The sequence below is a fragment of the Streptomyces specialis genome (assembly GCF_001493375.1).
GTDB lineage: Bacteria > Actinomycetota > Actinomycetes > Streptomycetales > Streptomycetaceae > Streptomyces > Streptomyces specialis.
In genome coordinates this window covers 174,222-230,710 of the sequence record NZ_LN929838.1, presented here as the reverse complement: position 1 = coordinate 230,710, position 56,489 = coordinate 174,222, and the positions used below count along the sequence as shown (strand labels likewise).

At 71.2% G+C, this 56,489-nt stretch carries 52 protein-coding genes and 5 pseudogenes (1 of these 57 only partly in view); 27 read left to right on the top strand and 30 right to left on the bottom strand.

Annotation, left to right across the window (positions count from 1 at the left end):
• On the top strand, positions 1-19 hold the end of the coding sequence (locus BN2279_RS08915; RefSeq protein ID WP_199827677.1) for a TIGR03086 family metal-binding protein. Its footprint begins 578 nt before the window's first position; the window shows 19 of its 597 coding nt (coding positions 579-597); the start codon falls outside the window, past its left edge; the stop codon is at positions 17-19.
• A gap of 67 nt (positions 20-86) precedes the next feature.
• Here BN2279_RS08915 and BN2279_RS08910 read toward each other — a convergent pair whose 3' ends face one another.
• A complete protein-coding gene (locus tag BN2279_RS08910) occupies positions 87-1,250 on the bottom strand; it encodes a hypothetical protein (protein ID WP_059008171.1) in 1,164 nt (387 codons plus the stop codon).
• Between the two features lie 247 nt (positions 1,251-1,497).
• On the opposite strand from BN2279_RS08910, the gene BN2279_RS08905 reads away from it, so the two are divergent.
• From BN2279_RS08905 to BN2279_RS08885, 5 genes are all read left to right on the top strand, one after another.
• Entirely contained in the window at positions 1,498-2,349 is an 852-nt protein-coding gene (locus BN2279_RS08905) for an ABC transporter ATP-binding protein (RefSeq protein WP_234347638.1), read from the top strand.
• A complete protein-coding gene (locus tag BN2279_RS08900) occupies positions 2,346-3,245 on the top strand; it encodes an ABC transporter permease (protein WP_059008170.1) in 900 nt (299 codons plus the stop codon). The genes BN2279_RS08905 and BN2279_RS08900 overlap by 4 nt, the downstream gene beginning before the upstream one ends.
• Before the next feature lie 44 nt (positions 3,246-3,289).
• On the top strand, positions 3,290-4,339 hold the full coding sequence (locus BN2279_RS08895; protein WP_059008169.1) for an isopenicillin N synthase family dioxygenase: 1,050 nt from the start codon (positions 3,290-3,292) through the stop codon (positions 4,337-4,339).
• A 37-nt stretch (positions 4,340-4,376) separates the two neighbouring features.
• Entirely contained in the window at positions 4,377-5,372 is a 996-nt protein-coding gene (locus BN2279_RS08890; RefSeq protein WP_059008168.1) for an isopenicillin N synthase family dioxygenase, read from the top strand.
• Positions 5,373-5,497: 125 nt separating this feature from the next.
• A complete protein-coding gene (locus BN2279_RS08885; RefSeq protein ID WP_059008167.1) occupies positions 5,498-6,172 on the top strand; it encodes a GntR family transcriptional regulator in 675 nt (224 codons plus the stop codon).
• Between the two features lie 16 nt (positions 6,173-6,188).
• On the opposite strand, the gene BN2279_RS08880 is transcribed toward BN2279_RS08885, so the two are convergent.
• On the bottom strand, positions 6,189-7,499 hold the full coding sequence (locus BN2279_RS08880; protein WP_059008166.1) for an amidohydrolase family protein: 1,311 nt from the start codon (positions 7,497-7,499) through the stop codon (positions 6,189-6,191).
• A 254-nt stretch (positions 7,500-7,753) separates the two neighbouring features.
• On the opposite strand from BN2279_RS08880, the gene BN2279_RS08875 reads away from it, so the two are divergent.
• Positions 7,754-8,191, top strand: a complete 438-nt coding sequence (locus BN2279_RS08875) for a VOC family protein (RefSeq protein WP_059008165.1) — start codon at positions 7,754-7,756, stop codon at positions 8,189-8,191.
• 597 nt (positions 8,192-8,788) lie between these two features.
• A complete protein-coding gene (locus tag BN2279_RS08870) occupies positions 8,789-9,592 on the top strand; it encodes an FHA domain-containing protein (RefSeq protein ID WP_059008164.1) in 804 nt (267 codons plus the stop codon).
• A 10-nt stretch (positions 9,593-9,602) separates the two neighbouring features.
• Here BN2279_RS08870 and BN2279_RS29255 read toward each other — a convergent pair whose 3' ends face one another.
• The 3 genes from BN2279_RS29255 to BN2279_RS27525 form a co-directional block, all read right to left on the bottom strand.
• Entirely contained in the window at positions 9,603-10,328 is a 726-nt protein-coding gene (locus BN2279_RS29255; protein ID WP_059008162.1) for a substrate-binding periplasmic protein, read from the bottom strand.
• Positions 10,268-11,518: a serine/threonine-protein kinase gene (locus tag BN2279_RS08860; RefSeq protein WP_234347637.1), complete on the bottom strand. Its 1,251-nt coding sequence runs from the start codon at positions 11,516-11,518 to the stop codon at positions 10,268-10,270. Before BN2279_RS08860 ends, BN2279_RS29255 begins: the two co-directional genes overlap by 61 nt.
• 198 nt (positions 11,519-11,716) lie before the next feature.
• Complete coding sequence (locus BN2279_RS27525; protein WP_234347636.1) at positions 11,717-13,642, bottom strand: polysaccharide lyase family 7 protein; 1,926 nt, start codon at positions 13,640-13,642, stop codon at positions 11,717-11,719.
• Positions 13,643-14,168: 526 nt separating this feature from the next.
• Here BN2279_RS27525 and BN2279_RS08850 point away from each other — a divergent pair.
• On the top strand, positions 14,169-14,552 hold the full coding sequence (locus BN2279_RS08850; protein WP_159037160.1) for a hypothetical protein: 384 nt from the start codon (positions 14,169-14,171) through the stop codon (positions 14,550-14,552).
• A gap of 864 nt (positions 14,553-15,416) precedes the next feature.
• Here BN2279_RS08850 and BN2279_RS08845 read toward each other — a convergent pair.
• A complete protein-coding gene (locus BN2279_RS08845; RefSeq protein WP_234347635.1) occupies positions 15,417-16,157 on the bottom strand; it encodes a DJ-1/PfpI family protein in 741 nt (246 codons plus the stop codon).
• On the bottom strand, positions 16,154-17,395 hold the full coding sequence (locus BN2279_RS08840; RefSeq protein ID WP_059008156.1) for a metal-dependent hydrolase family protein: 1,242 nt from the start codon (positions 17,393-17,395) through the stop codon (positions 16,154-16,156). The genes BN2279_RS08845 and BN2279_RS08840 overlap by 4 nt, the downstream gene beginning before the upstream one ends.
• Positions 17,396-17,487: 92 nt before the next feature.
• Here BN2279_RS08840 and BN2279_RS08835 point away from each other — a divergent pair, with 92 nt between their 5' ends.
• Together BN2279_RS08835 and BN2279_RS08830 are read left to right on the top strand one after the other, a co-directional pair.
• Positions 17,488-17,940: a MarR family winged helix-turn-helix transcriptional regulator gene (locus tag BN2279_RS08835; protein WP_059008155.1), complete on the top strand. Its 453-nt coding sequence runs from the start codon at positions 17,488-17,490 to the stop codon at positions 17,938-17,940.
• Positions 17,941-18,364: 424 nt separating this feature from the next.
• Complete coding sequence (locus BN2279_RS08830) at positions 18,365-18,634, top strand: hypothetical protein (protein WP_059008153.1); 270 nt, start codon at positions 18,365-18,367, stop codon at positions 18,632-18,634.
• A 527-nt stretch (positions 18,635-19,161) separates the two neighbouring features.
• Here the strand turns inward: BN2279_RS08830 and BN2279_RS08825 are convergent.
• The 3 genes from BN2279_RS08825 to BN2279_RS08815 form a co-directional block, all read right to left on the bottom strand.
• Positions 19,162-19,395, bottom strand: a complete 234-nt coding sequence (locus BN2279_RS08825; protein WP_234347634.1) for a hypothetical protein — start codon at positions 19,393-19,395, stop codon at positions 19,162-19,164.
• 108 nt (positions 19,396-19,503) lie between these two features.
• Positions 19,504-21,879 carry an ATP-binding protein gene (locus BN2279_RS08820; protein WP_059008148.1) on the bottom strand — a complete coding sequence of 792 codons (2,376 nt, stop codon included), beginning with the start codon at positions 21,877-21,879 and terminating at the stop codon, positions 19,504-19,506.
• Positions 21,880-22,035: 156 nt separating this feature from the next.
• The gene (locus BN2279_RS08815) at positions 22,036-22,761 is read right to left on the bottom strand and encodes a Crp/Fnr family transcriptional regulator (protein ID WP_059008146.1); all 726 of its coding nucleotides are present in this window, start codon (positions 22,759-22,761) and stop codon (positions 22,036-22,038) included.
• 195 nt (positions 22,762-22,956) lie between these two features.
• Between BN2279_RS08815 and BN2279_RS08810 the strand changes: the two genes are divergently transcribed.
• Positions 22,957-23,724: a hypothetical protein gene (locus tag BN2279_RS08810; protein WP_079031996.1), complete on the top strand. Its 768-nt coding sequence runs from the start codon at positions 22,957-22,959 to the stop codon at positions 23,722-23,724.
• A 23-nt stretch (positions 23,725-23,747) separates the two neighbouring features.
• Positions 23,748-24,206 carry a hypothetical protein gene (locus tag BN2279_RS08805; RefSeq protein WP_059008144.1) on the top strand — a complete coding sequence of 153 codons (459 nt, stop codon included), beginning with the start codon at positions 23,748-23,750 and terminating at the stop codon, positions 24,204-24,206.
• A gap of 610 nt (positions 24,207-24,816) precedes the next feature.
• Here BN2279_RS08805 and BN2279_RS08800 read toward each other — a convergent pair.
• The 8 genes and pseudogenes from BN2279_RS08800 to BN2279_RS08765 form a co-directional block, all read right to left on the bottom strand.
• The gene (locus BN2279_RS08800; RefSeq protein ID WP_059008142.1) at positions 24,817-25,710 is read right to left on the bottom strand and encodes a hypothetical protein; all 894 of its coding nucleotides are present in this window, start codon (positions 25,708-25,710) and stop codon (positions 24,817-24,819) included.
• Entirely contained in the window at positions 25,707-26,225 is a 519-nt protein-coding gene (locus BN2279_RS08795) for a hypothetical protein (RefSeq protein ID WP_059008140.1), read from the bottom strand. Before BN2279_RS08795 ends, BN2279_RS08800 begins: the two co-directional genes overlap by 4 nt.
• Before the next feature lie 111 nt (positions 26,226-26,336).
• Positions 26,337-26,993 (bottom strand): hypothetical protein, encoded by a 657-nt coding sequence (locus BN2279_RS08790; protein ID WP_059008138.1) that lies wholly within the window; start codon positions 26,991-26,993, stop codon positions 26,337-26,339.
• A 339-nt stretch (positions 26,994-27,332) separates the two neighbouring features.
• Entirely contained in the window at positions 27,333-29,471 is a 2,139-nt protein-coding gene (gene fxsT, locus BN2279_RS08785) for an FxSxx-COOH system tetratricopeptide repeat protein (protein ID WP_059008136.1), read from the bottom strand.
• Between the two features lie 467 nt (positions 29,472-29,938).
• On the bottom strand, positions 29,939-30,199 hold the full coding sequence (locus BN2279_RS30480) for a hypothetical protein (RefSeq protein ID WP_234347630.1): 261 nt from the start codon (positions 30,197-30,199) through the stop codon (positions 29,939-29,941).
• Positions 30,200-30,557: 358 nt separating this feature from the next.
• A pseudogene (locus tag BN2279_RS30475) lies at positions 30,558-30,812 on the bottom strand (AMP-binding enzyme); the annotation flags it as partial.
• A gap of 82 nt (positions 30,813-30,894) precedes the next feature.
• Positions 30,895-31,212 carry a hypothetical protein gene (locus BN2279_RS27515; protein ID WP_079031995.1) on the bottom strand — a complete coding sequence of 106 codons (318 nt, stop codon included), beginning with the start codon at positions 31,210-31,212 and terminating at the stop codon, positions 30,895-30,897.
• 414 nt (positions 31,213-31,626) lie between these two features.
• Complete coding sequence (locus tag BN2279_RS08765; protein WP_059008129.1) at positions 31,627-32,496, bottom strand: haloalkane dehalogenase; 870 nt, start codon at positions 32,494-32,496, stop codon at positions 31,627-31,629.
• 123 nt (positions 32,497-32,619) lie between these two features.
• On the opposite strand from BN2279_RS08765, the gene BN2279_RS08760 reads away from it, so the two are divergent.
• The 4 genes and pseudogenes from BN2279_RS08760 to BN2279_RS30470 form a co-directional block, all read left to right on the top strand.
• Positions 32,620-33,156: a MarR family winged helix-turn-helix transcriptional regulator gene (locus BN2279_RS08760; RefSeq protein WP_059008127.1), complete on the top strand. Its 537-nt coding sequence runs from the start codon at positions 32,620-32,622 to the stop codon at positions 33,154-33,156.
• A gap of 192 nt (positions 33,157-33,348) precedes the next feature.
• Positions 33,349-33,952, top strand: a pseudogene (locus BN2279_RS08755) (telomere-associated protein Tap); the annotation flags it as partial.
• Positions 33,953-34,064: 112 nt separating this feature from the next.
• Complete coding sequence (locus BN2279_RS08750) at positions 34,065-34,934, top strand: AraC family transcriptional regulator (protein ID WP_059008121.1); 870 nt, start codon at positions 34,065-34,067, stop codon at positions 34,932-34,934.
• Between the two features lie 168 nt (positions 34,935-35,102).
• A pseudogene (locus BN2279_RS30470) lies at positions 35,103-35,309 on the top strand (hypothetical protein); the annotation flags it as partial.
• 2 nt (positions 35,310-35,311) lie between these two features.
• On the opposite strand, the gene BN2279_RS30465 reads toward BN2279_RS30470, so the two are convergent.
• From BN2279_RS30465 to BN2279_RS08735, 3 genes are read right to left on the bottom strand one after another with little or no spacing between them, the layout of a single operon-like run.
• Positions 35,312-36,541, bottom strand: coding sequence for a hypothetical protein (locus BN2279_RS30465; protein ID WP_059008119.1), 1,230 nt, complete (start codon positions 36,539-36,541; stop codon positions 35,312-35,314).
• Between the two features lie 37 nt (positions 36,542-36,578).
• Complete coding sequence (locus tag BN2279_RS08740) at positions 36,579-38,414, bottom strand: hypothetical protein (RefSeq protein WP_059008117.1); 1,836 nt, start codon at positions 38,412-38,414, stop codon at positions 36,579-36,581.
• Positions 38,411-40,396 carry a hypothetical protein gene (locus tag BN2279_RS08735; protein ID WP_159037159.1) on the bottom strand — a complete coding sequence of 662 codons (1,986 nt, stop codon included), beginning with the start codon at positions 40,394-40,396 and terminating at the stop codon, positions 38,411-38,413. The genes BN2279_RS08740 and BN2279_RS08735 overlap by 4 nt, the downstream gene beginning before the upstream one ends.
• A 570-nt stretch (positions 40,397-40,966) precedes the next feature.
• Between BN2279_RS08735 and BN2279_RS08730 the strand changes: the two genes are divergently transcribed.
• Complete coding sequence (locus tag BN2279_RS08730) at positions 40,967-41,263, top strand: hypothetical protein (RefSeq protein WP_059008114.1); 297 nt, start codon at positions 40,967-40,969, stop codon at positions 41,261-41,263.
• Positions 41,264-41,614: 351 nt separating this feature from the next.
• Here the strand turns inward: BN2279_RS08730 and aztD are convergent, their stop codons facing one another.
• The 4 genes from aztD to aztB form a co-directional block, all read right to left on the bottom strand.
• On the bottom strand, positions 41,615-42,823 hold the full coding sequence (gene aztD, locus BN2279_RS08725) for a zinc metallochaperone AztD (RefSeq protein WP_059008111.1): 1,209 nt from the start codon (positions 42,821-42,823) through the stop codon (positions 41,615-41,617).
• Positions 42,824-42,947: 124 nt separating this feature from the next.
• On the bottom strand, positions 42,948-43,898 hold the full coding sequence (aztC, locus tag BN2279_RS08720; RefSeq protein WP_059008109.1) for a zinc ABC transporter substrate-binding protein AztC: 951 nt from the start codon (positions 43,896-43,898) through the stop codon (positions 42,948-42,950).
• The gene (locus BN2279_RS08715; protein ID WP_059008108.1) at positions 43,895-45,100 is read right to left on the bottom strand and encodes a WD40 repeat domain-containing protein; all 1,206 of its coding nucleotides are present in this window, start codon (positions 45,098-45,100) and stop codon (positions 43,895-43,897) included. Before BN2279_RS08715 ends, aztC begins: the two co-directional genes overlap by 4 nt.
• The gene (gene aztB / locus BN2279_RS08710; protein WP_059008106.1) at positions 45,097-45,942 is read right to left on the bottom strand and encodes a zinc ABC transporter permease AztB; all 846 of its coding nucleotides are present in this window, start codon (positions 45,940-45,942) and stop codon (positions 45,097-45,099) included. Before aztB ends, BN2279_RS08715 begins: the two co-directional genes overlap by 4 nt.
• 51 nt (positions 45,943-45,993) lie before the next feature.
• Between aztB and aztA the strand changes: the two genes are divergently transcribed.
• The 3 genes and pseudogenes from aztA to BN2279_RS31445 all read left to right on the top strand — a co-directional run.
• The gene (gene aztA / locus BN2279_RS08705) at positions 45,994-46,779 is read left to right on the top strand and encodes a zinc ABC transporter ATP-binding protein AztA (RefSeq protein ID WP_059008105.1); all 786 of its coding nucleotides are present in this window, start codon (positions 45,994-45,996) and stop codon (positions 46,777-46,779) included.
• Between the two features lie 365 nt (positions 46,780-47,144).
• Positions 47,145-47,368, top strand: a pseudogene (locus tag BN2279_RS27510) (helix-turn-helix domain-containing protein); the annotation flags it as partial.
• Between the two features lie 9 nt (positions 47,369-47,377).
• Positions 47,378-47,602: pseudogene (locus BN2279_RS31445) on the top strand (TnsA-like heteromeric transposase endonuclease subunit); the annotation flags it as partial.
• 46 nt (positions 47,603-47,648) lie between these two features.
• Here BN2279_RS31445 and BN2279_RS30460 read toward each other — a convergent pair.
• Entirely contained in the window at positions 47,649-48,359 is a 711-nt protein-coding gene (locus tag BN2279_RS30460; protein WP_059008103.1) for a type 2 periplasmic-binding domain-containing protein, read from the bottom strand.
• Positions 48,360-48,802: 443 nt separating this feature from the next.
• Between BN2279_RS30460 and BN2279_RS08695 the strand changes: the two genes are divergently transcribed.
• The 3 genes from BN2279_RS08695 to BN2279_RS29245 are packed head-to-tail and all read left to right on the top strand — an operon-like array spanning position 48,803 to position 50,454.
• Positions 48,803-48,985: a hypothetical protein gene (locus tag BN2279_RS08695; protein ID WP_059008101.1), complete on the top strand. Its 183-nt coding sequence runs from the start codon at positions 48,803-48,805 to the stop codon at positions 48,983-48,985.
• Between the two features lie 15 nt (positions 48,986-49,000).
• On the top strand, positions 49,001-50,035 hold the full coding sequence (locus BN2279_RS08690; RefSeq protein WP_059008099.1) for a radical SAM protein: 1,035 nt from the start codon (positions 49,001-49,003) through the stop codon (positions 50,033-50,035).
• A complete protein-coding gene (locus tag BN2279_RS29245) occupies positions 50,032-50,454 on the top strand; it encodes a hypothetical protein (RefSeq protein ID WP_159037157.1) in 423 nt (140 codons plus the stop codon). The genes BN2279_RS08690 and BN2279_RS29245 overlap by 4 nt, the downstream gene beginning before the upstream one ends.
• A 9-nt stretch (positions 50,455-50,463) precedes the next feature.
• On the opposite strand, the gene BN2279_RS27500 is transcribed toward BN2279_RS29245, so the two are convergent.
• The 4 genes from BN2279_RS27500 to BN2279_RS29240 all read right to left on the bottom strand — a co-directional run bounded on the left by BN2279_RS27500 (position 50,464) and on the right by BN2279_RS29240 (position 53,164).
• A complete protein-coding gene (locus BN2279_RS27500; RefSeq protein WP_407702212.1) occupies positions 50,464-50,820 on the bottom strand; it encodes an ATP-binding protein in 357 nt (118 codons plus the stop codon).
• Positions 50,821-51,027: 207 nt separating this feature from the next.
• Entirely contained in the window at positions 51,028-51,387 is a 360-nt protein-coding gene (locus BN2279_RS27495) for a helix-turn-helix domain-containing protein (RefSeq protein ID WP_407702206.1), read from the bottom strand.
• Positions 51,384-52,562 (bottom strand): Cmx/CmrA family chloramphenicol efflux MFS transporter, encoded by a 1,179-nt coding sequence (locus BN2279_RS08670; RefSeq protein WP_059008261.1) that lies wholly within the window; start codon positions 52,560-52,562, stop codon positions 51,384-51,386. The genes BN2279_RS27495 and BN2279_RS08670 overlap by 4 nt, the downstream gene beginning before the upstream one ends.
• A gap of 188 nt (positions 52,563-52,750) precedes the next feature.
• Positions 52,751-53,164: a hypothetical protein gene (locus BN2279_RS29240; protein WP_159037156.1), complete on the bottom strand. Its 414-nt coding sequence runs from the start codon at positions 53,162-53,164 to the stop codon at positions 52,751-52,753.
• Positions 53,165-53,223: 59 nt separating this feature from the next.
• Between BN2279_RS29240 and BN2279_RS08660 the strand changes: the two genes are divergently transcribed.
• From BN2279_RS08660 to BN2279_RS08650, 3 genes are all read left to right on the top strand, one after another.
• Positions 53,224-53,784, top strand: a complete 561-nt coding sequence (locus BN2279_RS08660; RefSeq protein WP_059008088.1) for a site-specific integrase — start codon at positions 53,224-53,226, stop codon at positions 53,782-53,784.
• Between the two features lie 621 nt (positions 53,785-54,405).
• Positions 54,406-54,846: a hypothetical protein gene (locus BN2279_RS29845; protein ID WP_199827675.1), complete on the top strand. Its 441-nt coding sequence runs from the start codon at positions 54,406-54,408 to the stop codon at positions 54,844-54,846.
• Between the two features lie 457 nt (positions 54,847-55,303).
• Positions 55,304-56,489, top strand: a 1,186-nt coding sequence (locus BN2279_RS08650) for an AlbA family DNA-binding domain-containing protein (RefSeq protein WP_234347628.1), incomplete at its 3' end; no start/stop codon positions are given.

The following is a 56,489-nucleotide window of genomic DNA, read 5'->3' as shown; positions in this document are numbered from 1 at the left end:
CCGTCCAGCGGCGAGCTGAACGACGGCCCGCGAAGGAGCACGTGGTCCCGAAGCGGTGTCCGGGCGGCGCGTGCCGAACGGCACGGTCACGGCAGGCCGATGGTCCGGTCGGCGAACTGGTCGGTGAAGAGGTCGTCGGCCGTGATGTCCGCGGGCACGTCGGAGCCGCCGTCGCGGATGACGGGCGCGAGTTCGGTGACGAATTCCCGGACCCGCGCCAGGTCGTAGGTGCCGATCGACCCGTCGTCCTCGTTGGCCACCAGGCCCTCGGCCCTGAGCAGTTCGGCGCTGTAGGCGGCCTCGCCGATGCTGTAGGGCGTGTAGGAGGTGTCCCGGGACACGATGTCGACGATCCGCTCGTTGGTGGCCTCGGGCGCGGTGATGTAGTCGGCGCCGGCCTGCTGGACGACGGGCACCAGCTTGTCGAGACAGGGGGAGAGTTCGTCGAGCCGGTCCGCCCTGACGGTCAGGTTGGAGGCGTAGATGTCGTAGCCGACGTCCTTGAGGAGCTGGTACCCGACGGGCTTGCCCCAGGCCGGGGTCTCCTCCTCGTAGGTGTAGGGCTCGGAGTTGGCGAAGCCCTGCTGGACGATGCCGGAGTCACCCACGAAACGGGCGGGAGCGCCGTCGTAGCTCGGATCGAGCTGCCCCTCGGTGACATACCCCTGGGCGACCAGCCAGTCGGGGAAGAACTGGTCCTGCGAGACGACGACGGACGCGTCGGTGCCGGAGATCCGGTCGATCGACAGGCCGGGGTGGGCCTCCGGGTCCCACATCAGCATGGCGGGGCTGTGCTTGAGCAGCGGGGTCACGCCGACGACGCGCTGTTCCCCCGAGGCGGCGATGAGCTGGTCGGCGTGCACGAGCCCGAGGTGGATCGTGTCGTCGGCGTACATCTGCGAGGTCACGGACTGGAATCCGATGGCCGGACCGCCGGCCCGCAGCGTGAGCCGCACGCCGGTGTCCTTGCCGCCGGCGACGAGCGGCCCGGTCACCGCGTTGCCGTCCTGATCGACGGTGTAGCCGGGGCCGAGCATTTCGAACAGGGCGCCCATGTCGGACTGCGGCTGCCACTGGAGCTGCACGACGACCGTGGACGGGCACACCTCGTCCAGTCGCTGCGCGGCGGCGGCCGGTTCGAGAGGGGCGGCGTCGGCGCCGTCCTCCGTACCGGAGCCGCCGCACGCGGTGATGGCGAAGAGAGGCACGAGGGCGAGGGCGCCGAGCCGGCGTCCTGTTGACGATCTCATGATGCTCCTGGGGTGGGCCGGCCTGTCGGCGAGTGGGTGTGTGCAGGCCACTGTGACGTATGGCTGTTACGGCGCCATTACATGCAATCTTGAGACGGTGACGATGTCCGCCCGGCGCGCGTCGCGGCGCATCACCCCTGCGTATCGGTGGCGAAAGCGCAGGCAGGGAGGGGCGCGAAGGGGTGTCTCTAGGCGCGAGAGTTGCATGTTACAAGGAGTTAACTGGCGCGCCATTGCCTCGATCTGCATGCACGTCAACACTGGCACTCGGCTCGGTCAGTCCGATCCGCCCGCCTCGATCACCAGATCGGAGATCACCGTGCACCTCGTCGACACGATGCACGACGTTGACGCCCATCACCTGACCAAGGGCCTCCAGGCGTCGTTCGACCACATCGGCATGCGCTACCCGACCGGCACGCAGGCCCTCGACGACGTCTCGCTCACGGTGGCCGAGGGGGAATGCGTCGCCATCGTGGGCCCCTCCGGCTGCGGGAAGTCGACGCTGCTCCGCCTCGCCGCCGGCCTGGAGGCACCGTCGACCGGGTCGGTCGCCCTGGGCACCACCTCGGTCGGCTTCGTCTTCCAGGAGCCCAACCTCCTGCCCTGGTGTTCCGTACGGCGGAACGTCGGGCTCCTCGCCCACCTGGCCAAGGTGCCCAAGGCGGAACGCGAACAGCGCGTCACCGCGGCCCTCGACGCCGTCGGACTGACGGCCTTCGCCGACCAGTTGCCGCGCGCCCTCTCCGGCGGCATGCGGATGCGCGTCTCGCTGGCCCGGGCCCTCGTCCTCCGGCCGGACATGATGCTGCTGGACGAGCCGTTCGGCGCCCTCGACGAACTCACCCGCCAGGACATGCAAGGCGAACTGCTCCGGCTGTACGAGAGCCGCCGGTTCACCATGCTGTTCGTCACCCACTCCGTCGCCGAGGCGGTGCTGCTGGCGCGGCGGGTCGTCGTCATGTCCCCGCGGCCAGGCCGGATCGCCGCGACGGTCGACATCGACCTGCCGTACCCGCGCCGCCCCGAGGTGCGTTTCAGTCCCCGGTACGTCGAGCACGTGGCGGCCGTTGCCGACATCCTGCGGGGGGTCCGGTGACCAGCACGGAGACCATCACCACGGCCTCGGCCACGCGTACCGCCCCACCCACGGCCGCCCCGGCCGAGGCGCCACGGTCCGCCGCCGGCCGCCGCGCACGGCGGCTGCTGACCGGCACGGCACGCGCGACGGCCGTGCCCGCGCTGTCCTGCGCGCTCGGCATCGCCGTCTGGTACGGCGTGAGTTACGTGCTGCTGTCACCGGACCGCCGGTTCCTGCTGCCGCCGCCCCACGACGTGGTCGCGCACTCCTTCCTCGACCCGACGCGGATCGAGCCGATGCTCACCGCCCTCGGCGTCACCGCGCGCATCGCGGCCATCGGCTTCGTGTGCGCGGCGCTCATCGGGGTCGGCACCGGCGCGCTGATGAGCCAGGCCCGCTGGATCGAGCGGCTGCTGTACCCCTACGCCGTCATGCTCCAGGTCATCCCGGTGCTGGCGATCGTGCCGCTGATCGGCCTGTGGTTCGGCTACGGGAGCAGCTCCCGGGTCATCGTCTGCGTGATGATCGCGCTGTTCCCGATCATCACCAACACCCACTTCGGGCTCCGTTCGGTCGACCGGGGCATGCACGAACTGTTCACGCTGGGCCGGTCCTCGCGGGGGCGGCGGCTGGTCATGCTGGAGCTGCCGGCCGCGTTGCCGTCGATCTTCACCGGCCTGCGCATCGCGTCCGGCCAGGTCGTGATCGGAGCGATCCTCGGCGACATGTTCTTCGCCAGGGGCGAGCCGGGCATCGGCACGCTGCTCGACGGCTACCGGGCGACGCTGCGGTCCGAGGACCTGATCGCCTCCATCCTGCTGGCGTCGGCCTTCGGCATCGCCGTCTTCACCGTCTTCACCCTCGTCTCGCGGCTCGTCGTCGGCCGCTGGCACAGCTCGGGCGACCACCGCTGAGACGCCCACCGCTGAGACGACCGGACACCTCACCTAGGAGACCCATGACCGAGTTCCACGTGCCGACGATCGACATCGGCCCCTACCTCGTCTCCGGCGCCACCGCGCGGACCAGCCAGGACTGCGCCGAGGTCGCCCGAAGAATCGACCTGGCCTGCCGCGAGGTCGGCTTCATGCAGGTGACCGGGCACCAGGTGGCGGACTCCGCCATCGAAGGACTGGCCGCCGCGCTCGACGAGTTCTTCGCCCTGCCCCTGGAACGGAAGACCGCCTACCGCCGCGACGCCGGCGACAACCGGGGCTACGCGCCACCGAAGTCCGAGTCGCTGAGCATGAGCCTCGGCGTGCCGCCCGCCGGCATGATGAACGACTTCTACGAGGCGTTCACCGTGGGCGCCGAGGCCGGCTGGTACCCCGGCCGGGAACTGCCGCGCAGCAGCTACGCGCCCAACACCTGGCCGGACGCGGCGCCCGGGTTCCGGCCCGCCGTCGAGGAGTACTTCAGCGAGGTCACCTACTTCTCCCGGGTCCTGCTGACCGCCATGGCCGACGCGCTGGGGCTGGACCCCGGGTACTTCGACACGATGACGGACTACTCCATCGACGCCCTCAAGATGAACCACTACGCGCTCCCCGAGGGCGAGATCGAACTCGCCGGCGAGCTGATGGGCATGGGCGCGCACACCGACTTCGGCATCCTCACCGTGCTGTGGGCCGATCAGGTCCCCGGCCTCCAGGTCCTCGGCTCCGACCAGCGCTGGCACGACGTCCAGCCGGCCGACGGGGCCCTGCTGATCAACCTGGGCGACGCGATGGCCCGCTGGACCAACGACCGCTGGATGTCGACCCTGCACCGGGTCAACCCGCCCATCGTGAACGGCCGCGTCCTGCGCCGCCGTTCGGCCGCCTTCTTCTTCGACGGCAACCACGACGCGGTGATCGAGGCGCTGCCCGGCTGCTTCGAGCCGGGCCAGGAGCTGTACCCGCCGATCACGGTGGCCGAGAATATCTCGGCCAAGGTCGCCGGGCTGAAGACCGGCAGGGCCCCGGCCGGCGCCGCCCGCGAGGCGGCCCGCGTCCTCGCGGCCGAGTGACCCACCACCCCACGCAGGACCGACCGGGAGCAGAACCATGACCGCCGAGTACACCCTCGAAGAGCTCAACAAGGAAGCCCGGATGGGCGGCCCCGGAGTGGAGACCACCGACCGCCATGTCCCCGTGATCGACCTGTCGGACTTCGACGCGCGCAAGTCCGACATCATCGAGGAACTGTGGGCCGCCGCCACCGACATCGGCTTCTTCCAGCTCGTCAACCACGGCATCGACCGGGCCACGGTCGACCGGGCGTTCGCGATCTCCAAGGACTTCTTCGACCTGCCCACGGAGGTGAAGGAGAAGCTGCCGCTGGACAAGGCACTCAACGCGGGCTGGGAGTTCCTCACCCAGGTCCGCCCCTCGGTCGGCACCCCCGACCAGAAGGAGTCCTACCAGATCACCCGGCCGCACATGGGCGGGCGATGGCCGGCCGAGGAGGAACTGGCCGGCTTCCGGGACTTCATCCTCGACTTCGAGTCCCGGTGCTGGTCGGTGGCCATGCGCGTGCTGTCCTGCTTCGCGGACAAGCTGGGCTTCGACAGCGACTTCTTCGCCAGGGCCCACGACCCGGCCAGCGACCAGTACCAGTCCACGCTGCGGCTGATCCACTACTTCCCGCTCCCCGAGGAGCTGCGCGACCGCCCCGGCACCTGGCGGGCCGGCGCCCACACCGACTTCGACTGCCTCACGCTGCTGTTCCAGCGCGACGGGCAAGGCGGCCTCCAGGTCTGCCCGGGGCGCGACGCCGACGCCCAGGAATGGACCTCCGTGACACCGTCCTCGGACGCGATCACCTGCAACATCGGCGACATGCTGATGCGCTGGAGCGACGACCGCCTCCGGTCCAACTTCCACCGCGTGCGGGTGCCGGGCGCCGACGAGTACACCGGAGCGCGCTACAGCATCCCGTTCTTCGCGCAGGCGAACCGGGACGTCGTGATCGAGAGCCCCCTCGGCACCTACCCGCCGATCACGGCGGCGGAGTACCTGCGGGAGCGCGTCAACGCCAACTATGCTCACCGGGCGATGTGACGCCGGGTCCCTCGGGTGACACCGTCCCGGCCCGTTCACATCTCCCCGACGACAGACAGCGCGACCGTCCGCCGCCGGCCCCGGGGCCGGCGGCGGACGCCCCGTCCAGGAGCAGGAGGAGGACCATGGGCTCCGGCGACAGCGGCGCACTCCTCGCCGATGCCGTGTACACCCAGTTGCTCGACCGCATCTTCAGCGGCGCGCTGCCGCCCGGCTCACCGCTGAGCGTCCCCGCGCTGGCCGCGGAACTGGACGTCAGCCGCAGCCCGGTCCGCGAATCCGTCCAGCGGCTGATATACGACGGACTCGCCGTGCACATCCCGCACGCCGGGGCCAAGGTCGCGCAACTCGACCAGGAGTCGGTCCTCGACGTCATGCAGGTGCGCGAGGTCCTCGACGGCCTCGCCGCCCGCGAGGCGACCCTGCGCGCCGCCCCCGGGGACATCGCGCGGCTCGACGAGCTGATCTCCCGCCAGGAGGAACTGCTCGGCAGGACGCCGGAGCCGCACGTGGAGGCCGCTCTCGACCTGGAGTTCCACACCGAGGTCCGCGCGCTGACGGCCAACGCCGCGCTCATCGACGCCCTGCGGCGGCTCGACGCGCAGGCGCATCTCTACCGTTCGGCCCTGTGGTCGTCCCAGCACAACCGGGAGCTGGCGGTGCGCGAGCACCGCGCCATCCTCGCGGCGATCGACGCGGGCGACGCGCGCGCCGCGCAGGGCGCGGCGAGCGCGCACGTCGCCTCGCTCATGGTGCGCATGCGCCGCTGGCCGGCGGCGCGACGGGCCGCCGGCCGCTGACCGCGACCCGCGGCCGTCAGACCAGCGCGGCGGCGAGCGCGGTCTCGTCCAGCCGCAGGCTCCGCCCGTCGCGCAGCACCGCCTCGCCGCCGACGAGCACCGTGTCGACCGTGCGGTTCCCGGCACAGGTCAGCAGGGTGGCGCCCGGATCGCGGACCGGCAGGGTGGCGAAGTCGCGGCTGAAGCGGTGCAGCACGAGGTCCGCCCGCACGCCGGGCACCACCCCGTCAGGGCACTCGTCGAGGCCGAGCGCCGCGTTGGCGCCGTTGCTCCCGATGTCCATCATCCGGCCGAAGCCGAGCAGGTCGGCCTGGCGGTGCGCGGCCCGCTGGAGATACGCGCCGATGCGCAGGGCCTCCAGGATGTCCTGGGTGTCGTTGCTCGCGGCGCCGTCGACGCCGATACCGACCCGCACCCCGGCGGCGAGCATGGCGGGCACCGGCGCGATGCCGCTGCCCAGACGCATGTTGCTGAGCGGGTTGTACGAGACGGCCACGCGGTGCCGGGCCAGCAGCGCCTGCCCCCGCGCGTCGAGGGTGACGCAGTGCACCGCGAGCAGCCGCTCCCACAGGAAGCCGGCCGCCGCCAAGTAGTCGACGGCTCCGGTACCGGCGTTCTCGCGGCACATGGTCTCGTCGGTGTCGGTCTCCAGCAGATGGATCGACACGGGCAGCCCCCGTTCCTCCGCGTAGGCCCGCACCCGCCGCATGCCGCCCTGGGTGAGGCAGCGCGGATTGGGCACCGCCAGTCCGGGGGAGACGCGGCTGCCGCGCATCGCTCCGGCCAGCGCGTCGGTGTGTTCGAGGACCTCCTCCAGCGGCTGCATCAGCCGCGGGTCGAACCCCCACCGGCGGCTGGCGTCCGGCCGGTCCGCGACGCCCCGGCACAGCACGGCCCGTATCCCGGTGTCCCGCAGGGCGCGGAGCACCGCGTCGTGCACCTCGGTGCTGGGGTGCGGCCACATGTGCTCGACCAGGGTGGTGGTGCCGCTGCGCAGCGCCTCGGTGGCGGCGGCAGCGGCGGCGGCGTAAGCCTGCTCCGGGGTCAGGGCGACGGTCTCCTCGCCGACCAGACGCAGCCAGGAGAGCAGCGGCTGTCCCTCGCCGATGCCGCGCATCCGGGCCTGGTGCAGGTGCGTGTGGGTGTTCACCAGCCCGGGAATCAGGTGCGCGCCGGAGCCGTCCAGCACGACGGCGCCGGGCGCGTGGGCCACGGTCCCGGCGGCGACCACCCGCTCCACCCGGCCGTGTGCGAGCAGGACGTCCCGCCCGGGGAGCCACTGCCCACCGCTCCAGACGGTGGTGTCGGTGACGGCGTCGACGTGCATGAGGTGCCTCCGGTGAGCGACGGGTGCCCATGCCGGGAGGTGGGCCATCGTTTCCTCCCGGAGTGGTCACGGTGGAGCGATGGCTGGTTAGCGCCGCACAACGAGTCGACAGCCCGCCGGCCGTTGCAGCCATGACCGACGTACGGGACACGTTAGGCAGCCGATGTGTCGACGGGATCACGCCCGGATGCCGCCTGTGCGTCATGTCCGTCCGCTCGGTCCGGGGCGCCTGACCGGCTCGGTAGCATGCGACGGTGGCCATCAGACTTGAGAACGTCGCCATCGCCGTTCGCGACCTCGAAGCGGCGATCTCCTTCTTCACCGACCTCGGCCTCACGGTCGTCGGCCGTGACACGGTCAGTGGCGAGTGGACCGACACGGCCGTCGGTCTCGACGGCAACCATGCCAAGATCGCGATGCTCCAGACGCCGGACGGTCACGGCCGCCTCGAACTCTTCGAGTACATCCACCCCGAGGCGATCGAGTCGGAGCCCACCCGTCCGAACGAGATCGGCATGCATCGCGTCGCCTTCTCGGTGGACGACATCGACGAGGCCCTCGCGACAGCCGCGAAGCACGGATGCCACCCGCTGCGCGGGGTGGCGACCTACGAGGACGTCTACAAGCTGACGTACGTCCGCGGCCCCAGCGGCATCCTGGTGATGCTCGCCCAGGAGCTGAAGAAGAACTGACTCCCGCACGGTGCGGGTGAGTTCGTACTCGACTTCGCCGTGCTCGGAGCCCTCGATCGCCTCCGGCCGGTCCCCGGTGAAAGCGCGGACCAGCCCAGCAAAGTGCCGGTGATCTTCTCCCGCGCGGCCCAGTAACCGCGGCTCTCCCAGCACGGGTAGTCGTGCAGGAGGCGCGGCAGGACCCCCGTCTCGATCGCCTCGCGGCCGGTGGGACGGCCACCGTGAACACCCGTCCATCTGCCCCGCGTTCATGCACTTGTCCCCGGGGACGACGGAAGGCGGCCATCTGGGTCGCGAACGGCCCGCGCGTCATGGTCCCGGCCGTCACGGTCCAGGACGGTATCCCTGACGAGCCGGTTGTCGCGTGCCCCCGGCGTCGACGTCGCTCCTCGCCCACCGGCCCCGCCGTGGTCCGGGCCGCGTACCGGGGGTCCGCCGGAGCCGGCAAAGCCGCTACTGCTTCGGGGAGTTGGCAGGCGGGTAATCTCCGGGGGGGTCGCGTATACACATCGGGAGCGGCGGGCGGCAGGGGGAGCGGCGTGCTCCTTGGCGTTCTGAATCGAGTCGCTATCCGGCACCATCGGTGGGCAAGGTCAAATGGATATAAGAGCCACGCTTCGGGGGTCCGGTTCGCCGAGCAAAGTCGCCGTCCTGCCGAGGGACTTCGGCAGTCTGGCGCGTGGGCTTCCGCCCTCGGTCCGGCCCGGGACGCTCTTCGTCCTGGGGGCGAACGGCGGCATGAGCGTCGCGCCCGACGCCGGGTTCCGGCTGCTCTTCGGGCGCGGTGAGCCCGACGTCCACGTGTGCGTCGGCGCGGAGGACCCGCACGTCAGCCGGCGGCACGGGCACATCACGCGCGAGCACGGCCGCTGGGTCCTGCACAACGCCGGCCGGCTGCCCATCCGTCTCCCCTCCGCACGGCTGGTGCTCAGCGGCGACGGGACCGATCTCCCGGCCGGCTACACGCCGTTGTTCATCGTCGGCCCGAGGCAGGAGCATCTCCTGGAGGTGCGGATCGCCGCGCTGTCCTCGGCGGTCCCGAGGGCCGAGCACGAGGCCGACACGCGCGGCCCGACGGTGTGGCCGCTGAGCCCGATCGAGAGGCTGGTGATTGTCTGTCTCGGCCAGCGATACCTGCGCAACGAACCGTACCCGCAGCCGCTGACCTGGGCGCAGGTGGCCGCCGAGCTGAGCGAGCTGCGGCCGGGGGAGCGGTGGAGCGAACGCCGGGCCGCCCACATCGTGACGAACGTGCGCAAGCGGCTCAGCGGTTCGGTGGGCGGTCTGCTGGAGGAGGAGGTCCCGCCGCCGGTCGGCAACACCCTGAACCAGAACCTGATCATGGAGCTGCTGGTCAGCACCACGCTCCTCAAGTCGGATCTGCGCCTGCTCGGCGAATGACCGCTACGGGTCAGCTCCCCCGGTTGACGTCGGGCGCGGTGAGGGCCGCGTTCTCGATGTGCCACCGCCGCAGCAGTTCGCCGTAAGTGCCGTCGCTGATGAGCGCGCTCATCGCCTCGAAGACGGCCTCACGCAGCTCGATCTGCCCGCCCGGGACCGCGATGCCCCGCGAACCCCGTTCGTCCTCGGAGAAGCTGACGCTCAGTCCGGCCTCCGGGTTCTCCGCGACGTAGTAGGCCGCCTGGGTGTAGACGAGCACCGCCACGTCGGCCTCCCCTTCGCGGATCGCCTCCGCCATCTCGTCCTTGGTGGTGGCCGGCAGGATCTCGGCCCGCTGGGTACAGTCCTCGACGTCTTCGCGTACCGCGTCCTCCGTCGGGCTGTTCGCGTAGAGGATGACGCTCAGGCCGCACAGGTCGTCCAGGTCCCCGGAGCGCTTCGGGTCCTCGCTCACCACGGCCCAGCCGTCCACGAAGTGATTGACGAAGTCCACGCCCAGCGCGTCGCGTTGGTCCTCGTTGTCCACGAAGTTGCCCACCGCGATGTGCCAGGCGGTGTCGTCGCTCTCCAGAACGGCCGCCTCGGCGGCGGCTGTCGTGGTGGCGGCCTGGTCGAAGGTGACGGCCACGCCGAGGCGCTCCCCGATCGCCTCGACGAGGTCCACCTCGAAACCGGTCAGCTCGTCGTCCCCCTCCGGCGCGAAGATGACCGGGTCGTGCGCGGTGCCGGCGTGCACGGTGAGGCCGCCGGCGTCGCGTACCTCCTGCGGTACCAGGTCGGCCAGTGGGGCCTGTCCGGTGTCGCCGTCCGCGTGGTCGCCGGTGCTCTCGCCGGACCCGGCCGCCTGCGGGTTCTCCTCCCCGCCGCCCACCCCTGCGCGTGCTCGAACGTGTCCGGGATCTGTGTGGTCCGACTGTGCGGGACGGCCCGCACCGCCGCCCCGGAAGGAGGGGGCGGGGCGGGCCGCTGGTCCGTCGCCGACGGCAGCCGGGGCCCCCACGAGGAGGGCGGCCGGTCGGCCTCGGGACCGTCGAACGCGAGCAGGTCCGCCGCGACCTGCCCCAGCCGTGCCGTGAGCGCCGGCGGCAGCCAGTGGTCGGCACCGGCACGTTTCCCCGCGAACGGCGGGATGCCGGCGAGGACGGCCAGCCGGTCGTCCGGGTTCTTCGCCAGGCAGTGGAGCACGATGGTCCGCAGGTCCCCCTTGAGCGGTCCGTCCTCCGGGCCGAGGTGGGGCGGCTCGTACAGCACCCGGTACATCACGGTGTGAGCCTGCGCCCCGTCCCACGAGAAGGGGGACATCCCGGTGGCCGCGTACGCCAGCACCGCGCCCATGGCGAACACGTCCACCGCGCCCGTCAGTTCCTCGCCCTTGATCTGCTCGGGCGGCATGTACCCGGGGGAGCCGACCATCCCGTCCGGCCGCGTCAGCACGCTGGCGTCCACCGCTCGCGCGATGCCGAAGTCGATGACCTTCGGGCCCTCCAGCGTCACCATCACGTTCGACGGCTTCAGGTCACGGTGGATCAACCCGCGGCCGTGGATCTCCAGCAGCGCGCTCGCCAGGCCGTGCGCCAGCGCCCACACCGTGTGCTCCGGCAGCGGCCCGTGCAACGCGTCCACGACCTCGCGCAGCGGCGGTCCGGGCACGTAACCCGTGGCGATCCAGGGCACGTCGGACGTGATGTCGTGGTCCAGCACCGGTGCCGTCCACGTCCCGCCGACGCGGCGTGCCGCCTCGAACTCCGCCCGGAACCGCCGCCTGAAGTCGGGCTCCTGGGCCAGCTCACGGTGCGGGACCTTCACCGCGACCATCCGTCCGCTGTACGAGCGTCCCAGGAACACCCGCCCCATTCCGCCCTGGCCCAGCCGCCCCAGCAGCCGGTAGGGACCGATGACCGAGGGGTCGCCCGGATGTAGCGCCACCACCGCCGTTCTCCCTCCCCGTGCCGCGTGCGGCATACCGGATCGCCGTGGCCCGCACCGGAGTCGCCGGACGCGGCGGGCGTGCACCGGAACCATCATGACGCGTCGGCCCGGGAGGACGCATTGGAACAGGGAGAACCGCGGGGTGAGGAGGTTGTGTTCGTGGCGCCGACGCGCCTGCTTCCGCGTTTATGGCCCCTACTCGTAGACGCGGACCCAGTCGACCTCGAAGACGGCGGGGCGCAGGCCGCCGTCACCGGTGAAGTTGTCGAGCTGGATGTTGAGATGCCCCGAGGGCATCGCCTGGATGTCCCCGCGGTCCTCGTTGGCGCCGCCCGACAGCCGGAACCACTCGACGCCGTCGACGTAGCCGACCAGCCCGTCCGGAGTCCACTCGAACGCGTAGTTGTGCCACTGCGTCATGTCCAGGGGGCAGAGGTCACGGCGTTCCTTCTCGTCCGACGGGCTCTGCGGGTAGTGCAGGAACGCCGTGAGACACTGCGCGTCGGGGTTCGAGTACTCGACCCAGTCGTACTCCCCGTTCTCGAGCCGGTCGCCCGCGGTGGGCCATATCAGGTGCAGCGGGTGGTAAAGCCCGCCGCTCGTCCCGGTGTTGCTGGACCGGGAGCGGATCTCCCAGCGGCCGTACTGGGTGTCGTACCTCTGCCGGAGCCATCCGGTGTCGCCGTTCTCCTCACCGCGCATGGTGAGGATGCCGTCCGCGACCGTGCTGTTCTTCGCGCACCGGCGGCCGTTCCCGTCGTGCCCTTCCCAGCATCCGGCCGTGCCGCCGACGGTGCCCGACGGTACCGCCCACTTGTCGGGGTCGACGGCACCGGTGTAGTCGAACTCGTCGGACACCGGCAGCGGTTCGCCCCAGCCGTGCCGAACGGCGGCCTGCGTCTGGTCGGTTCCCGTGCTGTCACCGTCGTGGGTGACGTTCAGCGCGTGGATCTCCACCTCGCCGTAGTTGTCGTCGTCGCAGGGGGAGGAGTTGCCGCAGTTGGCCTGGGTGTAGGCGCCGGTCTTGAAGTAGTTGGTGGAGTCGGAGTGGTCGAGGGTGGTCTCCAGTGCGCCGTTGACGTACACCTCGATCTCGCCGCCGCTGACGACGTAGGTGAGTTCGAGGACCGTGCCGAGCTGGTAGTCGTCGGTGACCAGGTGGTGGTGGGCGGTGTCGCCGTCGGTGATCCAGAGGTCGGAGCCCTCCAGGCGCAGCGCGGTGACGTCGTCGTCGCCGCCGTGGATCTGGGCACCGACGACGTGCGGCTTGTCCTCGGGCAGGTGGGTGAACGCCTCGCGGACCGTCATGGTGTGCGTGCCGGAGGTCGAGGACCACTCGATCTCGTCCCCGCCGCCGCTCTCCATCTCCCGCAGCTCCGAGCGCGGATAGCTGGAGCCGCCGGTGGTGACGCCGTTGACGGGCGCGCGGAACCGCACCGCGTCGCCGGAGTCGGTGACCGTGAAGTAGGGGTCGTGGGAGTAGCTGTCGAGGTCGGGCTGGAAGATCTCGGTCGGGTCCTCCTCGTCGCCGATGGGCAGCGTCACCTTCCAGTCGCTCAGGTCCAGGACGTCGGCCGGGACCTCGGCGCCGCCTCCGCCTCCGCTGGTGCCCGACCAGATCTCGACCTCGGTCAGGCTGTTCCAGTCGCCTTCGCCCTCGCCGTCGTAGCCGTGGCCCAGGTAGCGGATCTTCGAGGTCTGCACGGGCTCGAACGCGAACGACTCCAGGCCCGTCGTCGCGCCACTGCTGGCGCCGTCGTAGACGGTGACCCAGCGCGATCCGTCCCAGTACTGGATCTCGAAGACGTTCTGGCGGGTGGTGCCCTTGTACACGGCGAGCTTGACCTCGCTGACGGTCACGGACGAGCCGAGGTCCAGTTGCAGCCAGGCGCCGTCGCCCTCGCCCGACCACCGCGTGCCGAGGTCGCCGTCCACCACGTTCGCCGGCACGTTCGCGTCGCTGGTACTGGCGGTGACCGCGGCGGCGGCAGGAGTGACCTCCACACCACCGGCCTCCGCCGACACCGGCGCCACCAGCACGGCCAGCAGCGCCGCGAGAGCGGCAACCGCCAGCGACAGCCGCCCGCGACGCCGGGACAGGGACAACAGAATGAGTTTCACAGGATCGTCCTCCTCACTCGGACCGGCCTCGGCGTCCCGGCCACAGAGCCGTTGCCGGACCCGCGAGGCACCGCGCGTCCGACCGTAGAGCGAAGCACTCGGGACGGGTCACGACCGGCCTCACCACCGCCGCGCTCCGGCCGGAGCGGCCCCTTCCCCGCACGAACCGGATGACCCGGACGACCCCGTCAGCACGACGGCGATCGCCGCCACCCCCACCACGATGACCACGACCACGCCCAGCGCGGTCCCGCGTGCCGACCATCCCGAGCCCCTCTCGCCCCTCCCCGGACCCGAGCACGCAGAGCTACCCGCCCGGCGACGGGACCGGTCCCGAGCCGGTCCGCGTGTGCGTTTCCCCGAGCGCGACCGGGCGGAACAGCGCTCCACAGCGCCCCGTCCTGCGACATCCGCACCGGGCGCACAAGGAGGTCGATCGCCTGGCGGTACGTCGTCGCCGGAGGTCGTCATCGGTGGGACGGGCGGGGGACTTCATCTGTGACGGGCCAGGCGTTAGGTTGCGGTCGTGACCAGTGACGCGGTGCCCGAGGCTGTTCGGCGTGTGGTCCTCGTCGAGGAAGTGATCAGCGTCAACGTCGACATCCACCGCTGGCAGCTCACCAGGACGATCCCGGTGGAGGGCGACCAGGCTGCCGCCGACGCCCGTGCCAGGAAGCTGGCCATGGAGTACGTTCCCCAAGTTTTCCGCCGGGGTCGTGGCGAGACGGTCGGCCGGGGCGTCTTCCGGGCCTCCGACGGATCATGGCTGGTGGAGGTGAGGGGTGCTTACGAGCACGATCGGGCGCTGGTCCGGATCACCACGGCGGAGCAGGTGCACGTTCAGGAGTACGTGCCACCGGCCAAGGACACCGCACCGCGGCCCAAGCGCCGCCTCTTCCGCCGAGGTTGACGTCCCCGCGCTGGTCCGCGGGTACGGCCGGGGCTGCCGGCCGATCATCGGTGTGTGAGGCAGTCGGCGCGCTCGACCCGCGAGCACGCCGACCGGGGAGACGCCGCGCGCCCCGCCGCCCCGCACTGCCACCCACACCGGGAGCATCCCGGCGCCGGACCGTGCCGATCATCCGGAAGACCCGCCCACGCGTCGCGAACAGGCTGGACACGGCGGACCGCGACCCGATGGCCCGGCCGATGAGCACGCCGGCGGCCTGGCCACCGGGCCCGGCGCCGCACCTCCGGAAGATGCCGACGTACGCGGACGCGCGGCCCGCGCCGGCCGCACCGGTGCCGACGCCACTGGAACGCCACCACCACGCTCACCGGCGAACAGGACGAAGCCGCCGCCGGACAGCTCGCCGCCACCGTCGGGTTCCTCGACGCGCTCTGTGCCGTCCCGCATCGGTGTGCGTTCCGGGCCGGCCGCGCGACCGCTGCTCCTAACCAAGGTCCGCAACATGGTCAGCGGCGCCTTCGAGTTCGGCGCACTGTCCCGTATCGGCAGGGTGATCCAGGGGCGCCGAGGTCCGTTCCGGTGCTACCGCCGGCGTTCCCGGCGAGACCGTGGGTAGCCGGTGCACGACTCCCGCGGGACGCGGTCGTGCCATTCCCCACCGCCAGATGGCCGCGTCCCCGGTGACCGGCCCGGCCACGGGCCCGGTCCGGGGCCACCCGCCGGCGAGCCGCTGTTCCGCCGGTCACACACACGGGCCCCTGCCGTGGCGCCGTTGACGAGGACGGCCGGTACCGCCGGGCGGGCACCCCCACCGTCCGCGCGGCCGGGGCGGTCCGGACGGCGTGGTGAAGGCTGCGGCGGGGGTCAGTCAGCGTCGACGTCGATCCCCAGCCTGGCGGCGGCCCGCTTCGCGACGTCGAGGTAGGGCCTGTTGATCGCGACCGCCATGTCCAGGGCGGCCCGGGTCAGGTCGGGCCCGGCCAGTTCGGGACGTCCCACCCCGAACAGGGGAGTGGGGTCGTACTCGCAGGCCAGTTCCGAGTGGCGCGCGACCTCGTCGCCGAAGAACGCCTGGACAAGCCGCAGCGCGATCTCGAAGCTGCCCGTGGCCGGACCGGACGTGATGCGGTTGCGGTCCTCGACGACCGCGCCCGGTGACGGGACGGCGCCGTAGTAGCGAAGCTGGTCCACGGCGTGGAAATTCGTCGTGGCGCGGTAGCCGTTCAGGAGTCCGGCCGCTCCCATGAGCAGCGATCCGGCGCAGGTGCCGGCCACCCAGCCCGCGCGGCTTCCGCGGTCGGCGAGGAACTCCAGGGTCTGCGGGTCCTCCAGTATCTCGGCCGGTACGGCACCGGCGTAGAGGACGTCCAGGTCCGCCGGCGTCTCGTCGAACGTCGCGGTGGCGCGCGTGGGGAAGGCCGGGAAGCCGATGATCTCGTCCTTGTCCTTCCAGACGAGGTGCACCTTCACGCCGGGGAGGACGCCGAGCACGGTGTGCAGGCCGACGATGTCCACGGGCATGAACCCCGGGGCCACCACGATGGCGATGTCGAGACTCCGGCCGCTGCCGCCGAGGTCGATGAACGAGGGCCGCTCTTCCGTCACGGTGCTTCCTCCCGGGCTTCCAGACGGGTGCCGCGGCGCCAGACGGCGCGCGTGTTGAGAGTGTCGGAGATGGTGGTGGTGGGGTCGCCGTCCACGAGGAGGAGGTCGGCGCGCAGGCCCTCGGCGATGCGACCGCGGTCGGTGAGGCCGAAGCGGCGGGCGGTGGTGGAGGTGGCCGCGCGCAGGGCCTGCGACGGGGTCAGGCCGGCGCGGGTGAGGTACTGGAGCTCGTGGTGGACGCTGGCGCCGTGGGCCAGGCCGCCGAGGAACGGCAGGGGAACGGAGGCGTCGGTGCCGGCGAGGATGTCGACGCCGGCGTCGTGCAGGGCACGCACGGTGTCCAGGACGTGGGAGAGCTTGCCCTGGGGGTAGTGGCCGAAGCTGGAACGCAGGGTGGTCATCCAGTCGTCGTCCAGCCGGGAGGCGACGCGGGGGTCGTCGGCGAGTTCGTCTCCGGTGAGGCCCATCATGGACGCGTTCAGGACGACGCAGGGGACGACGAACGTGTCCGAGTCCCTGAGCAGGGAGACGACTTCCTCGGTGTGGGGCTGGTCCATGAAGACGTGGGCCAGGCCGTCGACGCCCGCCTCGATGGCCATGTAGGCGGCGTCCAGGGTGAGGGCGTGGGCGATCGTGATCATGCCGTGCCGCTTGGCCTCGGCCACGCCCGCGCTCAGGGTCGCCTGGTCGAGCATGGGCAGACCGGGGTGGCCTTCCACCGTGCCGTCGTCGACCATGAACTTGATGTAGTCCGCACCGCGGGCGATCAGCCGCGGGACGAACGCCATGGCCTCCTCGGGCGTGGTGGAGAACGGCATGAGGGGCGGCTCGCCCGCGGGCCGGGCGCCGGGCGGCGGTCCGGGGCGCGAGCCCTCGGGGAACAGCTCGCTGGGGTGCCCTCCGGGCGGCGTGATGGCGAACCCGCAGGAGCGCACGTCGGCCAAGGCGTCGTCGTCGCTGATGTGCCGGCGCTCGTCGCGGGTGTGAGTGCCCTGCATTTCCAGCTCGGTCGTCACGCCGAACGCCAGGGCCAGCGCCAAGGCTCGGGGGCTGGTGTGGACGTGGGCGTCGATCAGCCCCGGCAGCAGGGTGCCGCCCGATCCGTCGACCACCTCGGCTCCCTCCGGAACCGGTCCGCCGACGGAGACGATCCGCCCCTCGTCGATGAGCACGGTGGCCGGCGCGCGGGCGCCGATGCCGTCGAACAGCCTGGCCCCCGTGATGGCAGTCGCCGTCATGACGCACCTCGTTTCCGCTGGAGTCCTCGCAAGCATATAGCACGCAGCATCTAAATGCTTAATGGTATGCAACGGTACGGTAAGCTGGTCCCATGCCCACCACGCCGTCCGTTCCGCCGGAGCGTTCCGTCCTCGACGAGGTGGGACCGGCGATCTCCCGGCTGCGGCGCCGCACCACGAGCGGACCCGGCGGTCTCACCCGGAATCTGGTGCTGAACATCGTCGGCGACCACGACGGCGAGATCACCGTGGGCGCCCTGGCCGCCGAGATGAACGTCAGTCAACCGGTCGCCAGCCGGGCCGCAGCCGCCGCGATCGACGACGGCCTGATCCGCCGGGCCGCCTCGCAACAGGACGGCCGGCGCACCGTTCTCGAACTCACCGACGCCGGAGAGGCCGAGCGCCGGCGCTTCGCCGCCGCCCAGCGGCGGGTGTTCGAGGAGATCACCGCCAGCTGGGACCCGGCCGAACGCACCCGGTTCGCCCGGCTCCTGGTCCGCTACAGCGCGGACAGCGCCGCCTGGGCCGCCCGGCAGCACTCCTGACCGCGCGCCCGTCCTCCCGGCGGGGGAAGAGCCGTCGGCCCGTTCGCCGGTTCGCCGTGGCGGACACGTGCACCAAGGCGTCGGTCAGGAGTCCTGGCGGATTCGCGAAAGGCGGGCGGTGTCCGTGGCCGGACCGGACAGCTCCCGCTGTCCGGGCTGACCGGCGTCACGGCCATCCCCTGTTTCGGAGAACTGGCCGACCGCGCGACCGAAGCGAACTGACGGGCCGCGAGCCGGTGGCGCTGGAGCGAGGACGGGCACGTCCGTGACCAACCGGCCCGCGTCCTGGTGACCGAGACCGCTCAGGCCCGGCACCGCCTGGTGCCCAGAGGCGTTCGCCGTCACCGCCCGGGCTTCCCTCCGTCGCGGGACCCCTCCCGTGGCGCGCCTCCTACGATCCAGCTCGACGCCCTCCGGCCGTCCCGTGGCCCTCCGCCGCGGTACCGCCGGAGGGCACTGGGACAAGGAGCGCGGTAACGAGTACGGCTGGACCAAGCACAAGATCGAGGAACGGGTCGGCGCCGTCCGCAGCCGGCTGCACCACAGCGGCCGGGTGCGCACCAGGCTGATGCGCGACGAGGACGACACCGCGTGCGACGCCACCCTGATGCACAACCTGCTGCGGGAACTGGTCGACAGCACCACCCTCGTCCCCCGGGACCTCACCAAACTGGACCACGACCTTGACGACTGAGCACCGCGCAAGACCGGCCCGGCGACGACCAGGGCGGGAGGGTTCGTCCTTCCCGCGCGATCATCAGGACTGCCGGAGGAGCATACCGGCGTGCCCAAGCTGAGAACACGCGGCTTCGGGTAGGTGCCCAACCGGCGACAGGGCATGCTGTGCAGGCGCCCCGCAACGCGGGCCGATCATCGCTCACCACCGCCGCGTGGGTGGCCGCGTTGGGCGAGACCGAGCGAGGAACGCGTCCACCTCGCCAAACCCGGCTTCGGTCCGGCCCCGTGGAGCCTTCGAACAGGGATCGGTCCGGTGGGGGACAGCCTTCAGCCCCAGCCTCTCACCATGACCGTTGGCTCCGCTGGAGAAGGCCGCCCCTGCTTTTCCGGAATCCGGCTCGAGCGGACCTCGAACGAGGCAAACGCCAAACATTCGAGCAGACCAGCGCAAACTCCTGCACGGTGACCTCACGCGGAGCGGCAACGGGGGCTCGGTACCGCCGGACGTCCGTCGGGTGTCGTGCCCCCGGCGATGAGCCGGCCTCAGGCCGGAGCCGAACCGTCGTGGTGGATGTGCATGTCGCCGTGGGTGACGGCGTAGACGGTGCCGTGGTCCTTCGCCGTGTTGGTCTGCGTCGACGGCACGGGCTCCGGCTGCGGTCCGGGTGCGGGGTGGTGCACCTCGACGTGGTTGTCGTGGCCGGCGACGACGGGGCCGGACGCGTTGCCGCCGATCCGGATGGTGTACTCGTCGCCTGACGCGGATGGCGGTGGCACGATGGTCCCTCCTTTGTTCTGCGGCTACCCTGCGGCCGTTCGACCCGGGGCGATGCCGACCAGCCGCAGGTGACGTACTCGTCGGCGCAGAGGCCAATCCGACGGGCATCAGCCGTAGCAAAGATCCGTAAGCGTGGTCGCGTCTTCGTACTGCTCGTCTATATACCGATCCATGGCGGTCAGGTCACCGTTGGCTATCGCCGCCGCGAGAGCGGCCGTGTCGGAAGCCTCCTCCTCGATCGCGGACCTGATCGCCGGGTCGGTCGCTGCTTGGGCCGCTGCCGCCAGGTCCTCGGCGAACTGATTCTCGGCTGCCGCCCACACCTGATCATGAGCGGGATTCGTGACCGGCGCGTTCGACATCGTCTCGCTGTAAGCCTGCTGCGCGTCGTACCGCTGATCACACCCCGGCGGATTCGAGAAGGGGTCGGTTTCGGTCGGGCCTTCCGTCAGCTCGGCCGGGAGGGAGAAGGAGAACGTCGGGGTCGGCACCGCCTCATCGACACCGCCTCCCGTCGGCGACCCCTCGTCCCGGTTGGCGGTGCTGATGGCGTATCCCAGACCGACGACGAGCGCGCAGGCGACGACCAGGGCGACGATGGACGCGACCACGGCGCTCGCACCCGCGCCGGCTGCCGCGCCGCCGGACGAGGCTGTCGCCCCGCCACCCCAGGAGCCGCCGGCAGCACCGGACGGAGGCGCGGCGAGCCCGCCCGCGTCGCCGCCCGGTGGGGGCGGTGCGCCGCCGGACGTCCCGCCGTCGCCGGGGATGGCCGATGCGCTGCCGCCGCCGTCGTGCGGGGCGCCGCCCCAGGAGCCGTCGCCGCCGGTCGTGTCCGGCGACGGGGCCGTGGAGCCGTGGTCGGCCGGAGCGCGGGGGCCTGCGGGCCCGAGGCCGTTGTCCGCCGTGTAGCCATCGATGTCGAAGTCGGGTTGCCCGCCACTCGCGTCGGCCCCCATGTCCCCGCCCGGGCTGTCCGGTGCCCCGCCTGCGTGCCCACTGCTCGGGTCGGCGGCCGTGACGCCCGCACTCCCGCCGTCTCCGGCGCCCAGTTCGTACCCGAGCCACGCCGACTGGGCCAGCAGCGCCGCGTACGCGACACGCCTGCCAAGCAGCAGGGCCCGGATGGCCTCCTCGTGGAGGAAGTACGCCTCGGCCCGCCGGTCGCCGGCGGCGCGGGACGCGGACCATCCACGGCCGAGCAACTGCCCCCACACGCCGAACCGCAGCGCACGGGCCAGTCCCGGCGACGCGGCGCGCGCGAGCCGCACCGCCAGGTCCGGGCGCTTGGCCGACTCGGCCAGTTCGGCCACCTTCTGCAGCAGTCGGCCGTGAGCCGCCAGGTCCGGCGGCGTGGTCGCCCGTAGCGACGCCCACGAGGTGAAGTAGCCACACAGCCGTTCGGCCGAGTAGGGAGCGGGGAAACGCCGGCGCAGCACCGGCACCGTGTCGGCGACGGAGCCGTAGCCGTGCTCCCCGGCCCGCGCCAGCCCCAGGCGTACCAGGCGGTCGCACACGGCCTCGGGTTCCGCCACCCCCGCCAGCACCCCGACGTGCGTGGGCGCCACCTCGGCCCCGTCGAGGGTCGCCAGCAGGTGCAGCACCCCCATCGCCGCCGCGTCGGCCGCCAGTTGGTCGAGCAACATCGGGAGCAGAGCCGCGACCTCGCCGGGACGTGGCAGCCGGTCGTCGCCCGCCGGGTCGGAACGCGCCACCGCCGCCGCCCGGAGCAGCGGCAACGGCAGTCCGGATGCGGCCCGCCACAGGGCCACGGCGACGTCGCGTTCCCCCTCCGGCAGCGGACCGCCCAACTCCCGGGCCAGCAGCTCAAGTCCAGCCGCCTGCGCCAGGCCGTCCAGCCGCAGCGCCGTGCCGTCGCCCCACAGCGATCGCTCGTCGCTGGCGAAGACGAACGTCGCGTCGGGGGCCGCGTCCATCAGCTCCGTCAACTGACCGGAGGTCAGGTTGGCGTCGTCCACGTACGCCGTCACCCGCACACCGGCCATCAGCCGCCGCAACTCGGCCCGCGTCGGAGCGTATCCAGGAGCCTCATAGCACGCCTCGAAGACCTCCTGAGCGAGGTCCACGACATCGCGATGAGCGCCGCTGACGAACACCACCCCGTCCGGGCCGGGCGGCAGCAGCCGCGCCACGTGCCGTAACAGCGTGGTCTTGCCGATCCCGGGCGGCCCCCAGAGCTGAGCCGGGCCGCCGGCGCGGACGGCCGCCGCCAGCGCCTTCGTCACGTCCTCCCGGCCCACCGGCTCCGACAGCCGTCGGGGCAGCAACTCGACCCGCGGCCTGCGCCGGGGGCGCGGCCGTTCGGGACCCCCCAGCACGGTCACCCGCGAGCCGTGCTGCGCGTCGACGACCAAGTTGTGGTTGCCCGCTATCACGGGGCCGGTGGCGCTGCCGCCGATGTCGATCCGGTGCACCGTGCGCGGATCGCCCGCTGCCGAGGTGCTGCCGTCCGCGTCTGACATGGCTCCCCCTGTCGCTCCGTCGTCTGTCCTCGGCCCGACTGCGAGACGTCAACGCCTCCCGCCCGCCCGGGAGGCCGGCCGGCCGCCACGCTAGTGACCCGCTCGCGCCGGAAAACCGTCGTTCGACGGTTTCCGCCGCTCCTCCTCGCACCGGCGCTAGTCGAAGGCGAGTGCACGCAACTCCGCGAGATTCTCGACCCGGAAGGTGCGATAGCCGGTGGACACCACACCTTCGTCACGAAGCCTGCGCAGCGCCTTGTGCACGGTGGGCTCCGCCGTGCCGGCGAGCGTGGCGAGCTCCGGCTGGGTGATCGGCCAGCGGATGACCGCCCCCGCGCCGACGCGCTCCCCGTAGGTCATGGTGATCTGGTAGAGCACTCGCGCCAGCCGGGTCGGGGCGTCGCAGCCGGTGAAGTCGATGCGGTGGGTGGTCGCGACCCGCAGCTTCGCGACGATCGACTCGTCGACCGCCTGGGCGATCCGCGGGTCGTGCCGCGTGCAGTGGAGGAAGTCGCCGCGGGTGACGACGCGGGCGACGACCGGCCCACACGTCGTCACCGTCGCGGAACGGGGCCGCCCGTCGACCGCCGCGAACTCGCCGACCAGGTCACCGCCCATCCGGACGGCCAGGAGCGCGTCCCGGTTGTCGTGGGTGCGCCCGGTCGCCTTGACCACCCCGTCGAGGAGGATCAGCACGAACGTGGTCTCCTCCGCCTCGCGCATCAGCACCCGCCCGACCGGGTAACGCGTCAGGGCGCCCAGCCCGAGCAGCCGGTCGCGGGCCGCCGGCGGGAGCCCGCCGAGCAGGCTCGCCGACGGCCAGGCCCACGCCTCGCGGGGCCACCGCCCGGCCCTGCCCGGGCGCGGATCGCTGTCAGTCACCGCCCGCCCCGCTCATTCCGTCCCCACGATGCGTCACGACACCAGTGTGCGACCCGTCGCCTTCCCCGTCGTGGCTCCCGCCGGCCCGCGGCCGTGAACGCCTTCGGCGGATCCCGTACTGGTACGGGATCGCCGGGGTACGACCCGTGCACAGTGGTAGTCGCGGGCGGGGACGTCACCCGCCGGGAGGAACGCATGGACGTGGACGCGATGTTGGAGTACCGGGCGATGGTGGCCGTCGACATCGAACGCTCGGCCGGCCGGGGGGACGTGGCCTTGCTGCGCATCCGTGAGGTGCTCCTGGCGGTGCTTCGGGAGGCCCTGCGGGAGAGCGGGATCGACCAGCGGGCGTGCCGGTTCGACGACCTCGGAGACGGCGTTCGGATCATCGCGCCGGCCGGGGTGCCCAAGGCCGGACTGATCCATCCGCTCATCCACGAGCTCGCGGTTCGGCTGCACGCGCACAACCGGACGGCCGCGCGGTCGACGCGGATCCGCGCCAGAGTGGCGCTGCACGCCGGGGACGTCCGGCTCGGCCGGACCGGGGCCGCGGTCGGAGGGCCGTTGGAGGTGCTCGCCCGGCTGCTCGACGCCCGCCCGGCCCGGGACGCCCTGGCCGAGGCGCCCGAGTCGGTGCCGGTGTCGCTCCTCGTCTCGCAGCACGTCTACGACGAGACCGTGCGGCACGGCTACCCGGGCATCGACCCCGACACGTTCCGGCGGGTCACGGTCGCGGTCAAGGAGTACACGGCGGACGCGTGGCTCCACCTGCCCGGGGCACCCGCGCTCCCGCCCCGCGAGCCCATCCCGGAGGGGGCAGCCTCGAACGGTGCCGTTGAGCCGGGAAAGGGGGACCGCCCGGCGAGCCGCTCGAAGATGGTCAACAAGGCGTCAGGACGCGGCGTCGTCTACGCCACGCAGAACGGGACCCAGCACATCCACGACACCGGACGCACAACCTAGACGAGGCAGAGGAAGGGGCTTTCGTGGACGACGAACTGGCCGCGCTGGCCGGAGCCGGAGCGGCGGCCCTGGTCGCGGCCATGGCCACGGACCTGTGGCAGACCACGCGGAACGGCGTCGCCGGCCTCTTCGGCCGAACCGGCCGACGGCGCCGGGCCCAGGTCACGGCCCAGCTCGACCACCACGCCGCGCTGGTCGAGGGGGCCGCCGCCCCCGAGGACGTGCGGCGGGCGCTCCTCGGCTCCTGGGCCGTGGAACTCCAGGCCCTGCTCCACCGGGAACCGTCCTGCCGGGAGCCACTCGCGCGCCTGGTCGGGGAGGCACGGGGCGCACGCCCGGACGACTACGGAGGGGTCGTCCGCGCACACCTGGAGCAGGCCAACACCGCCCGCGACTCCGGCACGGTCTTCGCCGTCCAGGGCGGCGACCAACCCGTGCGCTGGCCGGGCCCCGGCGGCCCGCCGCCCGGCCCGGAGGCGTAGCCGGAAGGGACCGACATGGTTGACGCCGAGGCGGCGGCGGTCGTTGGCCATCGCGGTGACCAGCCGGCGAGTGGAGCCGTCGATGAGACACCGAGTCACCCCACGCGCCCGGGCAACAGCATCCGTATCGCCTGGCGCATGTGAAGCACACCATGCACGGACGCGTCTCATGCCCGATTGCCGGGCGTACCCGATCCGGACCGGCCGCTCGGCGCCGAACCCGGGCAGGCCGACCGCAACGCTACAGACAGTGAGCGCTCAACACGGAGGCTGAGAAGCGGGATCTCCATCGCGACCATGCCCCCAGCCTCCCCAGCGCGCCCAGCGGCTGACGGGCCGGCTGACGGGCTACGGTCCCGTGATCCAGTGGTTCGTCCGCGCTGAATCCACGCGGACCTTCGAATGGCGTCCCGCCCGGGAACCAGCCGCGGTGACGTGCCAGTGCGGCGACATCGATGGCCGGCGCGGTCTTGCCGACGCCGCCCGTCCGTCGGCCGAGGACACCACCCTCGCGCCCTCGGGCCCGACCGACCTCGCCCTGGACGGCGGCATCCCGGTCTGTTCCCTGGACGAGGACAGCGACATCCACCGGCGACACCGCCCGCGCCGCTCATTGCTGTGGAGGCCCGAACCCCTGTTGTGGGTAGTACCGCGAGTACGGCCCAGGCTGCGGCGGCGTCTGCATCGGCAGGGAGCCGCCCGCGCCCATGACCATGTGCCGCTGGGACACCGACTGGGCCAGCGCCAAGGTGTGGTCGGCCAGCGCCCGCGCGTCGGCCAGCGCCTCCTCGTCGTCCCCCAGCACCGCCGGGGCGTCCGCCATGGTGCGCAGCACCAGCTCCGTCCCGCGCTGCGGCAGCCCGCAGTCCACGTACAGGCCCGCGAGGTGCAGCGTCTCGATCACCAGCGCGCGGCCCTCCAGGCCGGGCGTGCGGCGCATCCGGCGCAGCAACTTCTGCTGCAGTTCGGCCGCTTCGAAGCCGACACCTCGGTCCCACAGCCGCAGCACCCGGCGACGCAGCGCGATCAGGTCCCACAGCCGGTTGCCGGGCGCCGCCGCCCCACCGGCCAGCCCCGCGAGCGCGCCGACCGCCAGCAGATACAGGCCGACGCCCGGGGAGATGTCCAGGGTGGCGCCGTCCGAGCCGGGCATCCTCCCGGTCTCGGCCAGGTGTAGCAGCGCCCAGGCGCCGGCCAGCGCCCCGGTGCCCAGCAGAGTCATCCGGCTGCGGCGGGCGGCGCGGCCGGTCAGGTACCACAGCCCGGCGGGCACCGTCACGATGCCGGCGGCCAGGGTGATCAGGCCGTCGCCGCCGGCCAGTCCGGCGCGGGAGCCGAGCCCGTGCTCGTTCGCCCCGTAGACCACCTCGCCGGCGTCCGGCCCGCCGATCCAGGGAAGCAGCGAGCCCAGGATCAGCAGCAGTCCGCCGCCGACCGCCAGCGCCACGGTGACCAGCGTGCGGGGGCGGCGCAGCGCCGTGATCGCATCGTCCAGCGCGCTCATCCGGGCAACCTCATCAGGTCGGCGGTGGTGGTGGACTGGGTGACGAAGAGGATCACCGGGACCAGCAGGGTGGCGGCTGGGACGAGGACCAGCCGGGCGGGGACGCGCAGCCGGGTGGAGCCCAGCCGGACCGCCAGCACGGCCAGGCTGCCGGGGATCAGCAGCAGCAAGGTGGAGACGGACAGCAGATAACGGGCCGGGGAGTCGCCGGGAGCCGGAAACAGCGGTGCCAGTACTGACTGTTCGGCCAGCCACTCGGTGCCTTCGGCCAGGCCCTGGATCACCGTGATCAGCGCCAGCACCGGCAGCGCCAGCAGGAACAGGTTCCACAGCAGTTGGGCGTTCGCCACCCGCACGGCGGCCGACCGGCGCTCCTCGGCCAGCCGCATGCGCTCCAGATGCGGGTCCATCCGCTGCCGGCTGGCCAGTTCCTCGGAGGCGGCGGAGTCGCCCCGCCTGACCCGTGCGCCGAGTTCGCTCTCGGACGCGAAAACGAGATCGGGCTGATCATCCATCGTCGTGTGCCCTCCCACCCCGGGTATCCATGACACCGGCGCACGCGGCGCCGGTCTCCGATGTTCTGGCCGCAGGCGTCCGGCCCGCCGTTCGGGCCGCGTCGCGGCCGGTCACTGCCCTGCCGCCGCGCGTTCCGTGGCCCGGGTCCGCCGACGCACCGTTACCAGCGCGGTCAGCAGGCCCAGCAGAGCGCCGCCCGCGGCGGCGGCCAGCGGCCACAGCGGCTGGCCGGCCGGGGCGGGCGCCGCCGCGAGACCGGCCAGGGAGTCCCCGCCGTCCGACCAGTCGTCGTACTCCGGGAGCGTCAAGCGGTAGGCGCCGGGCGAGAGTTCCGCCTCGCCGACCGCCCAGCCTTCCCGCCAGCCGGTGTCCGTGGCGGTGCGATGTTCGAAGGCGGTGCCCGGTTCGACCGGCACCTCAGTGCCGCGTTCGTCCGTGACCGTCACGAGGACCGGGCGCGGCTCTCCTTGGTCGAGCATGGTCTGGACCAGAGGAAGGCGTTCGGTGCCAGGTTCGGTCTCCAGCCAGAACGCCCAGGTGCCGCCCTGTCCGGCCGCGACCCGGAATTCCAGCTCACCGCCCTGGTCGGCGCGCGCGAAGCCGGCCGCCGCGTCATCCAGTCGGGTCTTCTCGCCGTATCCGTAGGCGAAGAGCAGTACGAACGCGCCGACCCACAAGGCTATGGCCATCACGTACCACCTGCGGGACGGCCCGAGCCGGAGGAACAGATCCTCGGCAGGCCCGACGACCGGCTGAACCGACGTCATGACACCCTCCCCTCCGACATCCCCCTGCCCTGTACTCGTTTGTGTTTACAAGGTCCGCCGGCCACCGAGATCTCCACTATCCTCTTCGTCGGCAGCGTCAGATGTGAAAAAGAGACAGCTGACATCACGAACATCTCGTGCGGAAGTGATGGAGCATCCGTGGATGGAGGGGGTGGCGGCCAGCGTACAGTTCGCCCTTCAACCGCGGCAGTCCCCGTGCCCAATCCGTGACACCGCCGTCCGGCGGAATGCCCCGGACGTCCGCCACGGCTTCACCGCAGTGGTCGCCGTCTGTTCCTCAGTACCGGCAGTCGTCATGCCGTATCCGACGACGCGCCCTCACTGTTCGGGCTGTGAAGGCATCGGCGAGGCATCGGTGGGGACGGGACCGTTGCGTGCCGCCAGTGCCTTGTCCAACTGTCCGCGCGACCAGACGGTGTCGGGCTCGTCGGCGCCCAGCACGGTCTCACGCTGCCGCAATGTCGATCGGTGAAGGCCGATCGCGTCCTCGATCCGGCCGGCTGCCAGGTAGTGGTCGGCCAGGTTGGACTGTGAGCGGAGGGTGTCCCGGTGGTGAGGACCCAGGTGGTGAATCCGCTCGGTGACACTGCGCTCCTGAGCGGTGATCGCGTCGGCGTAGCGGCCGGCGTGGTGATAGGTGTTCGCGATGTTGTGCAGTGACCGGAGTGTGTCCGGGTGGTCCGCGCCGAAGATGGCGGTGCGTTTGGCGCGGACGAGTTCATGCAGTGCGATAGCGGACTCGAACTGGTTGTTGTTCTTGTAGGTGATCGCCAGGTTGTGCAAGGACCAGATCGTGTCTGGGTGGTCCTCGCCGAGTGCCGCCACCCGGGCGCGGTGGATCGCCTTGTGTTCCTCGATGGCTTCGTCCAGTCGGCCCATCGCGTTCTTGGTGATCGCCTGGGCTTCCCTGGTCCGGAGTGTCTGCTGATGGTCGGAGCCGAGTGTTTGTTCACGCGTTCGCAGGACGGCGCTGTGGATGGCAAGGGCCTCGTCCAGGTTGCCGGTCCCGCGCACGGCTTCGCCGAGCCGGTGTCGAGCGGCCAGAGTGTCCGGGGCGTCGGGACCGAGCCATTGTGTGCGTTCTCCGACCGCGCGGCTCAGCAACCGTCGGGAGCCTTTCAGCCACCCCTGGGAGAGCAGGAACTCTCCAACACGGTGTGCGCAGTCGGCCAGGTCCAGTGATGCCTGCCGGACTCCGGCCCCGGTGATCAGCGGGTCAAGAGCGTCCACGTGATCCACGAGTTCCGCCCATCGGGCCCAGTTCGTCACATCGGCGAGGTCTGGGCCGGGCAGAGCCCGGCGCAGGAGAGCCGCCGCTGTCACCCGGGGCTCGACCGTGAGAGAGGCCCGTACGTACTCCCAGAGCAGCCGGTGAACCCCGAGTTCGTCCCTGGTCGCGGTGATCAGTGAATAAGCGCGGAGAATGCCGATGTCCTCGCGGAGTTCGATCGGTTCCTGTGCCTGGGTCCGCAAGAACCGTCTGGGTACGGAGTCTGGGGCGAAGCAGCAGACAACGCCCAGCAGGTCCACAGCACTCGGCCGCTTGGAGGCCACAGCGTCGAGACTGAGTCCGAATGTCCGGGCGGCGCTCGATCGGTGGATGTCGCTCCAGGCCGCGGAGGCGAGCAGCTTCCGCGGTTGTGCGTTCAGCAGGTCGGTGTATTCGTCGAAAGTGAGGTCCTGTTCACGGATGTGGGCGCATGCCTGGTCCAGCATCAGGGGGAGGTCACCGATGCGCTGGGCCAACCGCTCCGCGGCGTCCGCGTCGTCCACCCGGGTCTCCGCGAGCAGGAATCGGACGCTGTCCGGCCGGGCCAGAACCGGCAACGGGATCTTGACCAGGCCGATCCGGTCCCAGTTGAGATCCCACCGGCTCGTCACAAGAATGGGGCCCTTGCCGCATCGGGCCACGAGTTCGGCGACGCTCTCACGGTCCTCGACGTTGTCCAGGACGAGCAGCCAGTCGTCGTGCGATCGCAGCCACTCCACGGCCCAGTCCGCGGCGGCCGTCAGGGAGTTCCAGTCGCGGATTTCCGGTATCAGCCGGTAGGCGAGGGAGGCGAGATCCCGGAGCACCGCCTCGGGATTCTCCGCCGAGACCCACCAGATCGTGCGCCGCGCTGACCTGTGGGCCGCGTGCAGGGCCAGTTCGGTCTTCCCCGTGCCCGCCAAGCCGACGACCGCGGCTCCCAGCGTGGTCCCGTCGACGGTATCCAGCAGGCGTGAGATTCCCGCGAGAACCTGATCGCGCCCCCACAACACGTCGATCGGCCTGCGGGGCAGCCGCGACAACCCGGCGGGCGCCTCCGCCTGGGACGCGGCCGGAGGCCCCGAACGTATGGAGACGTCGCCGTGAATGGTGCCCGCCTGCACGACAGGTCCGGTCACACTGCCTCGCAGGACGTTGCGCACTTCCGCGGGCGGTGGCTGATCGGTCGCCTTCCCCGGATCGTCCATGAGACCTCCCTCGTTTTCCTTCCGGCAAGTTCATCCGCCCCGCGCGCCCAGTACCGGCATCCGTCGTCCGGCAGTTGGTCCTGTCGGGTACCGGCATCCATCCGGCGGATCGGGGTGTCCGCGCCGACGGTGAGCGATTCGCACTGCTTCCGTGATCCGCTCGATCGCCACTCGTCAGGTGAACGTTCGAGCGAGAGGACCCATCGGGTGCGGTGACGCCACTGATGTCGAGCAGCGAGAAACGGTGATCGTCAAGCATCGCGAGGAGCCAGGAGTCCGAGCCCGCTCGGACACCACCCGCCGCATTCCGGCCCGTGGACGACCCGCCCCCGCCGAAGTCCCCGGACGGCCGGATCCTGGAGGCGGAACCGGGGCTCGGAAGGGGCCGATTCGTGAACGGGCCGTCCTCGCCGCGCGGCGGCACTCCACGAGCCTGCCGTGAGGTGCCGCCGCCCGGCGTGCGCTGATTACGTGAGGTCCTTGCGGATGTGCTGGTAGAGGCTGCTGACGGTCGGGTTCACCACGTCCTGGCCGAATCTCTTGCTCGCCTCGCCGATGTGGTGCCCGTTCAGCGAGTCATTCGGGTGGGCCTTCGTGTGCTGGTAGGCAGCGAGCAGGCCGGCGCTGGCCATCGTCGCTCTGCCCTGGGGGGTCTTCTGCGTCCACTCGTACACACTCTTGGCGATCTTGAAGGCTGCTCCGGCCGCCGCGATCAGGGGAAGTGCCATGATGCGCTCCTGGTGTTCGTTCGGCTGTGTCGTCATGACGCGCCCGTGCAGAGGGCCTCCCGGCCGACCGGAAGGGCGGCGGGGAAACGAACCGGAACCGGAACCGACCGCCCGGCAACGTGTATGACGCCGCGTCAGCCAGTGAGGTTCCCGCCACCCCCGACGGCGTCGGTGACGGCCGCGACCCCACGGTCCACACGACGCGGTCGCGCGGCATTCCGGCGGCGGTGGGCATGGCGTGGGGCCCGACGGGGGCAGTGCCATCAGCGGCGAGGGGGGGGGGGGGGGGGGGCGGCGGGGGGGGGTGGGGGGGGGGCGGGCGGGGGCGGGGGGGGGGCGGGGGGTGGGCGGTCGCCGGTGCAGGGCCGTTGCGCACGGCGCGCAGGTGCTTCTTGGACACTTTGCCGACGCCCGTGGTGGGGAAGGACCGGACGCACTCCACCAGGCCGATCTTGTAGGCGGCCAGGCCGCGTTCGCGCGGGAAGCGGCGGATCGCCGCCCCGAGGGGCGCTCCCGCCCCGGGGCGGGGGATGAGGTAGGCGCGGATCCGCTTGCCCAGGTACGGGTCCGGCACCGCGACCACCTCGGCGTCGTGCACCGACGGTCGTGACAGCCTCGCTTCCGCTTGGTGGTGCTGGTCGGCCGGCCCCGGCCGGGCAGCCGCGACGACCGCCTGGCCTGGGAGGAATCCGACCTCAGAGGCCGGGTGGGTGGGGCCGGGTCGCGAGATGCTCCTGCAACTCCCGGTGGCGGAACTGGTAGGCGCCGCCCGCGGCGCGTAACAGCCCGTGCCGGTAGCAGCGGTGGAGGAAGCTCCCGAGCCGCCACGGCAACCGCCCTCGCGTGCACAGGAGGAGCGAGGCGTATCTCAGCATGGCCGGCCCGCCCAGCACCGCTCGGAGTCCCCGGGTGACCGGGACGACGTCTTTGACGGCGAGGATGATGAAACCCCATGCGATGACGAGTATCAGTCCGTACACGGCCATGGTGGGGATCAGTGCCGCCAAGGGCACGGTCCGCGTCCCCTACCGCCGCCGACACCGGACCATTTCGGCAGGCGAGAGAGGCACGGCGTCGCCGGCACCGGCCGTCCGGGGCGCCGACCGGATCGCCGTCACATCCACGCCGACGCCGACGCAGCGCCGGCGGAGCGGTTCGCGCGCAGCGGCCCCGACCGGTTCGCCGGGGTGGACCGGCGGCCCGACGCGGGTGGGCTTCGCTGCTGGCGGGCGTGCCGGCCTGGCCCACCGCCCGCGTGACGCCGCGACGGCCCGTCGGGGATCGCCTCCTGGTGGTCGGGGAGGTCGTCTCGGGCGGGGGCCACGCCACCGGCGGCCCGCACCTCCACCACAACGGCGGCTACGCCACCCCGGCGCCGCTCCGATCCCGCCACCGCCATCGCCCGGCGGACGGGCGATGGCGGGACATCAGCCGCGCAGGCCGTGCCGGTCCGCCCAGGCGCGGACGGCGGCGGCGATTTCCCCGGGGCGGTCCTCGGGGGCGTGATGACCGGCCGGGCCGCAGGCGACCGTTTCGAGCGAGGCGATGTTCGCCGCGCACCACGCGGCCATCTCCTCGCCGATGAGGAGTGTGGGCGAGCCCTCGAACGTCATCAGCAGCTTGGGCACGTCCGCGCTGGCCGCCAGCCACGCGTCGTACTCCTCGATGCGGGCGACCAGTTCGGCCGGGTCGCCGCCCAGCGGCATCTGGCGGGCCCACTGGAGGATCGGGCGGCGGCTCCCGGGTGTCGGGTAGGGGGCGAGGTAGACCGCGAGATCCTCCTCGCTCACCGGGGTCAGCACACCGGCGGCGAACGCCGAGGTGAGGAAGCGGTTCTCCGCCAGGACCATCCGCTCGCCGGCCCCGGGGGCGCGGATCGTGCGGGAGCGCTCGCGCGCCTGCGGGGAGAGATCCTCCCAGGCCATCGGCTTGACGACGGCCTCAAGGAACGCGAGGCCGCGCACCCGCCCGGGGTGCCGGGTGGCCCAGTCGAAGGCGAGGGCGCCGCCCCAGTCGTGGCCGACCAGGACGACCCGCTCCAGGCCCAGGGCGTCGAACCAGGCGTCGAGGTAACGGGCGTGGTCGGCGAAGAGGTAGGGGATGTCGGGCTTGCCGGAGCGGCCCATCCCGATGAGGTCGGGGGCGAGCAGCCGCCCGGGGCCGAGGCCGGGGAGGACCCCGCGCCACAGGTGGGAGGAGCCCGGGTTGCCGTGGAGCAGCACGAAGGCCGTGCCGTCCGCTCCCTGGCCCCGCTCCTCGTAGTGGATGGCCGAGTCGAGCACGTCGATGGTGGGCACGCCGGGTTCCCTTCGCCGTCGGTGAGATCGTTCGCGCACCGAACGTTAGTTGCTCTAACGTTTGTAGCGCTAACGGAATCTATATCGTTAGGGCCACTAACGCAACCGGGTAGGATCGCGCCCATGAGCAGCACCGCCCACAGCAGCGACACCGGGGACGCCGGGGATGACAGCGGGGACGGCGGGCCCACGGCCGCCCGGCTGCGGAGCCTGCCGAGCCGGCTGCTGTCGCAGACCGCGGCGCACGCCGACCGGCTGGTCACCGAGGGCCTGGCGACCGCCGACGCCCGGAAGTGGCACTACGCCGTGCTGGTGGCCCTCCGGGAGCAAGGCCCCGCAAGCCAGGCCGGGTTGAGCCGTCACGCCGGCATGTACCGAAGCGATCTGGTCGCCGTCATCAACGAACTGGCCGACCGCGGCCATGTCGAGCGCACCCCCGACCCGGCCGACCGCCGCCGCAACGTCATCACCATCACCCCCCGGGGCCGCGCCCAGTTGCGCCGGCTCGACGGTCTCCTGGCCACCATTCAGGACCAGGTGCTCGCACCGCTGGCCCCGGCCGAGCGCGAGGAACTCGTCCGGATGCTCACCCGCCTCGCGGAGCACCACGGCGCCCACGGTCGGCCGGGCGCCGACGACCCCATGGCACGGGGGAGTTGAGGCGCGAAAACAACGGTCGTGGAACGGTGCTCCCGGCGTACCGTGAGCCCGCACACACAGCCTGCTGCGACACCCTTCAGTTGGACACGCTGTGCCGCGGCTGAAGCCGCCGCCTCCGCCCGGGTCGGCGCCGGAGGCGGAGCGTCTGGAGGTGTGCCTCGCTGCTTCGCAGGACAGGGATTCGCCGCGGTGGCGTGGGCGCGGCGGGAGAACGGCCGCTACCTGGACGGCTGGTACCAGCGGCTGCCCGACGCCTGCTTCGCCACGATGGCCGGCCTCGGCGTCGACGCCGACCTCGCCCCTGCCGACTTCCTCGCCGCGGTGGACGGCTGCCAGGCCCGCGACCCGGATCCGGCGATCGTCGTCTCGGCTGTCAAGGCGACGGTGAAGGGCGGCCGGGGAAAGCTGCGCGAGCGTCCGCGCGGGGAGGGCTGGCGGCCGGGCGAGCCGTGGCGCGCCCCGCCCCGCCCGACGTGGCGGCCGGACATCCGGGCGGCGGTCATCTCCCGTACCCGGATCAACCTCCACCGCAAGATCGTCAAGCACGCGGCGTTCACCGGGCAGTACCCCATCGCGATCCTGTCCGACTGCGTCGTCCATGCCTCGAACGGCACCAGCCCGCTGGACTTCCTGCCCTAGCGGGAGGGCAAGCCGCTGCCAGGGGCACCAGGACGTCCTGTGGGGCGAGGCAGTCCGCGAGCGGTTCAACGCCCCGGAGCTCAACCTCGCCCGGTACATCAAGGACGGCACCGTCAGCGACGCCGACAACGGAGAGCAGGAGAAGGGGACGTCGTAGTCGCGGGAGAGTGTCTGCCGCGCGCCGGTCCGGCGCATGATCGGATCGGTCCGCGGCGGTCGGGTATGGCCGGGGTGCCCGCTGCCAGGCTTGGAGTCGAAAGGGAGGCATCGTGATCTCGGCACTCAACCAGCTCGTCGATCTTGTCGAGGAGCACCTCGCCGGGGAGCTGGACATCCACGGCTTGGCAGAGGCGCTCGGCACGACCGAATACCACTTGCGTCGGATGTTCTCGTCGTTGGCCGGCATGCCGCTGTCCGAGTACGTGCGGCGGCGGCGCATGACCGTTGCCGCCGCGGACGTCGTCCGGGGCGAAGGGGATCTGCTGAGCATCGCTGTCCGGCACGGATACGGCTCGAGTGAGGCGTTCGGACGTGCGTTCCGGGCGGTCCACGGTGTCGGCCCCAGTGAGGTGCGCCGCGAGGGAGGCCCCTTGCGCACACAACCGCAGCTCAGGTTCCGCCTGACCGTCGAAGGGAGCATCCCGATGGATACCCGCCTCGTTGACCGACCCGCGTTCCGGCTGGTCGGGCATGCAATCCGGGTCCCGCTCATTCACCAGGGCGTCAACCCGCATATCCAGGAGCACATTGCCGCACTGCCGCAGGAGGAACATTCGCGGCTGAAGGCGCTCGGCGACACCGAACCAGAGGGTCTGCTGCAGGTCAGCGACGACCTCGATCCCGACGGGAGGGAGGGCGGCGAACTGACCTACCTGCACGGAGTCGCCCTCGCCCGGGACACGCCGACCCCGGACAACCTCGACGCCATCGAGGTGCCGGCTGGGAGGTGGGCGGTCTTCCGTACCAGCGGACCGCATCCGCAGGCCCTGCAGAAGACGTGGGCGGCGACCGCGGCCGAGTGGTTCCCCGCCAACCCGTGGCGGCTGCGGCCGGGGCCGTCGATCGTCGCGATCCTTGAGCGCGCGGACGACTTCAGCACCGCGACCTGCGAGCTGTGGCTGCCCGTCGAACCGGCGTGACGCGCCATCGGCCATCGGGCACGGCTGAGCGCTTCAGCCGGGACGGAAATCCACCGGCCGAAGCGCTCAGTCACACCGGCTGACCCATGGATGCCGCTACGGGATTCCGGTGATTCGGCGGTCCACCGGAGCCGGTGACACCCACCGTGCTTCGCGCGCTGCGAGCACGTGGGCGTCTCGCGCCGCACGGTGGAACGCTACCGCGTCGGGAAGCTGACGACCCCGCCCCGGTGGGGGAGACGGAATCCGAGTGCACACCCCGTCCGCACCCTCACCACCCCGGTCTCGCCCACCCACGTGAAGCACGTCCTGGAGCTCCAGGAGGCCGGGCGGTGTACGGCCCGGGCGGGCCTTCCGGGCGTTGCCGTCGGTGGCCGTCAGCGGTGGGCGGCGTTTCGACGGCGGGCGCGCAGGCGCCCGATCCGTTTGCAGAGGAAGGGGATCTGGATCGGGCACTTCGACTTGTTGTCCTTCTTCTTACCGCCAGTGATGAAGTACGCCTTGAGCAGGTCCAGTGGAAAGGTGTCCGTTCTGCTGGGCGTCCCGCCGTCCGGAGTTCTCTCGGCCCGGTAGGCGAGGACGAACCAGCAGAGTTCGGGGCCGTAGCGCAGTCCGCCCTTGTAGAAGCTGTGAATCTCATCCGATCGTGGCCAGACGTTGTAGTGGACGCCCTGGGCGATGGTTTCCTTGTCCTGGTCGGAAGTGACCTTCAGGCCCTTTTCCTTGGCGTAGATGATGTCCGTCACCATGCGGCCGAAGGTTTCGGTCAGCGCCTCGTCGGCGCCTTCGCCATAGGTTTCGTGGGCCTCCTGGAGGCCCTTGGTCTTCGCGGAATGGGCGTGCATGAACTCGTGGGCGAGCAGATGCCGGTAGGCGGCGTCGTCGTTCTTCTTGTCGATGACCAGGGAGAGGTCGTGGTCGACCGGGACGTTGCCCACTTCCTCGCGGACGCCGACCCAGCCGTTCCGGCTGAAGGCGGGGTACTTGTGATAGGTGGACCGGGCGAAGTCGTGGTCGGCGATGCAGTCGTCGAAGTACTTCTGCAGCTTCTTCCGCTGCTCCGTCTGGGCGGTGCCCTCCAGTGCCTTCACGAAATTGTGATCGGTGATCTCCTTGTAGATCTTCTCGAAGTTCCCGGCCTGGTTCGCGTAATAGTTCGATTTGGTCGACAGGGCGGCCAGTTGGACGACGCTGGTCTCGGAGAGGCGGCGGATTCGGTCGCTCCAGCCGGGCAGCATCTTCACGTCCAAGGCGCTGTTCTTGGCCTTCAGCGCGGCGAACAGCGCGGTGTAGGCGGCTTGGAGGCGGTCCAGGTCGGCGGTGCCGGTGTCCTTCATCTTCGCCACGGCGGCGGCGACCAGTTCCCAGTACCAACTGGGCCTGGCTTCCCGGTTCCAGATCTCCGTCTTGCCGGCTTGTGATACGACCGTGATGTTCACGTCCGTGTACGGGCGGCGGTCATCATAGGTCGCCTTCAGCTTGTAGGCCGGCTCGTCGTCCTTCTCGACCAGCGCCTCGATCGTCTTCTCGGTCTTTCCCTTGCGCAGCGTTTCGCCGACCCTGCGTCCGGACCCCGGGATGACCGTCTTCTGGATCTTCTGTGCCATCTCGCTCTCCTCGACTCAACGATCGGCCGGGTGGTGTTCAACGCTTGTCCGGGGCCGGCACGAAGACGTGCAGCGGGCCGCTGCCACAGGTGCGGCGCCAGCCGGAGCTGGTGGACTTGGTGCCGCTGAGGTGCAGCGTCGTCCGGTACCGGAAGAAGCCACGGAACTCCCGGGAATCGGGGAAGACCAGCCAGCGGCGGGGCTCGGCCGCGTCGGTGGGATGCCAGGTGAAGAGGGCGGACGGCCGGCCGTCCGGGTTGCCCGCGGCGTCCGTGATCTCCAGCTCGGTGGTCGCCGACTGCCCGCCGCGCGGGACCCACAGCAGCTTGATCGGGAAGACGTCCAGGTGGGGCACCATGCTCGCGGAGATGTCGATGGCTATGTCGTTGAACAGCCGGCCGTCGGCCTCCGGGTCGATGTCGATGTCCGCCGTCGCGTTGTCGTTGCGCACGACGCAGTAGCCGGTGTTCGCCTCGGAGCTGGGGCGCAGGCGCAGTTGTCGTTTGACGAAGGTCTTGTCCGGTTCCCAGCCGGGCGGCGGGTTGGTGACGTCGTGAGCGGCCTTGCGGGGCGTGGTGTAGTTCCAGGCCGGGAGGGTGGCCGCCGGGTCGGTCGGCTGCGGCCAGGAACGCCCCTGCCACTCCAGCGTGCCGTTGCGGTCCGGGTAGCCGCAGCGGACGGAGACCGAGTCGATCGCCGGGTGGTCGCGGGGCAGTACGGGACGGAAGACGCGTTGCAGGGTCTGCTCGCCCTCGTCCGGGTAGTGGGCGGGGAAGTAGGTGGCGGGCGCGGTGCGCATGGCGTCGGTCTCGGCCGTGAAACGGGTGTCGATCGTCAGCGAGCGCGGATAGGTGAAGGGACGGCTGACCTCGTCCGCCAGGTTGCCCGGTGGCTCCTTCGGGGTGACCTGCCAGGAGCTGCCCCACGGGTTCGGTGGCCCGTCGCAGTCGTTGACCAGGGCGGTGGGCCGGTTCTCCGGCGCGTTGAGCACCATCCCCCTGGCCAGGTCGAGGAAGCGCGCCTCCACGCACCCGCTGCCCGTGAGCAGGCGCTCCAGGAAGGCGGGGTCCAGGGGAACGGAGGCGTCCGGAGTGCACCGCACGGCGAGGTCTCCGGTCTTGCGCACCTGGGCCAGGGCGTCCCGGATGCCCGCGAGGGTGAGGTGCCCGGCGCTGTCGCGGGTCTGTTGGGACAGCGCCTCGTGGATGGGCGACCAGGAGCCGTCCAGCGAGAACTCCTCGACGGGTGCGATGAACTGGACGCCGACCGTCCGGTTGACCGTCAGCGGTTCCTTCTTGTCCATGAGCGACGCGTAGAGGTGTTGGGTGTGCGCCTGTCCCATGAGCGTGGTGTAGGAGCGCCCGTCGAGCGCGCTGATGGGCCCGGTGGCGGCGCCCTGTTTCTCGCAGTACCACACGTCCGCACCGGCCAGGCCACGGTAGACGGGCTCCGCCCGGGCCACGATGTTGGAGATGGTGGTGTGGGTGTACTGGAAGGTCAGGGCGTGGTACTCCTCGCGCCAGTAGAAGTGCGATCCCCAGTACGGGTCGTCGTGTGCGGACTCCCGGTAGAGCATGTTGGTGGCCTCGTCCACGACGTCCGCCGGGATGTCGGCAGTCAGGGAGAAGCGCACCTCCCCGGCCACGTCCTTGCTTCTCGTGCCACCCGCCCGGGCCCAGCGGGTGAAGGAGAAGTCGTAGTCGCCACCGGCGGTCCGGCCCAGATAGAGACGCTCGGGCATCCAGTAGAACGTGGACGCCTGGCAGCTGGACCGGAGCGGGTTCGTCACGTCCGGATAGAAGACGATCCGGTAGCCGTCCACCTCGAAGACTCGGGTGCCGGCGATCTCGGTGGGCCCGAGCGGAACGGTCATCTGGTGCGGTCCCGGAACCGGAAGACGACGTTCTTGCTGCTCTTGGGCAGGATCGAGGCCCGCAGTGGGCCACTGGTGATGGTGGGCCGTTTGGAGACCCATTCGGACCCGTCCGACCAGTCGTACACGGTCACCTTGTACTGGTAGCGCTTGCTCTCCGACGGTGCTGGGCAGCAGGTCCAGCTCCGTTTGACCTTGAGGGTGGTGGAGTCGCAGTAGAAGCGGGCCTCCTCGCCGATGGGTTGGTTCTGGTCATCGACCGCTTGGACGGTCAGCTCCGCTTCCTGGTTGTCTTTGAGCACGCCCCGGAACTCGATGGGAACAGCCATGATGTTGTTGGACTGGGCTCTGACTTCCACGATGTTCTCGTTGAGCGCGGTGCCGTTCTCGCCCTTGTCGAGTTGCAGCACGCCGTTCGGCACCGTGATCTGCCGAATGTTGACCTCGTCATACGGGTCGGGCTCGTTGAAGTGGACGGTGCGCTTCACAAAGGTGCGGTCCGGCTTCCAATCCGCCGGCGGGTTCTCCACCTCGTGTTCCTCTTTCTGGAAGACCTTGTAGGTCCAGTTCTCCAGTTCCGTCGAGGACTTCGGGTCGGTGAAGACATGGCTCTTCCAGATCAGCGAGCCGTTCTTGTCGGGATAGCCGATCTGTACGGAGAGCGAGTGGAACAGCTTGGTGCTCCAACTGGCGATCGGCGCCGTGGTGCGGGCGAGTTCCTTGGGCCAGTCGTCCAGATTGACGATGGGGAAGTACTTTTTCTCCGCTGGTTCTCCACCGGTGGCCATCTCGTGCAGCAGTCCCTGGAGGGAGCTGGAGACGACGTTCTGCTGCACGTGGCAGAACTGCATGGTCTCCTCGTACTCCAGGCTCAGCTCGGTCTCGTCGATCCGCCTCTTCAGCGCGAAAGCGGCGCCCCAGGGGCTGGCCCCGGAGCCGGAAGAGGACGCCTCGGCCGCCGACTCGTCCACCGGTGCCGGGTCGAAGATGACCCGCTGCGCCTCCTGCGTGAACCGATCAACGATCAGATCGGATTTCTCCCGCAAGTACTTGGCGACATCCTCCGATCCGGGGAAGACGCCGACCGGGGTGATCTCAACCTTGATCTTCCCCTTGAGGTCGGTGTTGTTGAGCTGGTACCTGATATCGGCACTCGACCAGTAGTAGTTGACGCTGGCATGGGCGCTGAAGTGCTCGTAGATCTTCTTCCAGTCGCCTTTGACGGAGAGCCTGATCTTCGGGGTCCACATCTGGAGATCCATGACCGAGCTGGCGTAGATGACACTGCTCGCGCCCTTGAACACCTCGTAGAGGATCGACGCGGGCGCCTTGCCGAGCAGGGCGGTGAAGGCGTGCTCGGAGGTCGGGTCCATCGAGGCGGCGCCGGCGCCCTGAAGGACCCAGTACCACTCGCCGATGTCCTCGCCCTTCTTCGTCGGCCCCTTGACGATCTTGTTGCGGTTCCCCCGGTCCAGCATTCCCGTGGTGCGGAATTCGAGCTTCTTCGTCTTCTTGTCCTGGGCGAAGTACCGCAGGCCGGCCTCGGTGAACTTCAGATTGGACAGGTTCGCCGTGCTGGAGAGCAGGGTGACGGGGCGGAACAGCGGATCCCGGCCCTGCGGGTTCCACAGGCCGTTGTTGCTGGCGGATGAGGAGACCTTCTCGATGACCTTCTTCTGCAGCTCCTCCATGGCCGCCGCCGGGATGCTGCCCGTCGTGGTCAGGCCGAGGACGCCGCCGACGGTCGGCGAATCGGTGCCGGCGCCGCCGGCGAACCTCAGCAGGCTGAACTTGTAGTCCCCGCTCTCGCCACCGTGTCGGGCCAGCCGCAACTGGTCGGGAAGCCAGTAGTAGACCGGGTTCTTCCCTTCCTGCATGAGTTCGTAGTTGTTGGCATCCGGGAAGAACAGCGCCCGATAGCCGTCCTTGCTGTCGATCGCCTGGAGGCCGCCGGCCATGGTGGGGCCAATGGGATCCGTCATCGTGGTGCGCCCTTCGCATTTCAGCGTGTGGAGACCCCCACCCGCGGTCGCGCGACGGCATAGCTGACGCGGCCCGGCGACTCGCCTCACCGATCCTGACATTGCGAACAAAAGCCCGCAACCGGGTCATTTCCTCCGAGTGGGGCGGAGCCACCCCGCTCGGACCTCACCACAGGGTGCGCTGCGCGCCCACCCCAGGGCTGGCCCGTGATTGATCGACGACGTGGCGATGCCGAGCACGGCGTGGTGGACGCTGTCGCCTTTGAGACGGCAGTCGTGGAGGGGCCCCGCTGGATGTCCCGCGACTCCGCCCGAGCCGGCAGTGATCCCGGGCCCGCGGCTCAGTGGCGGAGCAGGCGCCTTCTGCATTTGGTCACCGCACAACCCGTCACAGCGACCGGTGGATGGGCCGGAGACCCGATGCGAAGGAGCCCGGTGGACGCGCTGTTCGACGCCCCTCAAGCGCCGCCCGAGCCGGTCCTGATGTAGGTCAAATCCCAGTACTACGACTCGATCTGGCAAGGGCTGAAACGCCATGAGTTCCGGCGCCGGTTCCTGACCGGCCGGGCGGTGACCTGGTATGTGTACCTGACCGCCCCGGTCTCCCGCCTCGCGGCGGTCATCGACCTCGACCCGGCCGTCGTCGATTCCCCCGAGCGGATCGCCGCCGTCGCCGAGCAGGCCCGGCCCGGGAACGGCGACTCCGTCCTGGACCACCTCAAGGACCTGCCGCGCGGCTTCGCTCTGCCGATCCGCGGCGTCCGCGAGCACGAGGGCCACCGCTGCCCAGCTCACCGACATCCTCGGCGCCTTCCACCCACCCCAGGGCTACACCCTGATCTCCCGCAGCCGGTACCGGCCGGCTGACACCGTCGCAGGCGCCGACCGCAGTCAGGCGCACGCCAGGGGAAGGGGAGCCGCACGATGCCGTCCACCCGCCGCACCAGCACCACCGACAGCCCGCTACGGCGCGCCCGCCTGGCCGTCCCCGCCACCCTCGAACAGGTCTGCGCCGACCTTGACCGCACCTCCCCGGGCGGCTCCAGCGGCGTCACCCCCAGCATGCTCTCCGGCTGGGAACGCGGCCGACACACCGCTCGCCTCGGACGAGGGCTGCTCCGGAAACCGCCGCCGCTGACCCGGCCCGGCCCGGCCGACGGAGTCGTGGTCGGCCGGGCCGGGCTGGCACCGCCGGGGCGGTGCCCCCGCGCCGCCGGGTCAGTGAGCGACCACGCCGCTCAGCTCGTTGGGCGTCCCGGGCAGGGTCAGGCTGTGCAGCACCTCGCCCGACTCGACGTCCACGGCGTGCAGTTCGCCGGTGGCCGGTTCGGTGACGTACGCCGTGTGGTCCCGCACGAAGAGCGCCGGGCGCGGCTGCTGCCACTCCAGCGGCTCCTCCCACTCCTCGATCACCGGGATGGTGTCCACGACCTCCGCGCTCTCCGGATCGATCACGTGGATCCGCCCGTCCGTGCCGAGCACCAGGGCCTCGCCGTGCGGACCGCGTGCCAGGGACCGGAAGGTGTAGCTGGCGCCGAGGTCGACCAGGGTGAGGGTGCCCGTCTCCGTGTCGATCAGCGAGACCTGCTCGGGGCGCTCCAGCTCGGCCTCGGCGTCCCGCTTGTAGTCGCCGAGCACGATCGGCGACTCCTCGGACCCGGCCTGGTTGCCGATGCGGCCGTACCCGGTCGGGCTGTCCACCTTGGTGATGGTGCCGTCGCGGTAGACGAGGACGCCGTCCTCGCAGCCGATGACGACGGCCTCGCCCTGGGCGGTGGCCTCGCCGTGCACGCCGGGGCACTCCTCGCTCCGGGCGATCTCCTCGCGGTCCTCGTCGAGGACGACGATGCCGGTACGTTCCTCCTCGGTACCGAGGGTGACGAGCAGTTCGCCGTTGGCCAGCTCGACCGCGACGCCATGGTGGGCGTCGGCGGCGGTGTAGGTCTCGCTCTCCGGCAGGGCGCCGTCGGCCACGGCGGGGCCGAGGTCCCGCGGGTCGAAGCTGACGACCTCGCCCGAGCCGTCGGCGAACAGCACGGTCCGGCCGGAGTGCCGCACCACGTGCCCGGGCTCGGCGGCGGCGAACTCGACGTCCGTCAGCGCGGCGCCGGCCGCGTCGAGGACCTGGAAGCCGGAGGACGTCGAGACCAGGACGTGCCGGTCGTCCCCGGCGGGGTTGACGCGGTTGAAGCCCTCCAGCGGGATGTCCTCGGCGACCTCGAAGGTCTCGCCGTCGATGACGAACAGCCCTCCGTCGTAGGTGACGACGAGCGGGTCGGCCACCGTGGCGTCCGCGGGCCCGGAGGGCGCCGACGCGCCGTCGTCCGGCTCGTCCCCCGCGTCGCCGCCGTCTCCGCACGCGCTCAGCGCGATCAGCGCGGCGGTGACCGCGGACAGGGCCCCGGCTCTCGTTCTCGACAACTGCATTCTCTTGCCTCTCCATTGCGTGACTGGGTCGGGTGCGTGACTGGGTCGGGTGCGTGACCGGGCTTGGCGGCCGGGCCGGGCGACCCCGCCGAGGGGCGGCCCGGCCCGGTGCGGTGCGGGCGCCTCAGCCCGCGCGGCCGAGTCCGGTGACGATCGCCTCGGTGTTGGCGCGCATCATGTCCAGATAGGTCCCGGCCTCCTCGCCCTCCGCGGTGAGGGATTCCGAGTAGAGCGGGATGACGTCCACGTCGTGGCCGATCTCGTCCGCGAGCACCCGCGCGAGGCGGTCCGGCTGGGACGAGTCCGCGAAGATGGCGGGCACCCCGGCCTCGCGGACCGCGTTCGCGAGCGATTCCAGATCGGAGCTGCTGGGCGAGGCGAGGGTCGTCCCGCTCGGGATGACCGCGCCGATGACCCGGAACCGGTAGCGCTCTGCCAGGTAGCCGAAGACGTGGTGGTTGGTGACCAGGCTGCGCCGCTCCGGCGGGATCGCGTCGAACTCCGCGGCCATCCACGTGTCGAGCCGGTCGATCTCGGCTCCGTAGACGGCGGCGTTCTCCCGGACCGCGTCGGCGTCGACGCCGTCCACCTCCGCCACCACCCGGTCGGCGATCACGTCCACGGCGGTCCGGACCCGCCCGGGGTCGGTCCAGAAGTGGGGGTCGTCGCCCTCGCCGTCGGCGTAGGGGAGCGGATCGACCGCCTCGGCGACGGCGAGGGCCGGGATCCCGGCGTCCTCGGCGGCCCGGACGTTGCGCAGCACGCCCTCCTCCAGGCCGAGGCCGTTGTACACCACCAGGGCGGCGTCCTCCATCGTCGCCGCCTGCCGGGCGGAGATGCCGAACGAGTGCGGGTCCGCGTTCGCCTCCATCAGCACGGTCACCTCGGCCTCGTCGCCGACGACGTTCCGCGTGATGTCGCCGAGGATGTTGGTGGTGACGACCACCCCGGACGAGCCCTGTCCCTCGCCGTCGGCCAGACCGCACCCGGCCAGCGGCAGCAGCGCCGCGCACACCAGCGCCACCGCCGACGCCGCCCGTCCGGGGAGCGCCCCGCGCGTGCCGTCGCCCCTCATCGGCCCGTCTCCACCATGTGCGTGGGCGCGATGTCCAGGTCGAAGGTGCGGGCCAGCCGCAGGTCGTCGTTGTAGTCGATCTCGTACACGGCTCCGGCCGCCGGGTCGTTGACGTAGGCGCGGCTGGTGTCCAGCTCGATGTCGGCCGCTCCGGTACCCAGTTGGGTCCGGGCCGTCTCCTCGCCGCTGCCGATGTCGTAGGCGCGCAGCACCCCGTCCGGGGTGAGGGCGAGCAGCGTCCGGCCGTCGCCGACGGCGTCCGCCGCCACCACCGGGCCGGTCTCGACCAGCGTCCACGCGCCGGCCGACGCGTCGAGCGTCCAGACACCCCGCTCCCCGGCGGGCGCGGCCAGCGTTCCGCTGCCGGGCCGCAGGCTGAACTCCACGGCCCGCTCGTCCGCCGCGACCCCGTCCGGGTAGGGGATCTTCTCGCCGCCGAACGCGCCCTCGCCGTCCTCCGTGACCAGCAGCGCGCCGTCCGCGCAGCCGAAGACCACGCCGTGCCGCGTCACCGCCGCCCCGCGCGGCTCCGGACACGGCGCGTCGATCGTGACGCGGTCGCCGCCGTCCGGGGAGCGGGCCTCGACGGCGTCGCCGTCCGAGGCGGCGACCAGCACGTGCCCGGCGTAGGGCACGGCGACGGCGGCCCCGGTGAGCGTTCCCGCCCCGGCCACCTCGCCCGCTTCGAGCGCTTCGCGGTCGAGGAGGCGCACGGTGCCGTCGGCGAAGGTGACGGCCACCCGGGAGGTGTCGGCGTGCGTCCCGACCGCCGGGGCGTCCCGGGTGACCTCGCCGACGGCGCCGATCTCGGCGCGGTAGTAGTGGGCGTGGTCGCCGTGGTCGGTCGTCCACGTGCCGCCGTCCACGACGCGCACGGCTCCGTCCCCGGTGGTGAGGTAGGCGAACCGGCCGTCGCCCACGGCGCGTTCGATCGGGCCCGGGCCCGCGAGCCCGGTCACCTCCTCGGTGATCAGGTCGAGCACGCGCACCTCGCCGGTCTCCCCGTCGGCCAGCACCAGCCGGTGCTGCGGCTCGGCGGTCTCCTCGGCGCCCGCCACGTAGCCGTGCGGCACGTCCTCCTCCGGCGTCCCGCCGCCGCCACCGGCGGGCTCCCCACCGTTCCCGCCGCAGCCGGCGACCCGCAGCAGCGCCGCCGCGATCCCGGCTCCGGCCGCCGTCGTCCTCGTTCCGCGCCGCCTCACGCCCCCGCCTCCCGTACCGGGGTCCCGCCGGTGCGGGCGGCGAGCGCCGCCCCGGCCGAGACGAAGAACAACGCCACCGCGACGGCGGCGATCGTCGCGCCCGCCGCCGTTCCCCAGTGCCACGACACCACCAGCCCGGTCACGGTCGCGACGATGCCCAGGGCCGCGGCCCCGAGCATGATCAGGGGGATGCGTCGCGCCCACAGCACCATGGCGGCGGGGGGCGCGATCAGCAGCCCGAAGACCAGCAGCGTCCCGACGACGTGGAACGAGGCGACGATCGCGAGCGTGACCAGCCCCAGCAGCAGCCCCTGCGCCATCCCGGGCCGCAGCCCGAGCGTGTGGGCCTTGCGCGGGTCGAAGGCGAGCGCGACGAACGAACGGTGCCCCGCCGCCGCGACCACCGCCGCCAGCGCCAACGCGCCCGCCAGGTAGCCGAGATCGCGTTCCCGCACCGCCAGCACGTCCCCGAAGAGGAACCCGGTCAGGTCCACCGCGAACGACGGGGAGCGGGAGACGATGATCACGCCCGCCGAGAGCATTCCGGCGAACAGCAGCCCGATGGCGGTGTCCCGGGACAGCCGCGACGAACGGCCCAGCGCCGTCACTCCCAGTGCCATCGCTCCGGCGCTGAGCGCGGCGCCCAGCAGCAGGTTCCCGCCGAGCAGCGAGGCGAGCGCGACGCCGGGCAGCATCCCGTGCGACATGGCGTCACCGAGGAAGGCCATGCCGCGCAGGACCACCCACGTGCCGGCGAGAGCGCAGATCAGGGACACGAACACACCTCCCCATAGCGCCCGTTGGACGAATGACACCTCGAACGGCGCAAGCAACCATTCCATGGCCAGGCACTCTATAATGAAAATCATTTTCAATGCAAAAAGGGGGATCCCGTGCACCCGGCCGATCCGGCCGACGCCGGCGAGACGAACGAGATCACTGTCCGTGACCTGTGGGCCGGTTACGCCCGCCGTCGGCGGCCGGTGCTGCGGGGCGTCAACGCCCGCGTCCCGCACGCCGCGACCACCGCCCTCGTCGGGCCGAACGGCGCCGGCAAGTCGACGTTCCTCGGCGTGCTGGCCGGTGTGATCCCGCCCGCCGCGGGCGTCGTCGAACGCCGCCGGGACACCCGCCGCCCCGCCTTCGTCGTGCAGCGCAGCGCCGCCTCCGACGCCCTCCCCATCACCGTCCGGGAGACCGTCGCGATGGGCCGCTGGGCGCGGCGCGGTCCCTGGCGCCCGCTGACCCGCCGCGACCGCGCGGCGGTCGAGGCATGCCTGGACCGGCTGGACCTGCTGGACATCGCCGCACGGCAGTTGGGCACCCTCTCCGGCGGCCAGCGGCAACGCGCCCTCGTCGCCCAGGGGTTGGCCCAGGAGTCCGGCCTGCTGCTGCTCGACGAGCCCGCCGCCGGTCTCGACCGGGCGGCCCGGGACCGCATCGCCGAGGTGCTGGCCGAGACGACGGCCGCCGGAGTCACGGTCGTCCACGCCACGCACGACCTGGACGACGCACTCCGCGCCGACCACTGTCTGCTGTTCGCCGGAGGCCGGCTCCTGGCCGAGGGCCCGCCCGCCGCCGTCCTGACCCGGGACGCCCTGGACCGCGCGTGGTCCGTGCCCCGCCCGGCCGCCCCGGCGGCCGGCTCCGCCGCCTACGCCGGGCACCGCCCGGTGTGACGACCGCTCACCAGCCGACTTCGATCAGACTGCCGCCCAACTCGGTTCGATGGCCGAGTGAGGAGCATCGGCATGTTCCGGGCTCTTCGGTACCACATCGGGACCTGACCGTCACTATCGTTGATTCAGCTTTGCGCCCGAGGCCGTTCGCCGTTCTCCACGCCGCGCAGGTGGTCGATCATCGTCACCACGGCCTGTTGGCTCGCCTCGGAGAGGCAAGCGACGGCCGTCGCCGCTAGGTGTCTTGACCACGGGCGTTGTCGACGGTGGGCAGGGCTTGATCGTGAGGAAGACCTCCGGTGTGGTGGAGCTGTCCAGGACCGCTCCGCACGGAGGACTTCGTGTCCCACCGTAATGCCCGGCTGATGGTTCACGGCAGGCGGCTGCTGGTCGAACGGGTGCTCTCTGGCCGCCCTGTCGCTCGTGTCACCGCGGAGATGGGCGTCTCGCGGACCACCGCGCACGAATGGGTGCGCCGGTACGCGGCCGAGGGACAGGCCGGCCTTGCCGACCGGCCCAGCCGGCCGCGCACCGCACCCCGGCGGCCATCGAGGCCCGGGTGGTCGAAACTGCCCCGGATCGCCTGCTTGTCGCGGAGGTGGCGGCCGAGCTGCCGGTGCGGGGTTTCCGCTGGTACAAGGGGCGAAGGCACTACTCAGGCTGGTACTACACGTCCACGATGGTGCGGTTGGTGCCCTGCGAGAGCCGTCTGGAATCGGCTCGGATTCTGTTGGCGGATTTCGATCGCGATGTTGCGGAGATCGTGGCACAACCGTTTCAGCTGACGGAACGGGATGGCGCCAGCGTTCGGCGGCACATTCCGGATCTGCTGTTGGTTCACGCCGACGGCCTCGTGACAGTCGCGGACATCAAGGCGCCTTCCGGTCGGGTGTTGACGCGGCGCTCGTGGAGAACATGCGTTTCCTTGCCGGAGACCGGCGACGACCCCACCTCTCGCGCGCTGCGAGCGGTGACCCGCCGAGGTCAGGAACCGCTGATGAGTTGGCCGCCGCGACGGCACCGTCCTCCAGCCCCCAGTCAGCCAGGATGTCGCCATACTCACCACTGTCGATCAGCGCGCCAAGGGCTGCCAGAAGGGCGTCCCGCAAATCGGGGTTGGCGTCGCCCACGAACATGGCCATCGGAAGGTCCTCGGTCAGATCACCGCCGGACAGGTGAATCTCACCTTCGGAGTCCTGCGCTTCGTTGACGGCCCACGGAAGACCAGTGATCACCGCCTCCACGTCGCCAAGAGGACCGGTCCGCACCTCCATCGGATTCGAACCGCACACCTCGGAGGACCGCTCCTCGACCGCGGCTGCGTACTCGTCGTTCTGGACGTCGATCTCCATGCCGCAGAGGTCGGCCCACGACTGGATACCCTGGGACGCTTGTCGCCAGGTGTAAACCGAGTACCCGTGGTCGAAGTAGTGAATGAGATCGACATTCTCCAGTTCACCCCTGCCGAAGTACGCGACTTCCTGCACCGGCATGGCGACGTCAAATCGCTGAGACAGATCCTCGTGGGACAGGAGACCGGCGACCATGTCGCTTGGCGTGCCGGCGTCGACGATCTCCACCCGCAGGCCGAGTTGCTCGCCCAGCGCGTAGGCCAGATCCGGTTGGAGGCCACCGTCCCCCCAGGGGTGAGCCCGGGGACGCCGCCGGCTGCGGCTCGGTCCGCGTACATAGCGACAGTGAGAGTCCCCGGCTGGTAGAGACGAGGATCGCAGAAGGAGATCCGGAAGCCCGTCAGCGCCTCGATCTCTTCGCGCAGAGCGAGTGCGCGGCCCTCACCCAGGTCTTCGGCGAGTCGGTCGTCGCCCACGACGCGCAGGCCGCGCGCACTGGCCGCGTTCGAGACGGCGGTCACCGACCGGGAACGGGTGCGCGGCTTCGAGCGGCTGTAGCCGCGACCGTCCCCCCACCCGTCCGGCGGCCCCCGCTCGCGGCGGCCGGAGAGCGGCGTGACAGTGGGTGGGAGCCGCCGCGAGGGCGCGGCTCCCACCGGAAGGAGCACATCATGGCCGAGCAGGGAACGGCCGCCGGGTCGATCGGCGTCGAGCTGGACAAGGAGGGGCGCATCATCCTCAACGCCCCGGAGCTGATGGAGCGCGCCCGGGGCGCCGTCCCCGAGGCCGATGCGCGAGGGCTGGTCATCAACGTCAACTGCGTGCCCTTCTGCGGCGGCGGAGTCCCCAGGTAGCGCGGGACCGGACCCGTGAACCGGACCCCCTTCGAGGAGGAGCTCGCGGCGGCACTCACCGATGAGTCGCTGCACCTGATCGTCCTCCCCACCGAGCAGTGCAACTTCCGCTGCGTCTACTGCTACGAGGACTTCGCCGTCGGCCGCATGCGCCCCGCGACCGTCGAGGCCGTCAAGCGGCTCATCGACCGGCGGCTGCCCGGGCTGCGCTCCCTCGACGTGTCGTGGTTCGGCGGCGAGCCGCTGCTGGCGCGGGCCGTGGTGGAGGACGTCTCGGCCCACATCACCGCGTCGGCCGCCGGACGGGACGATCTGCGCTACGCGGCCGACATGACCACCAACGGCTATCTCCTCGACGAGCCGACGGCCGCCCGGCTCGCCGCCCTGGGCGTGCGCCGCCACCAGATCTCGCTGGACGGCCCGCCCGACATCCACGACACCACGCGGGTGCGGGCGGACGGCGGCGGCTCGTTCCACCGGATCCGGCGGAACCTGCTGTCCCTGCGGGACAGCGCGCTCCCGATCCGGATCATGCTGCGTGTCCACCTCACCCCGGCCAACCTCCCGTCCATGCCGGGCTTCCTGGCCGAGCTGCGCGACACGTTCCTCGGCGACGAGCGCTTCTCGGTCCACCTCAAGCCCGTGGAACGGATGGGCGGACCGAACGACGCGGCGCTCGACATCCTGCCGGGCGCCGGACGGGCGGAGATCCACGGGACGTTGGCGGCGGTGCTCGGTCCCGGCGCCGCCGGTCCCCCGGCCCGCTCGGCCTGTTACGCGGCGCGCCCCAACTCGCTGGTGATCCGGGCGGACGGCACCCTCGGCAAGTGCACCGTCGCCCTCTCCGACCCGGCGAACACGATCGGACGGCTGCTGCCGGACGGCACCCTGGACATCGACAACGAGCGGCTGAGCCCGTGGCTGCGCGGCTGGGCCGAGGACGACTGGTCCGCCGTCGGCTGCCCCTGGGCCGGGATGCCGCGCCGTCCGGAGCGGTCCCGCGAGCCGGTCCTCATCGCCGGACCCGCAGCCCGCGCGTCGCGGCGGTGACAACGGCGGGCCTGCGCGGCGTCCAGCCGCGGCGATGTCACGGCGCTGCGGCCGCCGGGCAGCTCGACCAGCACCGCGACCGGGCGACCCGCCGCGCCGACCAGCCCGACCAGGCGGGCGTCGGTGGTGTCGCCCTCCCACCCGGACTTGACCCGGGCCCGGTGTGTCCCGGCCCGGTACGGCGAGTCCAGACGGCACGACACGAGACGATGTCCTCCACCCCCACCCCGGCGGCGCCGCATCGGCGTCCGCTCGGCCTGTTCCGCGCCCAGCCCCTGGTCCGCGTCCTGCTGCCCGACACCGGCCCGGTGGCCGGCTGCGACGGCCCGCGCCAGCCCGTCCGCGTGAGCTTGGGCGCCGGTACCACCACCGTCCACATCGACCGCCTGCTGCGCGCGGTGCTGGAGCTGACGGGGTGACGACGGCGGTCAGTGTGCTGGTCCGGGTCCGTCCGGGATGGGTTGTTCGGTCCAGATGGATTTGCCGGTGGCGGTGTAGCGGGTGCCCCAGCGCTGGGCCATGGCGGCGACGAGCTGGAGGCCGCGTCCGCCCTCGTCGGCGGGGGTGGTGTGGCGGATGTGGGGCGTCGTCAGGGAGCCGTCGGAGACTTCCAGGACCAGGGTGCGGCTGCGCAGCAGGCGGAGACGGATGGGGCCCTTCGCGTGGCGGATGACGTTGCCGATGAGTTCGCTGGCGAGGAGTTCGGTGGTCATCTCGATGTCGTCGCTGATGCCCCAGGCGCGGAGTTGCTCGCGGATGTGGTCGCGGGCTTCGTGGGCGGCGATGGGGTCTTCGGGCAGGGGCCAGGTGGCGACGTCCTGCGGGGCGAGTTGCCGGGTGCGGGTGATCAGGAGGGCGGCGTCGTCCCCGGTGCGGTGGCGGATCCCGGAGCAGATCGTGCTTGCCGGGGCTCGCGGTCCCCAGCACCGTGGCGCCGCGCCCGGCCGCCAACTGCACGGCGAGATGGCCGACGCCGCCGGCGGCGCCGTGGATCAGCACCGTCTCTCCCGCGCGGAGCCCGACGGCCACCGGCCTACGGCGCGCTCGCTGATCCGCACTCCCTGGCCTGCGAGTTCGAGGGCGATCCGGCGGCTGGACCACTTGTTGTCCCGCCGCGACCGCTCGATCCGTTCGACACCATCGGGTGGGGTCTGGGCCGGTGAGGATCGCGGGAGGCTTGGGCGGTCCCGCAGCCCGACTTCGCCGCGCGTGTCGTACCGGTTCTTCCACTTGGACAGGCAGGCGCGGGAGACACCGGCCTCGGCGGCGACATGCGCGATCGGACGGGTGGGGCAGCGCTCCGCGAGCCTTGGGCGTCCCTCGATGTTCAAGGGGGCGTTCGCATGTGTCACCGGAGTACCTCGGTGCTCCGGCGGGCCGTGATGGCGGTGAGGAGGGGGAACGCGATGAGCAGCGCGATCGCGACGAGGAGTCCGCTTGCCCACAGCGGCCCGAGGTTCCCGGCTTCGGTGCTGAGGGTGGCCGCGGCGATGACAGGGCCGGCGGCGGCGCCCACGTTGAGCGCCGCGGTCGCATACGACCCGGCCATGGTGGGGGCTCCCGCGGCCTCGTAGAGGACACGCGTGATCAGCGTGCTGCCCAGCGCGAACGACAGCGCACCCTGCACGAACACGAGGATGAACAGGGCGACCGGCTCGTTGGCCAGCATGGCCAGGGTCGGCCAGCCGATGAGCAGCAGCGGGCCGCCGACTGCGATGACCGGACCGGGACGCCGGTCGGACAGCTGGCCGGCGACGGTGACGCCCACGAAGGATCCGGCGCCGAAGAGCACCAGAGCGACAGAGATCCACAACTCGCCCAGCCCGGCGCTGTCGGTCACCACGGGGGCGAGGAAGGTGAGGCTTCCGAAGGTCGCCGAGTTCACCAGCGCGCCGAGCAGCATCACCAGGATCAACCGCGGCCGTGTGAGCTGGGCGAGCTCCGCTCGCAACGCCGGCCGGCCAGTCGCCTCATCCTCATCACGCCCTGCTGGGATTCCCTTCAGGATGCCAAGTGCCGCAGGCAGGCAGAGAGCGGCGACGGCCCAGAATGTGGCCCGCCAGCCGAGCAACGTGCCGAGCACCGAGCCGCCAGGGACACCGGCGATCGTGGCCACCGTCGTGCCCGACAGCAGCACGGCCAGCGCACGTCCCTTCCTGTCGGGTGAGACCAGCGTGGCGGCAGCCGTCAGAGCGACGGCAAGGAACCCCGCGTTCGCGAGCGCGGCGACGACCCGGGTGGCGAACAGGACGGGGAAGCTGGTGGTGATGGCGCCCACGGCATGAGCTGCCGCGAAAGCGAGGATGAACCCGAGAAGGCTGGAGCGCCTGGGCCAGTCGCGGGCAAGCGCGGCCACAAGGGGGGCACCGACGATCATGCCGACCGCGAAGGCCGAGGTAAGCGTTCCGGCTGTCCCGACGGTGACTTCGAGGTCTGAGGCGATGTCCGGCAGGAGGCCGGCGAGCATGAATTCCGAGGTGCCCATGGCGAAAACCGCCATGGCAAGCAGGTACAGCGGGAGAGGCATCGAGTGGCTCCGAGGTGAGGAGAAGCACGAGAAGGTCATCTCGTCACCGCGGCCAGCCCCAAGGACACACTCGCCCGGCCGCAGAATGCGGCGCGACGACAGGGCTACGAGTTCAGTGGTTCAGGGGGCTGACGGCGTGACCGAAAGCCCCCACCTTGTCTGACTCAGGACTCGACATGGCCCGCACGCTACCCGACCGACGCCAGTCGAAGCACCTTGGTTTCACTGACATCGGCCTGTGCCACCAACGTCATGCCCCACAACACCTGGTGTTCCGCGCTGCCGCTCGATAGCCGGGCGGCGCACGGTGACTGGAAGGACGCCTGCTCAGGGACGGCCGCACGCGCTACCGGCTCGTCATCGACATCGGCACGACGGCTGAGGGGAAACGCAGACAGCTGACGCGCACCTTCGGCACGAGGAAGGACGCGGTCGCCGAACTCGCCCGCATCCGGCACGGGATGAACGCGGGCACGGTCGTCGCGCCGGAGAAGATCACCGTGAACGAGTGACTCGACACCCGGCTGAAAAGCGCGGTGCGGGAGGTCGAGGAGGCCACCGAAGCCAACGAAGCGGACGCCCTGCGCCGGGTGCGCGCCCACCTGGGGGACCGCCGCTGCAGAAGCTCACGGAGGAGGACATCGAGGGCCTGGTCGACTGGATGCTGACCGCCGGGCGCGCGCGGGGCGGAAAGCCGGGCACCGGGCCGGGGATCCGCTCGGTGCGGCTGACCCTGGGGCGTCTGCGGGCGGCACTGAACATGGCGGTGCGGCGGCAGCTCGTGCCCCGCAACGTGGCCCAGTACGTCACCATCCCGCGCCACGCCAGGGAGGCAGCCGCCGCGGCGAAGGCCAGGAGGGTGCCGTGGACCGATCAGGAGATCGTGCCGTTCCTGCGGCACATCGCCACCGACCGGCTGTACGCCCCGATGCTGCCGGGCCTGCGACCGGCCGAGGTCTGCGGGCCGCGCTGGATCGACGTCGACCTGAACGCCGGGACCATCACCGTGGCGAAGACCCGCACCAACGTCGAGCGGGAGGCCGTGGAGAAGGCACCCAAGACCGAGGCCGACAAGCGCACCCTCCCGCTGCCCCACGTCGTGCTTGCCGCATGGGCCGGGCGCAGCGACCTGTCCTTCACCAAGCGGGTCCACGTCCACCCGAACGTCGAACACCTCCGGCCCGCCACCGAGCGGATGGACGAGGTACTGCGCCGCCGGTGAGAGGACACCACGCCGCGGACCGCTCGTGAGAGGCACGGCCTGCGGCATGAGGAAGGCCCCGCCTCACTTACGTGAGACAGGGCCCTGACCTGCGACGGAGCCTGACACTCCAGTCGGGACGGCGGGATTTGAACCCACGACCCCTTGACCCCCAGCACAAGCGTGTCTGAGCGGCGTGCTCCAAGCCGTTCTTCGAGGTTACGGCCAATCCTACTCAGCCGAGTAAAGGAGTCTGTCGTTTCTGTCGGGCCGAACGCTCGACCGAGCGCTCCCGCCCAACCCGGCATTGACCGAACCTCCGTTCCTCAACTTCATGGTGCCACCGCGTGGGGGTTTCAATCGGAGGACCGACACGACCACTACGCCCACGCCCTGAGCAGACAGACGCGGTTTGCCGTGGAGTGATGGGCTATGGATGGTGACAGGCAACGGCTCGGGTCGGTGGACGTGGGGGCGAGGAGGGAGCGGCGCTGTGCGGCGAGTGCATGCTCCGGCGCACCTGCTGACGTTCTCCTGAACAAGAAGCAATGCGGGCTATCTGTCCTGAACGGGGCAGAATGATGGGCGCCTCTGTTGGGTAACAGGCGGCCCTTCGGTGGGTGACCGCGATCATGGCGGGCGGTGATTGGGCTGACGTTCCTGTCCGGGATCGGGAACGTGCTGCCGCTGGGGCTGCGGCTGGGTGTGTCGGCGTACGTGGCGCCGTTGGTGGCTCCTGCTGTGGATCTGTCGGTGCTCGCGTTGCTGTTGGGTGTGCGTTCTCTCGCGTTGAACGGGGCCCCGCCCGTGGAGATCCGTCCGGCTCGTCGTCTGTTGGTGCTGGCCAGCGTGATGACCCTGGCGTTGAATGTCATGGAGCCGCTGCTGGTGGGGCACTATGGCAAGGCCGCGTTCGACGCGGTCGGCCCGCTGTTGTTGATCGGATGGGCTGAGGTCGGGCCCGGGCTGCTTCAGGCCATCGCCGACACGGACGATGTGGCTGGAACCGGGTCCGAGCCGGTCGCCGACTTCAGGCAGCCCACCGTCGACCATGACGGGGAAGGAATTGGACGCGCCCGTTGAAAGGCAGACGCGCCGAACGAAGGAGGCGCAGGCAGCTCCGAGGAATCGGCGGTTGGAGTCGGTTCCCGAGCCTCGTGCTCGGTCGAGGAGATCGACCACGGGGCGGCCGGATAGGGAACTGCTGGAGCGGGCCGTGAGGAGGACGCTCGGCATCGGCAGGCCCACCAGCGGCCGATTTCGGGGGAGACGCTGCGCAAGGGGCTCGGTGTGGGAGCCGGGAGATCACGGGCGCTGGTAGCCGCGGTCCGTTCCGAGGCGAACGAAGAGGCCACTGCGGAGAGCTGGAAGCGTTGAGAGGAGCCGTCTCCCGCGAGGAAAGAACCGCCGTCCCGGGAAAGGAGGCCGGCGTTTCTGCGCACCGCTGTCGCGGGCCCGCCTTGATGTCGTGGGTGATCCCTAGGCTTGGAGCATGAGCTTCACAGCACTTCACCGTGCCCTCGGGATGACACCTGGCCCCGTGACTGATGAGCTCCTCGATGCCGCGGTCGCCGCCGGTGTGATGGAGACGAACGATCTGGACTGGAAGGGCGAACTCCCGCCTGCAAAAGGGCTGCCGCAGACAGATTTTCCCAAGGATGTGGCTGCGTTGGCGAACAGCGGTGGTGGACTGATCGTCTACGGTGTGTGCGAGGCCCAGAAGGCGGCGACTGGACGCGTCGACGTGGGCGAGTTTGGGGAGACGCACGAGCGTGCCCTGCGTAGCGCGGCGATCACCGCTATCTCCCCGCCGGTCTTCGGCCTGGGTATCCATCGCCTCGGGGCGCGGGGAGACCGTGCCGTCGTTGTCGAGGTGCCCGCAAGTGTCGAGGGGCCACATCTCATCTACAGGAACGAGTATTTCGGGGCGCCCGTGCGCAACGACTCGGATACGGTGTGGATGAAGGAGCGGCAGATCGAGGCCATGTACCGCGCGCGATTCGAGGAACGTCGCCACGCGACCGAGGCCCTGGACGCGCTGTTCACCGAGGCATCCGCCGGCCGCGACACCGACAAACGAGCATGGCTGACCGCTGTCGCCCACCCCCGCATCCCTCGCTTCCGAGATCGCCTGAGCCGTGAAGGAGTCCGAGCCGTGCTGTCGAAAGCCGAGGATCTTGCGCTGGTGTATGCGGGGCGCGGCGGCACCCATCCACTGGAAAACGTGGACCGGCTGAACCCCCGACCTGGACTTCGGCGCTCGGTCGCCGCGAACACGGCGACGGGCGAGCACTCGACGTGGAAGGAAGCGTGGGTCAGTATCCACAATGACGGCTCGGTCACCGTGGCAGCCGCGATTGGCGGGCATCCCGTGAGCCGCGACGCATCCCTTGGGGGCTGGGAGGTCGAGTCCTCCGCCATCGAGTGCGCCATCGCCGACTTCATGGCGCTCATCCGAGCCACGGCGGAAGCAACCGACAACGACGAGTACGACGTGCGCGTCGGGATCGACTGGACCGGCGGAGAGCCACTCAAGATCCTGACGAAGGACAACTTCGGTTATTCCTACGACGGGGTCTCGACTCCTCTGCACACCTACACACCGGTCGAGACCACCGTAAACGCCGTCGCGTCCGACCTTGACTTCTACTGGCACGTTCACGACCTTGCCCGTGACTGTGTGAACCAGGGTGGCATCTCGAACGTGCGCATGATCCAGCCCCCAC

What these genes read in the sequence shown, in the direction of transcription:
- BN2279_RS08910 (WP_059008171.1), bottom strand. Translation starts at nt 1,250, where the DNA reads ATGAGATCGTCAACAGGACGCCGGCTCGGCGCCCTCGCCCTCGTGCCT.
- BN2279_RS08905 (WP_234347638.1), top strand. Translation starts at nt 1,498, where the DNA reads ATGCACGTCAACACTGGCACTCGGCTCGGTCAGTCCGATCCGCCCGCC.
- BN2279_RS08895 (WP_059008169.1), top strand. Translation starts at nt 3,290, where the DNA reads ATGACCGAGTTCCACGTGCCGACGATCGACATCGGCCCCTACCTCGTC.
- BN2279_RS08890 (WP_059008168.1), top strand. Translation starts at nt 4,377, where the DNA reads ATGACCGCCGAGTACACCCTCGAAGAGCTCAACAAGGAAGCCCGGATG.
- BN2279_RS08885 (WP_059008167.1), top strand. Translation starts at nt 5,498, where the DNA reads ATGGGCTCCGGCGACAGCGGCGCACTCCTCGCCGATGCCGTGTACACC.
- BN2279_RS08880 (WP_059008166.1), bottom strand. Translation starts at nt 7,499, where the DNA reads ATGCACGTCGACGCCGTCACCGACACCACCGTCTGGAGCGGTGGGCAG.
- BN2279_RS08870 (WP_059008164.1), top strand. Translation starts at nt 8,789, where the DNA reads ATGGATATAAGAGCCACGCTTCGGGGGTCCGGTTCGCCGAGCAAAGTC.
- BN2279_RS08840 (WP_059008156.1), bottom strand. Translation starts at nt 17,395, where the DNA reads ATGACGGCGACTGCCATCACGGGGGCCAGGCTGTTCGACGGCATCGGC.
- BN2279_RS08835 (WP_059008155.1), top strand. Translation starts at nt 17,488, where the DNA reads ATGCCCACCACGCCGTCCGTTCCGCCGGAGCGTTCCGTCCTCGACGAG.
- BN2279_RS08820 (WP_059008148.1), bottom strand. Translation starts at nt 21,879, where the DNA reads ATGTCAGACGCGGACGGCAGCACCTCGGCAGCGGGCGATCCGCGCACG.
- BN2279_RS08810 (WP_079031996.1), top strand. Translation starts at nt 22,957, where the DNA reads ATGGACGTGGACGCGATGTTGGAGTACCGGGCGATGGTGGCCGTCGAC.
- BN2279_RS08800 (WP_059008142.1), bottom strand. Translation starts at nt 25,710, where the DNA reads ATGAGCGCGCTGGACGATGCGATCACGGCGCTGCGCCGCCCCCGCACG.
- BN2279_RS08795 (WP_059008140.1), bottom strand. Translation starts at nt 26,225, where the DNA reads ATGGATGATCAGCCCGATCTCGTTTTCGCGTCCGAGAGCGAACTCGGC.
- BN2279_RS08790 (WP_059008138.1), bottom strand. Translation starts at nt 26,993, where the DNA reads ATGACGTCGGTTCAGCCGGTCGTCGGGCCTGCCGAGGATCTGTTCCTC.
- fxsT (WP_059008136.1), bottom strand. Translation starts at nt 29,471, where the DNA reads ATGGACGATCCGGGGAAGGCGACCGATCAGCCACCGCCCGCGGAAGTG.
- BN2279_RS30480 (WP_234347630.1), bottom strand. Translation starts at nt 30,199, where the DNA reads ATGGCACTTCCCCTGATCGCGGCGGCCGGAGCAGCCTTCAAGATCGCC.
- BN2279_RS08760 (WP_059008127.1), top strand. Translation starts at nt 32,620, where the DNA reads ATGAGCAGCACCGCCCACAGCAGCGACACCGGGGACGCCGGGGATGAC.
- BN2279_RS30465 (WP_059008119.1), bottom strand. Translation starts at nt 36,541, where the DNA reads ATGGCACAGAAGATCCAGAAGACGGTCATCCCGGGGTCCGGACGCAGG.
- BN2279_RS08740 (WP_059008117.1), bottom strand. Translation starts at nt 38,414, where the DNA reads ATGACCGTTCCGCTCGGGCCCACCGAGATCGCCGGCACCCGAGTCTTC.
- BN2279_RS08735 (WP_159037159.1), bottom strand. Translation starts at nt 40,396, where the DNA reads ATGACGGATCCCATTGGCCCCACCATGGCCGGCGGCCTCCAGGCGATC.
- aztD (WP_059008111.1), bottom strand. Translation starts at nt 42,823, where the DNA reads ATGCAGTTGTCGAGAACGAGAGCCGGGGCCCTGTCCGCGGTCACCGCC.
- aztC (WP_059008109.1), bottom strand. Translation starts at nt 43,898, where the DNA reads ATGAGGGGCGACGGCACGCGCGGGGCGCTCCCCGGACGGGCGGCGTCG.
- aztB (WP_059008106.1), bottom strand. Translation starts at nt 45,942, where the DNA reads ATGGAATGGTTGCTTGCGCCGTTCGAGGTGTCATTCGTCCAACGGGCG.
- BN2279_RS08695 (WP_059008101.1), top strand. Translation starts at nt 48,803, where the DNA reads ATGGCCGAGCAGGGAACGGCCGCCGGGTCGATCGGCGTCGAGCTGGAC.
- BN2279_RS08670 (WP_059008261.1), bottom strand. Translation starts at nt 52,562, where the DNA reads ATGCCTCTCCCGCTGTACCTGCTTGCCATGGCGGTTTTCGCCATGGGC.
- BN2279_RS08660 (WP_059008088.1), top strand. Translation starts at nt 53,224, where the DNA reads ATGCTGACCGCCGGGCGCGCGCGGGGCGGAAAGCCGGGCACCGGGCCG.